This is a genomic window from Paenibacillus sp. Y916, assembly GCF_056786435.1.
The window spans coordinates 1-57,671 of record NZ_JBXCJA010000012.1 but is presented as its reverse complement, the minus strand read 5'-3'; the positions used below and the strand labels follow the sequence as shown (position 1 = coordinate 57,671).

The 57,671-nt window shown below is 40.6% G+C and carries 41 protein-coding genes and 2 pseudogenes (1 of these 43 running past the window's edge); 35 read left to right on the top strand and 8 right to left on the bottom strand.

The features are described from left to right. On the top strand, positions 1 to 269 hold the final stretch of the coding sequence (locus AC1TO9_RS19960; RefSeq protein ID WP_482060282.1) for an SF0329 family protein. The gene continues 301 nt to the left of window position 1, outside the view; only the last 269 of its 570 coding nucleotides appear in the window; the start codon falls outside the window, past its left edge; its stop codon occupies positions 267 to 269. Between the two features lie 128 nt (positions 270 to 397). Further along, the gene (gene yaaA, locus AC1TO9_RS19955; RefSeq protein ID WP_482056999.1) at positions 398 to 1,150 is read left to right on the top strand and encodes a peroxide stress protein YaaA; all 753 of its coding nucleotides are present in this window, start codon (positions 398 to 400) and stop codon (positions 1,148 to 1,150) included. A gap of 106 nt (positions 1,151 to 1,256) precedes the next feature. Here the strand turns inward: yaaA and AC1TO9_RS19950 are convergent, their stop codons facing one another. After that, positions 1,257 to 3,032, bottom strand: coding sequence for an ABC transporter ATP-binding protein (locus tag AC1TO9_RS19950; RefSeq protein ID WP_482060281.1), 1,776 nt, complete (start codon positions 3,030 to 3,032; stop codon positions 1,257 to 1,259). Further along, a complete protein-coding gene (locus tag AC1TO9_RS19945; RefSeq protein WP_482060280.1) occupies positions 3,025 to 4,794 on the bottom strand; it encodes an ABC transporter ATP-binding protein in 1,770 nt (589 codons plus the stop codon). Before AC1TO9_RS19945 ends, AC1TO9_RS19950 begins: the two co-directional genes overlap by 8 nt. A gap of 346 nt (positions 4,795 to 5,140) precedes the next feature. Here AC1TO9_RS19945 and AC1TO9_RS19940 point away from each other — a divergent pair, with 346 nt between their 5' ends. From AC1TO9_RS19940 to AC1TO9_RS19895, 10 genes and pseudogenes are all read left to right on the top strand, one after another. Beyond that, positions 5,141 to 5,506 carry a hypothetical protein gene (locus AC1TO9_RS19940; protein ID WP_482056996.1) on the top strand — a complete coding sequence of 122 codons (366 nt, stop codon included), beginning with the start codon at positions 5,141 to 5,143 and terminating at the stop codon, positions 5,504 to 5,506. A 193-nt stretch (positions 5,507 to 5,699) separates the two neighbouring features. After that, entirely contained in the window at positions 5,700 to 7,094 is a 1,395-nt protein-coding gene (locus AC1TO9_RS19935) for an MATE family efflux transporter (protein ID WP_482056995.1), read from the top strand. Positions 7,095 to 7,133: 39 nt separating this feature from the next. Further along, positions 7,134 to 7,571: pseudogene (locus tag AC1TO9_RS19930) on the top strand (M48 family metallopeptidase); the annotation flags it as partial. A 332-nt stretch (positions 7,572 to 7,903) separates the two neighbouring features. Further along, a complete protein-coding gene (locus AC1TO9_RS19925) occupies positions 7,904 to 8,380 on the top strand; it encodes a GNAT family N-acetyltransferase (RefSeq protein WP_482056994.1) in 477 nt (158 codons plus the stop codon). 374 nt (positions 8,381 to 8,754) lie between these two features. Continuing rightward, positions 8,755 to 9,675, top strand: a complete 921-nt coding sequence (locus tag AC1TO9_RS19920; protein WP_482056993.1) for a DegV family protein — start codon at positions 8,755 to 8,757, stop codon at positions 9,673 to 9,675. A 338-nt stretch (positions 9,676 to 10,013) separates the two neighbouring features. Beyond that, entirely contained in the window at positions 10,014 to 11,360 is a 1,347-nt protein-coding gene (locus tag AC1TO9_RS19915) for an ABC transporter substrate-binding protein (RefSeq protein ID WP_482060279.1), read from the top strand. A 154-nt stretch (positions 11,361 to 11,514) separates the two neighbouring features. Further along, entirely contained in the window at positions 11,515 to 12,330 is an 816-nt protein-coding gene (locus tag AC1TO9_RS19910) for a carbohydrate ABC transporter permease (protein ID WP_482060278.1), read from the top strand. A 22-nt stretch (positions 12,331 to 12,352) separates the two neighbouring features. Beyond that, positions 12,353 to 13,228 carry a carbohydrate ABC transporter permease gene (locus AC1TO9_RS19905; RefSeq protein WP_482060277.1) on the top strand — a complete coding sequence of 292 codons (876 nt, stop codon included), beginning with the start codon at positions 12,353 to 12,355 and terminating at the stop codon, positions 13,226 to 13,228. A 229-nt stretch (positions 13,229 to 13,457) separates the two neighbouring features. Beyond that, positions 13,458 to 14,456, top strand: coding sequence for a protoglobin domain-containing protein (locus tag AC1TO9_RS19900; RefSeq protein WP_482060276.1), 999 nt, complete (start codon positions 13,458 to 13,460; stop codon positions 14,454 to 14,456). Between the two features lie 466 nt (positions 14,457 to 14,922). After that, positions 14,923 to 17,562, top strand: coding sequence for a cation-translocating P-type ATPase (locus AC1TO9_RS19895; RefSeq protein WP_482060335.1), 2,640 nt, complete (start codon positions 14,923 to 14,925; stop codon positions 17,560 to 17,562). 61 nt (positions 17,563 to 17,623) lie between these two features. Here AC1TO9_RS19895 and AC1TO9_RS19890 read toward each other — a convergent pair whose 3' ends face one another. Together AC1TO9_RS19890 and AC1TO9_RS19885 are read right to left on the bottom strand one after the other, a co-directional pair. Then, positions 17,624 to 17,941: a hypothetical protein gene (locus AC1TO9_RS19890; RefSeq protein ID WP_482060275.1), complete on the bottom strand. Its 318-nt coding sequence runs from the start codon at positions 17,939 to 17,941 to the stop codon at positions 17,624 to 17,626. Between the two features lie 94 nt (positions 17,942 to 18,035). Next, the gene (locus AC1TO9_RS19885; protein ID WP_482060274.1) at positions 18,036 to 18,896 is read right to left on the bottom strand and encodes an AraC family transcriptional regulator; all 861 of its coding nucleotides are present in this window, start codon (positions 18,894 to 18,896) and stop codon (positions 18,036 to 18,038) included. A 190-nt stretch (positions 18,897 to 19,086) separates the two neighbouring features. Between AC1TO9_RS19885 and AC1TO9_RS19880 the strand changes: the two genes are divergently transcribed. The 19 genes and pseudogenes from AC1TO9_RS19880 (at position 19,087) to msrB (ending at position 43,486) form a co-directional block, all read left to right on the top strand. Beyond that, positions 19,087 to 21,156: a beta-galactosidase gene (locus AC1TO9_RS19880; RefSeq protein ID WP_482060273.1), complete on the top strand. Its 2,070-nt coding sequence runs from the start codon at positions 19,087 to 19,089 to the stop codon at positions 21,154 to 21,156. 143 nt (positions 21,157 to 21,299) lie between these two features. Then, positions 21,300 to 21,437, top strand: coding sequence for a hypothetical protein (locus AC1TO9_RS19875; RefSeq protein WP_482060272.1), 138 nt, complete (start codon positions 21,300 to 21,302; stop codon positions 21,435 to 21,437). 258 nt (positions 21,438 to 21,695) lie between these two features. After that, the gene (locus AC1TO9_RS19870; RefSeq protein ID WP_482060271.1) at positions 21,696 to 22,733 is read left to right on the top strand and encodes a helix-turn-helix domain-containing protein; all 1,038 of its coding nucleotides are present in this window, start codon (positions 21,696 to 21,698) and stop codon (positions 22,731 to 22,733) included. Between the two features lie 6 nt (positions 22,734 to 22,739). Beyond that, positions 22,740 to 23,999 (top strand): flavin monoamine oxidase family protein, encoded by a 1,260-nt coding sequence (locus AC1TO9_RS19865; protein WP_482060270.1) that lies wholly within the window; start codon positions 22,740 to 22,742, stop codon positions 23,997 to 23,999. A gap of 266 nt (positions 24,000 to 24,265) precedes the next feature. Continuing rightward, positions 24,266 to 25,186, top strand: a complete 921-nt coding sequence (locus AC1TO9_RS19860) for a DUF5692 family protein (protein WP_482056980.1) — start codon at positions 24,266 to 24,268, stop codon at positions 25,184 to 25,186. Between the two features lie 89 nt (positions 25,187 to 25,275). Next, entirely contained in the window at positions 25,276 to 25,419 is a 144-nt protein-coding gene (locus tag AC1TO9_RS19855; RefSeq protein ID WP_482056979.1) for a hypothetical protein, read from the top strand. 278 nt (positions 25,420 to 25,697) lie between these two features. Next, the gene (locus tag AC1TO9_RS19850; RefSeq protein ID WP_482056978.1) at positions 25,698 to 26,786 is read left to right on the top strand and encodes a hypothetical protein; all 1,089 of its coding nucleotides are present in this window, start codon (positions 25,698 to 25,700) and stop codon (positions 26,784 to 26,786) included. Between the two features lie 69 nt (positions 26,787 to 26,855). Then, positions 26,856 to 28,013 carry an FAD:protein FMN transferase gene (locus tag AC1TO9_RS19845; protein ID WP_482060334.1) on the top strand — a complete coding sequence of 386 codons (1,158 nt, stop codon included), beginning with the start codon at positions 26,856 to 26,858 and terminating at the stop codon, positions 28,011 to 28,013. Positions 28,014 to 28,266: 253 nt separating this feature from the next. Further along, on the top strand, positions 28,267 to 28,686 hold the full coding sequence (locus tag AC1TO9_RS19840) for a HEAT repeat domain-containing protein (RefSeq protein WP_482060333.1): 420 nt from the start codon (positions 28,267 to 28,269) through the stop codon (positions 28,684 to 28,686). Between the two features lie 151 nt (positions 28,687 to 28,837). Next, positions 28,838 to 30,718 (top strand): molecular chaperone HtpG, encoded by a 1,881-nt coding sequence (htpG, locus tag AC1TO9_RS19835; RefSeq protein WP_482056977.1) that lies wholly within the window; start codon positions 28,838 to 28,840, stop codon positions 30,716 to 30,718. Positions 30,719 to 30,853: 135 nt separating this feature from the next. Next, positions 30,854 to 31,549 carry a pseudouridine synthase gene (locus tag AC1TO9_RS19830; RefSeq protein WP_482056976.1) on the top strand — a complete coding sequence of 232 codons (696 nt, stop codon included), beginning with the start codon at positions 30,854 to 30,856 and terminating at the stop codon, positions 31,547 to 31,549. 233 nt (positions 31,550 to 31,782) lie between these two features. Further along, positions 31,783 to 39,012, top strand: a complete 7,230-nt coding sequence (locus AC1TO9_RS19825) for a pullulanase (RefSeq protein ID WP_482060269.1) — start codon at positions 31,783 to 31,785, stop codon at positions 39,010 to 39,012. 186 nt (positions 39,013 to 39,198) lie between these two features. Continuing rightward, positions 39,199 to 39,468, top strand: coding sequence for a NifU N-terminal domain-containing protein (locus AC1TO9_RS19820; RefSeq protein ID WP_482056974.1), 270 nt, complete (start codon positions 39,199 to 39,201; stop codon positions 39,466 to 39,468). Between the two features lie 151 nt (positions 39,469 to 39,619). Continuing rightward, positions 39,620 to 39,808 (top strand): DUF3934 family protein, encoded by a 189-nt coding sequence (locus AC1TO9_RS19815; RefSeq protein WP_482056973.1) that lies wholly within the window; start codon positions 39,620 to 39,622, stop codon positions 39,806 to 39,808. 165 nt (positions 39,809 to 39,973) lie between these two features. Further along, positions 39,974 to 40,099, top strand: a pseudogene (locus tag AC1TO9_RS19810) (radical SAM protein); the annotation flags it as partial. Between the two features lie 128 nt (positions 40,100 to 40,227). Next, complete coding sequence (locus AC1TO9_RS19805; protein WP_482056972.1) at positions 40,228 to 40,866, top strand: spore coat protein; 639 nt, start codon at positions 40,228 to 40,230, stop codon at positions 40,864 to 40,866. Between the two features lie 151 nt (positions 40,867 to 41,017). Beyond that, entirely contained in the window at positions 41,018 to 41,734 is a 717-nt protein-coding gene (locus AC1TO9_RS19800; RefSeq protein WP_482056971.1) for a cytochrome c biogenesis CcdA family protein, read from the top strand. Between the two features lie 53 nt (positions 41,735 to 41,787). Next, complete coding sequence (locus tag AC1TO9_RS19795; protein ID WP_482060268.1) at positions 41,788 to 42,339, top strand: TlpA family protein disulfide reductase; 552 nt, start codon at positions 41,788 to 41,790, stop codon at positions 42,337 to 42,339. 31 nt (positions 42,340 to 42,370) lie between these two features. Continuing rightward, positions 42,371 to 43,486, top strand: a complete 1,116-nt coding sequence (gene msrB / locus AC1TO9_RS19790) for a peptide-methionine (R)-S-oxide reductase MsrB (protein ID WP_482060267.1) — start codon at positions 42,371 to 42,373, stop codon at positions 43,484 to 43,486. A gap of 65 nt (positions 43,487 to 43,551) precedes the next feature. Here the strand turns inward: msrB and AC1TO9_RS19785 are convergent, their stop codons facing one another. Genes AC1TO9_RS19785 through AC1TO9_RS19775 form a run of 3 tightly spaced genes read right to left on the bottom strand, consistent with a single transcriptional unit; the run spans position 43,552 to position 47,381 of the window. Further along, positions 43,552 to 44,604, bottom strand: a complete 1,053-nt coding sequence (locus AC1TO9_RS19785; RefSeq protein ID WP_482060266.1) for an ABC transporter ATP-binding protein — start codon at positions 44,602 to 44,604, stop codon at positions 43,552 to 43,554. Beyond that, the gene (locus tag AC1TO9_RS19780) at positions 44,601 to 46,343 is read right to left on the bottom strand and encodes an ABC transporter permease (RefSeq protein WP_482060265.1); all 1,743 of its coding nucleotides are present in this window, start codon (positions 46,341 to 46,343) and stop codon (positions 44,601 to 44,603) included. The genes AC1TO9_RS19785 and AC1TO9_RS19780 overlap by 4 nt, the downstream gene beginning before the upstream one ends. Positions 46,344 to 46,361: 18 nt before the next feature. Beyond that, positions 46,362 to 47,381, bottom strand: a complete 1,020-nt coding sequence (locus AC1TO9_RS19775; protein ID WP_482056965.1) for an ABC transporter substrate-binding protein — start codon at positions 47,379 to 47,381, stop codon at positions 46,362 to 46,364. Positions 47,382 to 47,672: 291 nt separating this feature from the next. Here AC1TO9_RS19775 and AC1TO9_RS19770 point away from each other — a divergent pair, with 291 nt between their 5' ends. Further along, a complete protein-coding gene (locus tag AC1TO9_RS19770) occupies positions 47,673 to 48,194 on the top strand; it encodes a hypothetical protein (RefSeq protein ID WP_482060264.1) in 522 nt (173 codons plus the stop codon). A 126-nt stretch (positions 48,195 to 48,320) separates the two neighbouring features. Continuing rightward, positions 48,321 to 49,241 carry an aldo/keto reductase gene (locus tag AC1TO9_RS19765; protein ID WP_482056963.1) on the top strand — a complete coding sequence of 307 codons (921 nt, stop codon included), beginning with the start codon at positions 48,321 to 48,323 and terminating at the stop codon, positions 49,239 to 49,241. A 111-nt stretch (positions 49,242 to 49,352) separates the two neighbouring features. Here the strand turns inward: AC1TO9_RS19765 and AC1TO9_RS19760 are convergent, their stop codons facing one another. Then, on the bottom strand, positions 49,353 to 50,618 hold the full coding sequence (locus tag AC1TO9_RS19760; protein WP_482060263.1) for an MFS transporter: 1,266 nt from the start codon (positions 50,616 to 50,618) through the stop codon (positions 49,353 to 49,355). A 490-nt stretch (positions 50,619 to 51,108) separates the two neighbouring features. Here AC1TO9_RS19760 and AC1TO9_RS19755 point away from each other — a divergent pair, with 490 nt between their 5' ends. Together AC1TO9_RS19755 and AC1TO9_RS19750 are read left to right on the top strand one after the other, a co-directional pair. Continuing rightward, a complete protein-coding gene (locus tag AC1TO9_RS19755) occupies positions 51,109 to 53,655 on the top strand; it encodes an RHS repeat domain-containing protein (protein ID WP_482060262.1) in 2,547 nt (848 codons plus the stop codon). A 15-nt stretch (positions 53,656 to 53,670) separates the two neighbouring features. Beyond that, the coding region (locus AC1TO9_RS19750; protein ID WP_482060261.1) for a polymorphic toxin-type HINT domain-containing protein at positions 53,671 to 57,671 on the top strand (4,001 nt) is incomplete at its 3' end.

The following is a 57,671-nucleotide window of genomic DNA, read 5'->3' as shown; positions in this document are numbered from 1 at the left end:
TGGCAAGAAGTCGCAAAATATCAGAACATGCCAAGGAGCTTATATCAGCACAGTCAGCATTAAGTAGATCAAACTTTAACGTGGTCGCTACCAAGTATTTATCCACTCCAATAGAGGAAAGTTTAGAGAGCAATGATATTTTATTAAATATTCTGGCTTTGGTGGACAGACGAGTTGGCAAAAAACGAATTCTAAACATGACCGAGAGGATGAAGTTAAAGCATCCAATTGTGCAGTATTTCTATGAACTACGACTTAGTACGTTATGATAATAAATGTCGGGTGAAGTGACGACGGTGGGATCGCTCGTTTCATCATATTCAACGCCTGCGATGCTTAAGTGTGATAGGATAAGGGTACATTTAATTTCCCCGCGGGGGTAAGAAAAGGGTGCATCATGAGAATCATTATTTCGCCTGCTAAGAAGATGAAGAGGGACACGGATTCCTTCGATTGCCGCCAGATGCCGCAATTCATCAGTGAGACGCAGACTCTTCTGGCCTTATTACAAAAGTTGAATTATGAAGAATCCAAATCGTTATGGAAATGCAATGACGCCATCGCCACGCTGAATGTGGAGCGGATTCGGGATATGGATGTCACGCGGAATCTTACACCGGCTATCTTTTCTTATGAGGGTATCCAGTACCAATACATGGCACCTGGGATACTTCAAATGGAGGAGCTGGAATATCTTCAGCAGCATTTACGCATATTGTCCGGATTCTATGGAATCGTCCGACCATTTGACGGAGTTGTTTCGTACAGGCTGGAGATGCAGGCAAAGCTTAGCGGACCTGGTTTCGGCAATATCTACGAGTTATGGAACAGAAAGCTAGCGGATCAGCTATGTTCAGAGAGTGAGATCATTCTGAATCTGGCCTCTAAGGAATACAGCAAGTGCATCTCCCCGTATGTTGGTGGAAACGTTCGAATGATTAGCTGTGTATTCGGACAGGAAATCGGCGGTAAGGTGGTTGAGAGATCGACACTGGTCAAGATGGCCAGAGGTGAAATGGTACGCTTCATGGCCGAGCGGCAAATCACCTCTGTGGAGGATATCAAAGGTTTTGATGGGTTAAATTTAAACTTTGCTGACGAGCTGTCGGATGAGAGTACGTATGTGTTTATACAAAAACAAAATGAATAGAGTAAGTAGAACATGTGATAGATTAGTTTTACTATTTTTAAAATAAGAAAAGCACTAAAAAAGCTCAGGCTGCAAATAGGCCTGAGCTCTTTTGGTGCTTGTTCAATTAAGCTTCCATCTTCTGCGCAGTGTAGAGCCGGTGATAAAGGCCCCGTTGTGCGATAAGCTCATCGTGCGAGCCGCACTCTGCGATGCCTTTATCGGAAACATACATAATGCGGTCGCAGTTTTTTACGGTGGATAGACGGTGTGCAATGATGAATGAGGTCCGTCCCTTCAGCAGTTCGTTCAAACCCTGCTGAAGTAACCGCTCGGTCTTGGCGTCAATCGACGAGGTGGCTTCATCCAGGATGAGAATGCGCGGGTCGGCCAAGAGTGTCCGTGCGAACGAGATAAGCTGACGTTGTCCCTGTGATAGCTTCGAGCCGCGCTCATTGACCTCCGTCTGGTAGCCCTGTTCAAACTCACGGATGAACTCGTCGGCACATACTGTCTTCGCGGCAGCGATGATTTCTTCTTCTGTGGCATCGAGCCGGCCGTAACGAATATTTTCAAGAATCGTACCTGAGAAAATAAAGCTATCCTGCAGCATAATACCCATTTGGCTTCGTAGTGATTTCAGCGTCACCTGCGAGATGTCATGTCCATCAATTAAGATTGTACCATCCGTAATGTTGTAAAAGCGCGAGATCAGGTTCACTATCGTTGTTTTACCTGCGCCCGTCGGACCCACCAGGGCGATGCTTTCTCCCGCCTTAATGTCGAAGGCAAGGTTCTCGAGAATGTTGTTACCCGGATCATATGCAAAGGTAACCTTATCGAAGGTCACATTACCCCGGATAGGTGGTAGTTCCTTCGCATCTGGCACATCACTGACAGTTACCGGTTCATCAAGTGTTTCGAAAATACGCTCGAGATAAGCTACGGCGTTAATGAAGCTATTGTACAGATTCGAGAGATTCAGAATCGGTTGCCAGAAGCGAAAAGCGTAGGCTCCCATCGCGAGAATGACACCAAAGGTCACATCTTTCGGGTTAAGGGCGAGCAATCCTACCAGATAAATTGATGTAGAGACAATGGTAGCCAAGTTGTCGACGCTAAACGGGATTAAGGCGTTATATCGCAGGGCACGCATCCATTCTGTCCGGTAATTGCTAGATAGGCGAGTAAAGATGCCCTCATTGCGTTGCTCCCGGGAGAAGATTTGCGTCACGCGGATACCACTGATACTCTCCTGCAAATAAGCGTTCATATTGGAACTCTTGTTGGATACCGCCTGCCATGCCCGCCGCTGCCGGGTCTTAATCATCAGCATGATGGCGAGGAAGACGGGCAGTCCCGCGAGAATGACGAGCGAGAGCCGAACATCTACGGCAAACATAAAAGCAGCAATAAAGATCAGATTCACAATTTCAAGAATGAAGTTGATAATACCGTTGGATAACACATCCGATACCGAGTTAACATAGTTGACGACCCGGATGAGAATTTTGCCCTGCGGGCGGTCATCGTAATATTTGAACGGTAGTTCCTGTAAATGCTTGAACAGATCCGTACGGATCTCAAAAATAATGTCCTGACCGACGCTCGTCATGATACGCGAGCGGATTGTTGCTAAGTAAACGCTGACTACAATGGTCACCAGCATGAGCGCTGACCATCCTACCAGTGGGAGAGCAGCCTTCGTCGGGATGGTCACGTCGACGACGTGACGCATGATGAGTGGCGCTGACAACGCAATGGCTGCTGACAGTGCGCTCAGCACAAACGCAACAATCATCGGTTTTTTCTGACCCTTGATGTAGACTAACGCACGCCGAAAGTGCCTTATATCAAATGGCGATTCCAGATCTTCATCGATGTCGAATTTATTCCTAGCCATGATCGGTCACCTGCCTTTCAATACCCTCGTTCTGTAGCTTAAACACTTCGTAATAATAACCCCGCTTTGCTAGCAACTGAGCGTGAGTTCCCTCCTCGATGAGACGTCCATCTTCGAGAATGAGGATACGGTCAGCCTCTGCGGTAGTAGATACGCGCTGAGCGATGATGATCTTCGTGCAAGAGTAGTCTAGCTCGCGCAGACTCTTCTGAATATGCTCCTCGGTTTCTAGATCGACGGCGGAGGTCGTGTCGTCCAGAATCAGAATTGGACTGTGAACCGCTAAGGCACGAGCGAGCGCGATACGCTGCTTCTGCCCACCGGACAGGCCAACACCGCGTTCTCCTACAATCGTGTCATATCCTTCAGGCATTTTCATGATAAATTCGTGCGCGGCGGCAAGCCGGGCATATTCTTTCGTTTCCTCTTCAGAAAGTTCAGGGTTGCCATAGGAGATATTGCCATCAATCGTATCTGAGAACAACAGAACATCCTGTGTTGCAATGCCAATATTACCACGGAGCTCGTCGAGCTCAAGTTCACGTACGTCGATGCCGTCGACCAGTACCCGTCCCTGCGACACATCATAGAAACGTGGAATCAGATTGACGAGTGTTGTTTTGCCCGCACCAGTTGAACCCATGATGGCGACGGTTTCACCCGGTTCCACAGTGAAGCTGACATCGTGCAGAACAGTTACTCCGTCGTATTTGAAGCTGATATGGTCAAACTCTATGTGGCCATTATAACGGCGTTTGTCGACAGGATTATGCTCGTTGACGATACTTGGATGCGCGTAATAAACTTCAATAATTTTGGTCAAGCTGGCAAAAAAGCGCTGAATATCGTTGATAATGATACCGATGTTACGCATTGGGTTGGAAATGGCCCAGATCAACGCAGAGAAGGCAGCGAATTCACCAAAAGTGATCCGGCCATTCATGACAAACAGACCACCCACCAGCATTAAGATGACATTGAAGGCTTGCGCAAGAGTCTCTAGGTAAGGAAAGTAATCGAGCCAGACCAGTGCGGCCGTCTTGTTAGCCTTGGCATAGCTAATATTCTTATCCGTGAACTTCTCGACCTCGTACTCCTCGCGTGCGAAAGCCTTGACAACTCGATTGCCCGAGATGTTCTCCTGCGTTGTGGTGTTAAGCTGCGACAGCCGTTCACGCAGGTCAGTATACATAGGGCGTACTCGCTTCGCAAAGATATAAGCGACGATGAAGATCGGGGGTGACAAAATGAGAAGCCACAACGTCAACTGCGCATCGATGGTGAAGAAATAGATGACAGCGGCGATGAAGATCGCGAGCGATTCGATGATCGTCTTGATAATCCATGCCATGGAGTGCCGCACCATGTCCAGATCGCCTGTCATTTTGGTCATGAGGTCTCCGGTGCGGTTATGGTCGTAATAATGCATATCCTGACCCTGAATCTTGTTGTACAGATGAATGCGGACGCGATAGAGCATGTTCTGGGAGGAACGCTCGTACATCATCGTTGTGAGATAGGCTAGCCCCGTACGTAGTAAGGTAAAGCCTATCATGGCCATGCAGAGCGTAATCAGCAGTCCACGCTCTTGTGTTAAATTGTGCACCCCGTTATCGTTGGCTATGAACGTATCGACAATGCGTTGACCTATGTAGGGATTCACGATCATGAGCGCGGAGCCCACCACCGAGAGGAAAAGCGCCAGAATATACCGCGTTCTGTCACCCTGCAGGTTTTGCCATAGCCATTTCAGTTCGAACATTTGATCACCTGATTTCTGTTTGTTAGTACACTCTTGTTGAAAAAAAGTTTTCTACATATTCAACAAATTAAAGTGATTATACCACTTTAATGGGCAATGTGAAGTAATATTTTTCCTTCATTCCGGAACTCATTTGGTTGTTTGACCGATTTCCTTTTTAAATAACATGGAGAAGTATTTATCATTGTTATCACCAACTCGGGAGGCGACTTCATGGACTGGAGAATTACTTTCGGCTAAGAGTCGCCTAGATCTTTTTTGAACAAGTGGGATAGGTAATGCTGGCTAACATAAAGGGTGTCGTTACTTAGATGGCATAGCATACCTTCCTCAGCATAAACATGTAATGAGGAGGGTGAATAAAGTGGACAAGAAAGTAAAGCGATACTATCAACTGAAGCAGAAGCACAAAGAGATAGAGCAAGAACTCGCGGTACTGCGGAGTGAGATCATGAATTATTGTGTTGAACAGGACGTTTCTGATCTTGAGTTCGGGATTTATAAAGTGAAGATTGTCCGCCAAGAGCGGAAGGAATACGATGATAAGAAGCTTTACGAATCATTGCCTGATCCAGAAGTGTGGCGTATGCTCTCCAAGCCAGACACCTCCAAAATCGCGAGCTTGATCAAACTGAATGTCATCTCGGAAGACAGCATTAGAGATACATTTTCAGTTAAGAACATAACTCTGCTTCAAGTGGATAAAAAGTGACCAATTCCCACCAAGCGGGGCGAAATGAAAATGAACCCTTTAAGCAAAGACGGACTGCCGAGTAATCGCGGTTCGTCTTTTTGTGTGCAATACTCTTCACAGCACATCCTTGTATGGAGTGGTATAATGTGACGAAGTAGTTCGCCGATGAATGATGTCTTTAGACAGAATACAACCAAAGAAGTGATGAGTAATGAATAGTATAGGGTCCAATATACAAAAAAGAACAGTCTTTTTGTTGAATAAATATTTTACAGGGGATTCGATTGATTATAAACAAATTATCGCTATCGTTATTCCCATATTTGTGGATCAAGCGTTTATTATATTGATGGGTCTACTGAATACTGCGATGATAAGCTCCTCGGGGGTTGCTGCTGTCAGTGCGGTGAGTATGGTAGATTCGCTGAATATTTTCTTGATTAATGTGTTTGTCGCTGTAGCGACAGGTGGTACAGTTATTGTTGCGCAATATAAAGGTAGTGGGAATAAAGAGATGGTATCCAAAGCGGCTTCACAAGCCATATCTGCGGTGACGATACTGTCTATACTGATCAGTGCGTTCGTTATCTTGTTTCACGCACCTACCTTAAATTTGTTATTTGGTAATGCTGAGGCAGAAGTGTTCCGCAATGCAAAGATTTTCCTCATCGGAAGTTGTATCTCGTATCCATTCATGGCGATATTTCAGGCGGTGAATGGCGTACTTCGGGGTATCGCAGAGACCAAGGTATGTCTGGGCTTATCGTTAATTATGAATATCACTTACTTATGTTTAAATATCTTATTTATTGTAGTTTTTGATATGGGCGTCATCGGATTAGTGATCTCTATGATTCTAGCGAGAGTATTGGGAATGGTTAGTTCGTTAATCTATTTGTTAAAATATAATCAGACGCTACGCTTCAAAATAAGAAACGCGCTACGGCTTAACTTTTCAATTCTAAAGAAAATTATGTACATCGGTATTCCATTTGCTGCAGAACAGATGTTTTTCAATGGTGGTAAACTATTAACGCAGACGTTCATTGTGCAATTGGGGACGCTAGCGATGACGGTGAATGCGATCAGTGGATCCATATCGCTGTTATTTCAAATTGGCGGAACGGCCCTGAGCATTTCGATTGTAACGGTTGTCGGGCAATGTATTGGGCGAAAAAACGTGCAGGATGCAAGGAAGTTTATTAAATCCTTTATCGGATTGTCTACGGTATTCTTCGTGGCCGTAACGCTCATTATTCTGCCATTATTCCCATTGATCGTTAGATTGTTCTCTCCGCCGGAAGAGATTATTCCTGCGATATTCGCACTTATTGTATTAATGTCGATTGCACAACCTATATTATGGTCATTCAGCTTTGTTATGCCTTCAGCATTACGTGCAGCAGGGGATTCAAAGTTTACGTCGATTACTTCTTTGCTATCGATGTGGTTGTTCCGCGTGATACTAGGTTATTTTTTAGGAATTACACTTGGTTTCGGTATTATGGGTGTATGGGTGGCGATGGTTTCCGAATGGGGCATTCGTGGAATGATCTTTGCATGGCGCTTTAAGGGCGATAAGTGGTATGCCCATAAGTTGATTTAAAATAGATAGGGGTTCTTTACGTAAATGATGACAAACAAAAGGGAATATAATGATAACGGAACATTTCTTCATATGGGAAAAGAATATGCTCTTCATGAATTAATAGAAACTGGTGATTTAGATGAAGAGGAACTCAAAAGGAATCTGAAGAAGTTCTATTTCTCCAGCTGCAAGAAAATTGTAGGGGAACGAATCAAAATATATCAAGTAAAACTGGGAGTCAAGCCTAAAACGGTTGAGATTGTGGAGTCTAGAACGAAGTGGGGGAGTTGCAGTTCGAGTAAAAAGCTAACTTTCAATTATCTTCTTGCGATGGCACCCATTGAAGTAATAGATTATGTCGTTATCCATGAGCTATGCCATCTTCTCCATATGAATCATGATAGATCATTCTGGCGACGTCTTGGAAGTGTTATGCCGGATTACAAGAAGAAGGAAGAGTTTCTAGCGCAGTACGGGCATTCTATGACATTTTAAGAATGACCCTGTGTATCTAGCTAAAAGTAAATGAGATAGAGAATAAAATAAAGTCGAAATTCCATTCAAAATTGAATGGAATTTCGACTTTATTTATGTTCATTAAACTTAGTAAATTAATATCATAAATTTTTCAGTATCCTCGATATAATTGTAATGAAAGTAGATGTATTTATCCTAGTATAGTAAAAATGTCACCCTTGTTATAGAGTCGCAAAAATTAGCTAAAGAGAAATTCCGGTGGATTTAGTGAACCTGTTGGGTATAGTTTGACGGCAGGTATCTAATAAGTTACTCTTATACACGCTAGAACTAGCAAAAGGAGATAGAAAATGCCTACAATTACTGCAAAACCATTTGATCAAGAAATGCAATCGATATTAAGTGAATTGAAGTCGGGATATCATGCAGGGGAATTGAGTAAGAAGCAAACCGCGGATATACCTGAAGAACTATACGTCATTGAAGCTAACGATCTTATGGTCGGCTATGGCGTCATTTGGGAATACAATAATGGGAAACAGTTAATTCAAAAGGCGGAACAAGATTATTTCCGTGAAGATGAAAGATATTTAGAAAAGGACTTCTATATTGATATTAAAAATAAAACAGATTTTATTTTTATAGAAGCGCTAGATGTTCTCAAGGAATTTGAACGTAAGGGTTATGCAGCATTTTTCATAAACTGGCTTAAAGTGAAGTATCCTAACAAAAAAATATACGTATATACTTTAGATAAATCCCGGAACTTCTGGTTCAAACAAGGCTTTGAGGTGGTGGGGAGTACGATGTGGATGACATATTATTAAGTCAATATAAGCGGTGTAAATAGCAATCATGTTGTTGTGGATAAGAAAAAAGATGTTGTGAACGAATAAAGTACATAACATGGAGTAGAAGTTTTCGAGGAGGTAAATGTATATGTCATTATCAACTGTATTACCGATATGGCAAGCGGTTCAAGGACGGTTTCATATGCGGGACAGATATTGCTCATTCAGAAAAATGCAGGAAGTCAGTAAGACGCTAATCGACATTTAGTGACAAACTTCATTGGCGGGAAGTAACCAACTAAGATAGTCTTAGATAGACGATAAAAAAATAGAATACACATCATCATAATAAATGAGAAGTAGGGAACGTAAATGGCGTCCCTGCTTCTTTTTCTTTGGAGGAATTAAAGATGATTAAGATTATGGCTGACTCAACTTGTGATTTGACGGAAGAAATCATTGAGAAATATAACATTGGTATTGCACCATTAACGATAAGGATACAGGGGAAAGAATACAGAGATAAAATAGATATTAAAGCAGATGATTTCTATGCTATCCTCGGTAATCTTGAAGAAGACCCCACGACATCGATGCCAAATCCATCAGAATATTTGAAAATAATGAGAGATGCCATAGAAGAAGGGCATACAACGATACTATGTATTTGTATGTCAAGTGGTACAAGTGGATCTTATCAATCCGCTGTCATTGCTAAAGATATCTTCTTCGATGAACATCCCGACTCATCAATACTAATTCATGTAGTGGATTCCAAATCGATGAGCCAAGGTAGTGGATGGTTAATCTTGAAATCTGCTATGTTGAGAGAGAAAGGATTTAGCTTTGAAGAATTAATAGATTTTAATGAAGCTTATAAAAAAAATGTGAAACATTTCCTCTGTGTGGATGACCTAAATCATTTGATTAAAAGTGGCAGGCTTACAAATGCTAGTGCCTTAATAGGTAGGATACTAAAGATCAAGCCAATCATGTCTATGAGAAATGGAAAAGGCGCTATAGTAGCTAAAGAAAGAGGATTAAAAGCAGTATTAAATCATTATGTGAAAGAGTTCACCCATAGGATCGATTGGGAAGTCACGGATTTCATCATCATAGGTTATACTTCTGAAAGAACGATTGCCGAGAAGTTAATGGACAAGATTAGAGAAGAAACAGAATATTTAGGGGAAATATTGTTGATGCAAATGGGGGTAGCCGTAGGAACTCATGTAGGATTAGGCGCAGTATCTATGTTCTTTATTGAGAAGGGACATAAGAGAGATGGTTTGTTCATCAATGAATTTATGAATAAAATAAGAAATAGATAATATGCGGTGACCACCTATCAATAGTGACAGGTGGTCACTGTTTTTTGTTTTTTTTTCAAATAATATAAATAACGAGATAGGGACGGAGCTTTTATAGTGCGTGAAGAGAAGCCAACGATGAGTGTCAGGGATAAATATGTCTACTGATTTCAGCATCAAATCTCTTCCATTGATTATATTTGATCTATTTTACGTTCATTTTATTAGAGAAATGTCTCCCTTGGGGCATATTGCTCTTGTTAGAAATAGATCATAAAATCGTCTTAACAACAAGAATATACGTACCCAGAAACATGCATAAGTATCACTACAAAACCATTATTTAAGGGGGATTTAAATTGAAAAGATCATCGCTAGTTCTTCTAAGTATGTTCTTAGTATTCACCATGTTCTTAGCAGCTTGTGGCGGGGGAGAAGTTAAAAATACTCCAATAAATGAAAGCGTTAAAACGGAAGAAGTTAAACCAGATGAGCCTAAAAAAGAGGAACCCAAAAAAGACGTATCATTACGCGTATTTTCAACATTCGGTGGGACAGATGCAGCTCGTGAATCTTTCCAAGCAGCTTTAGATGAATTCACGGCAAACAATCCTAACATTACTATTGAGAATGATACTATGTCAGCAAATGACGACGGTTTCAGAACAAAAGTTAATACGGATATGACGACTGGGAATGAGCCTGACTTATTGTTCTACTTCGTTGGTGCTGATGCTCAAGGATTCATAGATGCCGGTAAAGTCGTTCCTATGAATGAAATCTTGGATGCGGATGCTGAATGGAAAGCTGGCTTCACTCCAAGTGCTCTTGAGAACACAAGGCAAGCTGATGGCAACATCTATGGCATTCCATTGACTGGTTTCTACGAAGGTCTGTTCGTAAATAAACAGTTATTTGCAGACAACGACCTTGAACTTCCTACAGATTGGGACAAAATGAAAAAAGCAGTTGAAACGTTCGCTGCAAAAGGCATCATTCCATTGGCTGCTCCATTCGACCAATCCCACTATGTAGTTGAGCACTTCATCCTTTCAGCAGCTGGCCCAGCAAGCCAAGCTAAAGGATTGTCGGGCGACATCGATCCTAACTGGGAGAAAGGTTATGCTGCTATGAAGGAACTTTATGATCTTGGCGCATTCCCTAAAGATGCTGCAACGATCGATCTTGGTATGGCATCCAACTACTATGGTGAAGGTAAAGCGGCAATGATTCTTGAAGGATCATGGGCATTTGGTGGATTCACAGATCAAGGAGTTAAAGACAATACAACGGTCATTCCTTTCCCAGTAGTTCCTGGTGGCGTTGGTAGCGGAAATGATGTTGTCGGTGGTTTCGGATCAGGATTCTACCTGGCTCAATCAACGTTTGACAATGCAGATAAGAAAGATGTTGCTATTGAATTGTTGAAACACATGACTTCAACATCCGTTATTCAAAAGATTGCTACTGCTAACGGTGGTACTCCTGCTGCTAGCGTTGAAATTACAGGTTTGGCACAAGCTCAAATTGATGGTTTCGCAATGGCTGCAAACTCAGCTTCAATCAATAATCCAGTGGATAGCAGAATTTCTCCTGAGACATTCTCTACACTTCGCGCTGGAGTTCAACAAGTCGTCACGGGTAAGAAATCACCAACTGATGCTCTTAAAGAAGCGAAGACTATTGAGGACGCGAACCAAAAGTAATGGAATTATTGTAACCACGGTCTAATCTTATATGATCTACGCCGCCCCTCATCTTAAGGCGGCGTAATCTTGTAACAATAAATGAAGAAAATAAACATCAAAGGTGATAACTATGAAGGGTGATAAAAAGTATATCTTGATATTTTTGTTCCCTATGGCAGCATTTATGTCGATCTTCCTGTATTATCCGTTTTTAAAAAGTTTATATCTTAGCTTTTATCGTACAAGAGGATTCTTCGACAAGAAATTTGTTGGTTGGGATAACTATGACCGGTTAATATCGGATAAGCTGCTAGGTGCTGCAACATTACACACATTAGAAATAATGCTATACGTCATTATTTTTCAAGTTGGTATCGCCTTATTACTTGCGGTAATGGTTGATAATATTAGTAAGTTCCAGGGCTTTTTCCGTACCGTTTTTTTCTTTCCAGTCGTTATTTCTGGAACAGCAATTTCATTGATGTTCGTTCTATTCTATAACTATAATTTCGGTCTGTTGAACAATATTCTTGCTAACTTTGGAATAGAGCAAATCCTTTGGTTGAGTGAGAGTAATGCTTTGAAGGCAGTCTCCGTTCCGACAGTATGGCACTATGTAGGTTTTTATTTTGTCTTATTCTTAACAGCAATGGCGAAGATACCAGCCGATTATTATGAAGCGGCTAAGCTAGAAGGGATTACTGGTTTCAAGAAAACGACGAAGCTTACAATTCCTTTGATTATGAATGACATTAAGGTTGTTATTACGTTAGCGATCACCGGTACCATAAAAGTATTCGAGTTCGTATGGGTCATTTCAAGAGGTCAGAACGGTACAGAAGTATTAGGAACTTATATGTATAAAAAAGCGATGGTCGATCAAAACTTCGGATACGGCTCAACGATTGCTATTTATATGGTTGTTGTCGGTGTTATTTTAGCTTTACTTGCTAACCGTTTGTTAAAAAGCGATGAAATCACATACTAAGCCATTATTAGGGGTGTAATTGATGCAACCAGCCATTAACAAAGAACATAAAACTCGGCAAGTTAAAAGAACAAGTCGATTTAGTTTAGGAACTACTCTCATGTATGTTATGTTGATTGCATGGTCCTTAACGACGATATATCCGTTATTCTGGATTGTTAATAACTCATTTAAAGTATCCAGAGATGTTATGAATAAGTCGTTTGCACTAGCTTTGGATCCAGTGTTTGTCAACTATATGACTGCATTTGATCGAATTAATATAGGAAAGAGTTACGTGAACAGTTTGATCATGTCAGGTGGCACGGTATTATTCGTGTTATTTTTTGGTGGATTAGCCGCGTATGTATTGTCCAGGTTTACCTTTAAAGGAAAGAAAGCACTATACTCGCTTCTATATGCAACACTGCTTATACCTGCATTCGCGACTGTCGTTCCTGTATACGAGATTCTCATCAAATCGAGTTTAGTGAATACGTATTGGGGATTGATTTTACCACAAACGGCAGGTAACTTAACGTTTGCTACACTAGTTATTGCCGGTTATATGACGACAATTGCCAAAGAATTAGAAGAAGCAGCGTTTATGGACGGATGTAATAGATGGCAGATGTTTGTCAAAATATTTTTTCCAGTATCCAGACCAGCGTTTGCATCTGTAAGTATTTTTGTGTTTCTGTGGTCGTATAATGATTTGTTCTCTGCATTGATATTTGTTAATAAAGAGAATGTTCGTCCTATTGTAGCGTTGTTAAATGAAATTAGTTCGCAGTACGGAACCGACTTCGGACTGATGGCAACCGCTGTCGCTCTTACCGTTATCCCTGTATTAATTATATATCTGTTCATTTCGAAGTATATTGAAAAGGGATTGACTGAGGGCGCTGTAAAAGGCTAAGAAAGACCTGGTTTACAACCACAAAAGAGAGTGTCCTTCAAACCATAAAAGTGGCTTAGGGCACTTTTTTTACGCTTGGGAGCACACAGCACATCAACTACTAGAAGGAGTTATTGAAATCTCAAGAAGCAAATGAAAACGCTAGCTTTTTCGTATAAATCTCTCTAAGATAAAGGATAGCTAACATTAGATACTAATCAGAGGCTTAATAATCACGAGGGGGTACATAATGATTCAGGTAACAGAAGCAAGAAATAGGCAACTAAAATACACAGGACTTACAGAAGAAGATTTAAATTACTTAAGTGAACAGAAGGAATATTTTGCAGCCATTACGGATGTCGTGGTTGATCGTCTATACGATCATATCAATGAGCAACCTGAACTTGTTGCAATCATCCAAGATAACAGTACATTGGAGCGCCTGAAAAAAACACAAAGATGGTACTTCATGACGATGGTAGAAGGGAAAATCGATATGGAGTTTATTGAAAAAAGACTGTATATTGGGAAGCTACATTCTCGTATTGGACTTACGACAGATTGGTATCTAGGCACTTATATGACCTACTTGGATATGGCTGTTCAATGTTTTAAAAAGATTGCTCCTGACGAATGGATGAACATTACTTTATGTCTATCTAAAATGTTTAACTTTGATTCTCAGCTAGTATTAGAGGCATATGAGTACGATGAGAAAAATAAGATTCAAATCATGTCTGATGAGCGACAAGGAACTCTTACCAAAATTAATAAGGTGGTGCAGGATCTTGCGTCGATGATGGTAGAATTAAGTGGAAGTAGTCAGTCCATAGCGGATACTGCCAACCATACAGCTGACCTTCAGGATCAAGCTCATAACAAAGTCGATTTACTTCACTCAAAGATCGGAGAAATATCGGTGGTAGGTACTTTATTACAACAAGTATCGGATCAAACTCATCTGTTAGGATTGAATGCAGCGATAGAAGCAGCACATGCTGGGGAGTTTGGTAGGGGATTCGGCGTAGTAGCAGACGAAATTCGTAAATTAGCTATGCATTCTAAAAAATCTGTTGAGGATATTAAAATTAAACTCAATGAAATCTCCATCGTACTTCAGGAAGTTATGCAAGATTCAGTAAGAACGAACCAACTTGCAAGGGAACAAGCAGCAAGTTCTCAAGAATTAACTGCTTTTGTCAATATGATAGAATCTGTTACGGCGGAATTAGAAAACTTAGATTGAACGCATACTACCCAATGCCTTAAGGCGTTGGCTTATTAATTATTGTGAGAAGAATAAAAACTCACTTTTTATCATTTTCCGAAAGAGTCTATTTTGATAGATATGGGTAATGTGATAGAAGATAATGAAAAGTCCATATTTTTGAACCAACTTAGAATTTCCTGCGTATATGAAGTAGGTGGATTAGGAGCTTGTACATTGATTAGTAGAACTGTTTTGGAAGAAGGAGTTAGTTTTAAGTCCATTAAAAATTTAACCATTAACAGGGAAGACAGGATTATGTAATTGGGATGTGAAGCTGTTATCATGACTGATGGAAGTAGTGATAACACAATAAATATGTGTAGAGAAATATTAAAGAACATTCCTGAGCATATTATTCAGAATGACAAATCATTGTTTGTAAGTGAGGTTGAGCTTAGGAAGAATATTATAAATATTTTGAAAAAATGAAACTGAAAGGATGTTGTTAATGTGGTTCTCAAAATCGCAAGAAGAAGTTCTTCAAGAGCTTCAAGTAAACACTGCAACTGGGCTGACAACAGAAGAAGCTAAATCGAGGCTTGAACAATACGGTCCCAATAAGCTGAAGGGGAAACCTAAGAAAAACATCATTCTCCTCTTCTTTGCTCAAATGAAGGATATGCTCATTTATGTTCTTCTAGGTGCTGCCGTTGTAACCCTTATTATTGGGGAAGTTATGGATACGATCATTATATTTGCCGTCGTCATTCTAAATGCGCTGATCGGTGTGATTCAAGAAAGTAAAGCAGAGAAAGCTATTGAAGCTTTGCAGAAAATGACCACTCCAAAAGCACTTGTCAGACGTGATGGCGAAGTGAAAGAAATTCAATCCGAGTACATTGTACCCGGGGATATTATCATTCTAGATGCAGGGAGATTCATCTCGGCTGATTTACGTTTATTAGAGAGTGCTAACCTGCAAATTGAGGAATCTGCATTAACAGGTGAATCGGTTCCAACGGATAAAGATGCAGGTGCGCTGTATACCAATCCCAAAACTCCTATTGGTGACAAGTCTAACATGGCTTTTATGTCCACACTTGTTACCTATGGTAGGGGTGAAGGAATTGCAGTAGCTACGGCTATGAATACAGAAATGGGGAAGATAGCAAAGATTCTAGATGACGATAATAAGGAATTGACCCCACTACAGAAAAAATTAGAGAAACTCGGTAAGACGCTAGGGTATATTGCAATCGGGATATGTTTGTTTATATTTATTATTGCTCTGATTCAAAAAAGAGATCTATTTGAAATGCTCTTAACGGCCATCAGTTTGGCGGTTGCGGCCATTCCAGAAGGTCTTCCAGCGATTGTAGCGATTGTCTTAGCGCTTGGTGTGACAAGAATGTCGAAGATTAACGCCATCGTGAAGAAGCTAACGGCTGTTGAAACATTGGGCTCAGTTAATATTATTTGCTCTGATAAAACAGGAACACTTACACAAAATAAAATGACTGTCGTCAAGCATTATACATCGCCGAATCCAGTGAAGGATGAAGTACCTACTGAGTTAATTAAAGCATTTGTATTATGTTCAGATGCGACCTTTGAACATGGGAAAGGTACTGGTGATCCGACAGAAATAGCTTTAGTCGTATTCGGTGACAACAACAATGTATCTAAAAGATCTCTAGATGCAGAGTTTAAAAGAGTTTCCGAAAAGCCCTTTGATTCCGACCGAAAACTGATGTCCACATTGAATGAAATGAAATCTGGCTATCGAGTACATACAAAAGGTGCGATCGATCAGCTATTACAGCTAACAACCACCGCTCTCGTTAATGGAGAGGTCGTACCATTAACAGAAGAAATGAAGACACAATATCTTATGACTGCTGAAGAAATGTCCAATGATGCTTTAAGGGTTCTGGCGGCTGCTTATAAGGATACTGAAAGGTTAATTGACTCTGATGAGATGGAGCGGGATCTCACACTACTTGGCTTCGTAGGTATGATTGATCCACCGAGACTTGAAGTGAAGGACTCGATACGGGAAGCAAAAGTGGCTGGAATCACTTCAGTGATGATTACCGGTGACCACAAGAATACGGCGTTTGCGATAGCGAAAGAACTAGGAATTGCAGATTCTATCGAGCAAAGTATGACAGGTGCTGAAATTGATGAATTGTCAGATGAAGATTTCTCACAACAAATTACTAACTATAGAGTATTTGCTCGTGTTTCACCTGAGCATAAGGTGAAGATTATAAGAGCCCTTAAGGCTCAAGGGAATATCGTCTCCATGACTGGCGATGGGGTGAATGATGCTCCTTCTTTGAAATATGCAGACATCGGTGTGGCCATGGGGATTACTGGGACAGATGTGTCCAAAGGTGCTAGTGACATGGTATTAACAGATGATAATTTCACGACGATCGTCCATGCGATTAAAGAAGGAAGGAATATTTATTTAAATATTCGCAAGGCTGTTGTTTTTCTACTATCGTGTAACCTGGGAGAAGTCATTGCGATTCTTGTCTCAATTCTTTTCTTTTGGCCGATACCACTATTGCCAACACAGATCCTCTGGATCAATCTTGTGACGGATACATTACCAGCGATTGCGCTTGGTGTTGACCCTGGTGAGAAAGATGTAATGAAGAAGAAGCCAAGAGATCCTAATGAAGGATTCTTCGCCAAGGGTGCGGGAGTAAGGGCGGTTATCGGTGGAACCCTCATTGGGACGTTAACTTTAGTTGCCTTTTATGTAGGATTGTATGAACATGGTTATAATCTGGGATCAAAGGATATCTCTGAGGACGCTATGACATATGCGAGGACGATGGCTTTTGTAGTTCTTGCAGTTTCACAATTGTTCTACTCGTTATCGATGAGAAGCGAGACGAAGAACATATTTCAATTGGGGTTATTTACGAATAAGTACTTGATAGGGGCAATAATCATCGGATTAATACTGCAGTTTGGAGTGATATCCATACCGTTCTTTGCCACAGCATTTCAAGTACAATTTCTCTCACTAATGGATTGGGGATTGGTCATAGCTCTAGGGTTAATTCCACTTATCATTAATGAAATCATCAAGCTGTTTCGTAAAAGTGAAACAAGAAGCGAAGCGTAAATGAAAAGAAGCCTCCTAAACCTCACAAAAGTGGGGAAGGAGGCTTCTTTTCATATTATCATTACTGTTGTTCTTCGATGCCCAATGGTTGAACTTTGGGGAGTTGCTGATTGAGCAAGGTTTTTTTAGCAACTAACTGTTTCGCCAAATCTGCTTGTAAGGCATTGATTTGTTTGATATCTTCTTTCAGTTTGCTTATGCGACTCATTTTGCTGCTTAAGTCGTGAGCTGAAGTACTTAATTTCATATCTCTTTGTAATTGATTTATTTTAGAAAGTGCCTTATCGGCTTTTTTCTTTTCATTCATACTTTTGTCGTGAATTTCAGCAATTTCTTTATTTAATCTATCTACAATAGATCGAGTAAAACTAATAGCCATTCGAACAACTCCTCATCGTGTAGTAAAGCTTTGACACCATTTTACTATAAATAGCTGGGTTATGCGAGAAAGGACTCACGCATGGAGAACTACATTACTTCGCATGCAGACGCTTGATCATCACGCCGGGTGTGCATCCGTAAGTATGGCGGAATACTCGTATGAAATAATTCGTCTCCATGCCAAGCTGCAAAGCAATATCCTGAACGGGGGTATCGGTATTTTCTACCATGATCTGCATCGCCCGTTGTAATCGTAGATTTTGCAAATACTTATGTGGAGTTACGCCGTATTCTTGTAAGAAGAGTCGTTGGAAATGTTGAACGGAATAGCCGACAGCACTGGCTAGATTGGAAATGAGCAGCGGCTCTGTGAAATGCTGGTTAATGAGAGAGATTGCCTGTTGCAGAGCTTCGTTGCGTACTGACTCGAACTCAAGTCGACTCAGAGTTCCTGATGTTAACTCTGATTGGCGTAGCATTAAGAGTAATCGATACACGGCTACGGATAGTTCCTGCATCGTATACTCATCCTGCCGATTGGTATTTGGTGTGTGAACCGTATGCCAGATGCGTCCGATCTCCTCCCAACAATGTTCGAAATGGTCGGGACGAAACGGTAAAGATGGCAGCAGGCCGATCTCCTCGACCATTGCTTGTGCCAGATTTCCGTGAAATCCGATAAAGGCCACATGCCAAGGTTCATGTGAATTCGGATAATATTCATGTCCCTTGTCTGCGGGAACGGCAAAGGCCATACCTGGTTCTAGGACGGTTTCTGTACCGCTGTCTAGATCAAGGAATAATCCACATCCACTGCGGATCAACAGAATCTGGTTCACGGGAAATCCTGAGGGACGAACATGATGGTATTGAACATGGCGTCCGATGGAGTAAGGATATATGGGAAATCTATCGAGGTTTCTAGGGGTTTCAACCAGTGAGAAGGTAAGCATGACCATTCACCTCATATTCATTATGTGCTATTAAATTGCGAACATATTCCTATCGGATGTACTGAGTATTTATATATACTTAATACTATAAATGATGTTCCTTGAATTGGACAGCGGTTATTATATACTATCTCATCAGAGAATAGTCCCATTCATAAGTGGACATGAATTGAGAGGATGATATTACAATATGACTATTAAGTTTCCGCCAATTAGCATGAAAGCTCCAGTGATGTTACATGGTGCCGATTATTTCCCAGAGCAATGGCTGGAGTATCCAGATATTTTGCGTGAAGATTTGCGCCTGATGAAGTTGGCAGGGTGTAACGTCATGTCAGTCGGTATTTTCTCATGGGTCTCGTTAGAACCAGAGGAGGGTGTATTTACTTTCGAATGGTTGGATCGCTTATTGGATTCCTTCGTAGAGCATGGGATCTATGCTTTTCTAGCAACACCCAGCGGAAGCCGTCCAGCTTGGATGTCAGAGAAATACACTGAGGTTCTCCGAGTAGAGGGCAATCGAGTTCGCAATCTGCATGGCCAACGTCATAACCATTGTTACACATCTCCAGTCTATCGTGAGAAGACAGCTCTTATGAATTCAAAGCTTGCTGAGCGATATAGTCAACATCCAGCAGTGATTGGCTGGCATATATCTAATGAATTTGGTGGAGAATGTCACTGTAATTATTGCCAAAGTGCCTTTAGAGAATGGCTTAAGCAGAAATACGATCACAGTCTGGAGAAGTTAAATCACGCTTGGTGGGCAGCATTCTGGAGTCATACCTTTACTTCATGGGAGCAGATTGAATCCCCGGCTCCGCATGGAGAGATGCAAGTACACGGTCTAAACTTAGATTGGCGGCGGTTTGTTAGTGAACAGACGATTGATTTCTGCCAACATGAAATAGATTCCGTTCGCAGTTATAATTCTGAACTACCTATAACGACTAATATGCATATGGTGGATAGTATTGATTATCGCAAACTAGCTCAAATACTAGATGTAATATCTTGGGATGCTTATCCGAATTGGCATTATACCGAAGAAGATGATGATGCCCAATTGGCGGCATGGACAGCGATGCATCATGATCTATTCCGTACACTCAAACAGAAACCATTCCTGCTCATGGAGAGCACACCATCTCTCACGAACTGGCAATCTGTCAGCAAGCTAAAGCGACCTGGCATGCATAAGCTTTCATCACTACAAGCGGTAGCGCATGGATCGGACTCCGTGCAGTACTTCCAGTGGCGTAAAAGCCGTGGTTCCAGTGAGAAGTTCCATGGTGCAGTCGTTGATCATAGCGGTCATGAAGGAACTCGTGTATTTCAGGATGTTGCCGAAGTAGGACAGACGCTTGCCGGATTGTCTGAATTGGTGGGTACGTCTACACCTGCACAGACAGCGATCATTTATGATTGGGATAATCGTTGGGCGATTAAGGATGCTCAAGGTATTCGCAATTCTGGTTTACATTATGAAGAGACAGTACTACAGCATTACCGGGCATTGTGGGAGCAAGGTATTTCCGTCGATATGATCGGTTCAGAAGATGATCTGTCTGCTTATAAGCTCATTATCGCTCCAATGTTGTATCTCATTAGTGAAGAGAACGGTCAGAGAATTGAACAATATGTTGAACAAGGTGGAACGTTTCTAGCAACCTACTGGTCTGGTGTTGTCGGAGAAACGGATCTATGCCATCTGGGCGGATTCCCGGGTCCACTGCGCAAAACGCTTGGTATCTGGGCGGAGGAGACAGAAGGACTGCACAGTCGCGATCTGAATGGTGTCGTACTACAAGCTGGCAACGCTCTAGAGCTAAGTGGAGATTATGATGCACACGAGATTGCTGAGCTAATTCATCTTGAAGGTGCGGAAGCACTAGGAGTATATCGCAGCGATTTCTATGCTGGACGTCCTGCATTGACAGTGAATAAGCTAGGTAAGGGAGAGGCTTACCACCTCGCTACACGAGTGAAGGATCCTGCGTTCTATGAGGCGTTATATACTGCTATTGCGAACAAGGCAGGGATTTCACGTTCATTAGATAGCGACCTACCAACAGGTGTGACGGCGCAGCTTCGGACAGACGGAGAGAACGATTATATTTTTGTACAGAACTTCAGTGGTAGTGTTCAAGCTATTCAACTAGACGGACAAGAGTATACGGATATGGAATCCAGTGCTCCAGTGTCAGATGTGCTGAATCTTCCTGTGAACGGGTTGTCTATATTAAAGCGCAAGCGGTAATCAATTCAATATTCGATGTCGAGTATGCTTCTTGGTAAGCTTCGTGATCAAAATCTGACTTTTTGAACTACCCCTTAGAATATGTCATGGAGAAACCTTTGGGTTTCATCTATGATATTCTAAGGGGTACTTTTTTCGATTGTATGAAATTAGATGAATCTGAAGAAGAGGTTGGGGTTGTTGCTGAGGGAGTGGGGGAGTCAGGCGGTAGAACGGTGGTAAGTACTCTAACGGAAGCAGTAGACCTTATTCTGCTCGAAACATCACTTTTGAAATTTTAACGGAAGTGATAGACCTTATTTGATACTTTTTGCTGGATTTGGGCTGTTTATTTACATATAGCGTCCTGTAGTTCCGTTACAATTTCATATCGGTGTTTCTTTATGGAATAGAGTCTCCCAGTTCCGTTAAAGAAATTAATGCTGCGTTATGCTCATTATGATGACTACGGCGATGGCGATGGAAGGCGATTGTAGGTAGCAGCTTCACAGCAAGATGTCTTTCTTGAAATGAATTACCTCTACAAGGAGTTGAGTAGATTGAATGAGAATAAAAAATATCAGATCATCATGCAAGGAATCACTAGCAATAATGTGAGTAAAACCTGCAAGGAGTTTGGTATTTCGAGGACAATCTTTTACAAGTGGTGTAATGCATACAACAAACATGGCATGGAAGGGTTGATAGAGAAAGAGAGAAAACCAGTTATGCCTAATAAAGTAGATACGAGAATGGAGAGGCTGATATTACAGTATGTTGCCAAATTTCCTGAGGATGGACCCAAGCGAATTTACTATGAATTACAAGACGAGGGGATGAAGGTTGGGGAGTCAGGTATTTATAATGTGCTAAGGAGAAATAGTCTGAGTACGAGGGAGCAACGTGAGACTTACGCCAAAGATATCAAAGATAAGAAGCCGAAACAGGGAGAAGTTCGTAAAATTCTTCGGGGTATGGAAAAACAAGTAGATCTAGATTATAAAATGAAGAATCCTGCAAATGCTCACCCTGGTTATATGTGCCAGCAGAGTATTCATTATATGGGTAGCTTCCCTAAGATAGGAAAGGTGTATCAGTATGTGATATATGATACTTATTCTAGGTTAGGGCTAGTCAAGCTTTATAATCAAAAGAAGACTATTCATTTTATAGAATTTATGCATTTAAAGGTCATTCCTTTAATGAAGGCATTTAACTTTGAAATACAACATCTAGTTACTAATAAAAGTAGGCAGTTCACTAACAACTGGGATCGAGGAAATCATAAATATACTGAATTTCTACATAAAAACAATATTAATCAAGTAGCATTTACAGCAAACAATAAAGAAATATTTCAGCCTTTGGAAAATTTTATGTCTGTGTTGACGAAGGAATTTTATCAGCAGGCTTGGGTAGATGAGACGATAGAATCCTTTGATAAGCTAGAGAAGCGTCTACATGAGTTCTTGAATGACTACAACTTCAGCAGGGAAATTACAGATGGTCCTAATCAAGGTCGAATCCCATCGGATGTCGTATTGGACTATACCGGTCAGAAAGAGAATTTACCGCTCTGGTTGTTTACAAGGAGATGATGGAAGATGGAATATGTGAAGTCTGAAGAGAAGATTGCTATTATAGGTGCGGGAATTTCTGGCGTAGCAACTGCCTATCATTTGGCCAGGAAGGGATATAGTCACATTACTCTCCTAGAAAAAGATGATCAAGTAGGTGGAAAGTGTCATTCGATCGGGTACAAAGGGAAGACGTATGAAATGGGTACTCTAATCGGCCTCCCATCGTATAAGAATACAATGGAACTGATGGTGGAATTTGACCTCATGGATAAGGGGCCATTATTAGAACGGGGATTCTTCGATCATCATGGAAAGCGAGTATCGCAGATTCCTATGAATCAGATGAAGGACTTTAATCAAGAGTTCAAACGTCTCCCACATATATTGAGTAGATACGAGAGTCTGAAAGAACCAGGTTTTCTGCAATTACCTGAGGAGCTATGTCAACCCTTTTCATCATGGTGTAAAGAGAATGATTTGTCTGTCATTATGCAAGTATATATGCACTATTTCAGCACTTTTGGGTTTGGTAACATTGATGAGGTGCCTGCTGCATATGTTTTGAAATTTCTGAGTTACGATAATTTAATGTCCTTTATTGAAATTACTCACATGATTACATGGCCCAAGGGAGTTCGTGAACTGATACAACGGATGGCAGACCAAGTGGAGGATCTACGTCTGACTTGTGAAGTGCTCCATATGGAGAATGATGAAAGTGGGAAAGTACGGGTGGAAACAAATCAGGATGTGATGTATTTCGACAAAGTTATTTATACAGCATCCTTACAACATATGAGTCACATGGTCGATTTGTCACCTAGAGATAGGGAGTTATTGGATCGTATTGTATATGAGAGTTTTCGAGTCTATGCCTATAGAGTAGAAGGTATGCCAGAGCATTCAGGCTATATACCCTATAATATGCAACCAGAGCGCAAGGGGCAAATGATGGCTTGGTATTACCGGTGGGCAGACATGGGCGAGACAGATCTTATTACAATATATATTGTGGAAAATGAAGCTATGACAGATCATCAGATGCGTGAGTCTGTAGAGAACAAACTTCGAAAGCTTGGTGGCGATAATATTCGCCTTTATATGATGAAAAGTTGGCAACAGTTCCCACATGTGGATTCGGTCGCCCTTCGCGAGGGTTTCTATGATCAACTTGACCAAATGCAGGGTAGAAATAATATTTACTTCGCTGGAGAAATCATGAACTTTCCTACGCTAGAGAATTGCATCGTGTATGCGAAACACTTGGTGGAACGATTCTTTTGAATATAAGAAAGTATATCATTCTGTCGTTTATTTTACTTTCAAGTTATGTTTGCAGTATCAAGGTTGATAATAGGTATAGTTACAGGGAAAAGGATGCTGTGATCGAAAAAAAAGTAGAGTTGATTAATATGTAAACCTAACTCGAATGGTAACTTATAAAACATTGATAGATCAACACTTTCAAGGATTTGATGTCGGAATGAGCAATCGTATATATTCAGGTTGAGGCAAATCATTTCAACATAAATGAATAGGAGAGGTTAGTCATGTTTTTATTCGAATCAATACCTTGGTACTCTGCTGTAATGTGGTTTGTAGTACTTGCAGGCTTAATATTTGTAAATGAAATAGCTCGGATTAGTAAATGGTTCTCTATTGCATTGTTCATAGCACTACCACTTGTGCTTACCATTGTAGTGTGGCCAAACACCGCAGGTGAAGGGTCCAGTACTGGAACCTGGTTTCACTGGGTGAAAGTGTACTCTGCGTTGGCAGGATGTATAGGCTTCATGGCACTCAGATATATTAAAGGTTGGAGCAGCAACAAGTACCTTCTGATGTTCCCACCATTTATTCTGGGACTGAATATTCTGGAAGCTGTTATTCGCGATTTCCAAGTATACAGTATGGAGACTGGCATCGTAGATGGCGTCATGATGATTGGTGGATCTTGGAACATCATGAATGGGATCGCTGGTCTATTGAACATTGTGGCGATGTCTGGTTGGATGGGAATTATGATTAGTAAAGATAAGAAAAAAGATATGGTATGGCCTGACCAACTGTGGTTCTGGATTATTGCATATGATATTTGGAACTTTGCCTATGTGTATAATGCGGTGTCAGACCACGCCTTCTATGCAGGTGGTGCGCTGTTAATCTCATGTACAATTCCAGCATTCTTCATGAAGAAAGGTGCTTGGTTACAATTTCGGGCACAAACGTTGGCGATTTGGATGATGTTTACGATGTCTTTTCCAGCGTTTGTCGGGCAATCTAAATTTGCCGTGCAATCATCGCATAATGAGACAGCTTTATGGGTTGTGAGTGCATTATCTTTGGCAGCTAATATTGCCTTGGTTGTGTATCACTTCTATAAAGTATCCAAGCATAAGCGTAATCCACTCAAAGTGGAAGTCTATACAGATTTAGCTGCATACAAAGCTGTAGTAGCAGACAACAACTAATAGATTAATATAGAGTGAAATGAAAAAAGGCATCCCTTAGAAGAATCTAGAGGGTGCTTTTTTTTCGTGGTAATTTAGGTGTAAGAAATTTGGGAGTTTTCAATTCCAATGATGTTTTCATTAATCGCATCCAAAATCGCATCACAGTTCCTTCTAATTTTGCTGAGGTTCTCGGTAATGGAACAACAACAGTACGGAAAGCAGCAGTTCGTAAAACAGTAGTTAAGAAGTAAGACATGAATTCTCTATCTATGAAATCTCTAATGAGGTCGTTCATTTTTGAATAGACCTCGTTAGAGGATGTTATATTTCATCAATTTAATTTGATAATTCACACAAAAATAAAGTGCACCCCTTAGAAGAACCAACGGAAACCACTCAAGTTTTACGCGTGATATGATAGGGGTGTATTTTTTATAGATTATGAATGTGATTTATTTCACTTAATTTGACAAGGAGATATGTGATACTAATTATGTTCTGAATATTATTGATTTACTGGGGGTTTATTATGAAAAAGACATTAGTTAGTTTATTAGTAGCGGTAATGATGGTTTCCATGTTTGCAGGTTGCTCCTCAAATGATTCAAAGGATTCAAAGGCTACATCTACGGAAGGAATCACAAAGATGGGGCTTGGGCACATCACAACCATAGCGAAATCAAGTGATATGGGCAAAGATGCGGATGGTAAAGTTACACCGGCAAAGGGTCAAGTAGATACTGTTATGGTAGCTGCTGCGTTTGACAAAGATGGAAAAGTTGTAAAAGTTACAATTGATAATGCACAAGTTAAAGTGGATTTCACGGAAGATCTTCAAGTCGCTAATGATTTGGCTGTTGAGAATAAAACAAAGGTTGAGCTTGCTGAAGCATATGGCATGATTAAAGCTTCTTCCATTCAGAAGGAATGGTTTGAACAAGCGGATGCACTAGGTCAATGGATGATCGGTAAGTCGATCGATGAGATCAAAGGGATGAAAACAAAGAAGGTAGACGATGCTCACCCATCTGTACCTGATGTAGCTGAACTAACGTCTTCTGTAACGATTACGGTTCAAGATTATATAGCTGCTCTTGAAGAGGCATATAACACTGCTGTAGAAGTAGGAGCAGGTGCTGAAAAGTTAGGAATGGGGCACAATATTTCTATTTCAAGCTCCAAGGGGCTAGGTACGAAGGATGGCAAGGAGATCCTTCCAGTAGCACAAGTAGATACGGTTATGATGGCAACAACATTTGATAAAGATGGTAAAGTAGTCGGAACACTTATTGATAATGCTCAAACCAAAGTTAATTTCGATAAAGACGGTAAAGTAACTTCAGATTTAAAAGAACAACCTAAAACGAAGGTTGAACTTGGCGATGCATACGGGATGATTAAGGCTTCCAAAATTCAAAAAGAATGGTATCAGCAAGCAGATGCTCTAGCGAAATGGATGGCAGGTAAATCAGTAGATGAAATCAAAGGGATGAAGACAAAGAAGGTAGACGATGCTCATCCTTCCGTACCCGATGTTGCTGAGTTAACGTCTTCTGTGACGATGACTGTTCAAGGTTATATCGCTGCATTAGAAGAGTCTTCTGTGAATGCGAAATAATATAAGTTCATAACATTTAAATAATAAAGACAAAACTCTCCCTCTTCGTAAGGGGGAGTTTTGTCTAAAGTGGATTATTCAGTATTAGTCATGTTTAATAGGAATGAAGGTGATCACATGCATAAGTGGCGCAAAATTATAACTATAGTAGTCCTAGTGTCTCTTCTATTGACTGGGTGTCAAAATGGACAGAATAATAATGTGAGTAAGAATGAATTTCATAAATATAGTGGAAGCTTCTATGATAGCTTTAATACGCTGACGCAATTTGTTGCGTATACAGAGAATGAAGAAGAATTTCAAATATTCTATGAGAAAGCTCATGAGCGATTTCTAGAACTTCACAAATTCTATGATATCTATAATGATTATGATGGTGTTAATAACATTAAAACGATTAATGATCATGCAGGGATAAGGCCGATAAAAGTCGATGATGATATTATTGATCTGATTCTTTTCTCGAAGAAATGGGCTAAGCAAATTAGTGAAGATACGAATATAGCGATGGGAGCAGTTCTCCAGATTTGGCATGATTACCGTGAAGCAGGTTTAGATGATCCAATGAATGCGAAGTTACCTCCGATGGATGAACTTATAGAGGCTGAAGAACATATGGATCTTGATAATGTCATTGTAGATACGGTCAATAGGACCGTATACTTGGCTGATAAGCAGATGAGGCTTAATGTTGGGGCGGTTGCCAAGGGATATGCAGTAGAAGTTGTTGCTAATGAATTAATAGCGGATGGATTATTGTCGGGCATGATCAGCGCTGGGGGGAATGTTCGCGCTATTCATAAACCACTTGACGGCATTCGTCAGAGATGGGGCGTAGGGTTACAGAACCCTGATAGGTTCATCTCTAGCGATGAGGAGAATCTACTTGATACGATCTTTATTAATCATGCATCTGTCGTTAGTAGTGGTGACTATCAAAGGTATTTCGTCGTGGATGGAGAGATATATCATCATTTAATCGATCCCAAGACACTGATGCCAGGACAATATTATCGGGCTGTGACGATCGTAACGGAAGACTCAGGGGTGGCGGATTTCCTATCGACGGCGGCATTTCTTGTGCCATTCGAGCAGAGCTTAATGCTTGTAGAAAGTCTAGAAGGTGTTGAAGCCGTATGGGTGATGCCTGATGGAACAGTCGAAGCGACAGCTGGAATGAAAAAAATAATGAAGAGTCATGGAGCAACAGGTGCAAAGTCAGAATAATCACAGAGAGCTTGTGAGATGATAGCGTTGTAATTGATCAGACTGTACGAATATGCAGAGGATGTTTCCGGTAACTTGTTTAGTACTGAAAGTATAGCGCAATAATAGAAACATATGAGGTATAATAAACATAATGGATATTTTTCATTGTGCCAACAAGATTTTGAATAGAAGGGGATTGGATCGTTTGAATAATGAAGAAGTGAACAATGAAGAAGTGAATAATGAAGAGGTATTGGAGTTAGGCCCCAATATGGAGCAATTGAAGAAAGCTGTCAATCGTACATCTGATTGGAGAGAACGGTTAAAGGCTGTAGAAGAATTAGGTCAGTTAGATGATGCACGTTCCATTGATATACTTACACGTGTCATGACAAATGATGCTGTATATACAGTACAAGAGGCTGCTTATCATAAACTCAAGGAATTGGGTGAGGATGTTCAACTACCAGCAAAGAATACCGGAGAATTGTTCAAGGGAATCACAAAAATCTTCGTAAGAATTAAGAAGAGTTTGCCAGAAGGGCATACTTTTGAAGAGTTTAAGGAAAAGTTGAAAAAGATGAGAGTAGATTTGTACGATACGTACGAAGGAGATAAGGGAGCGGGATTTGATTCATGGCTTGAAAACATTTGGGCATCCTTACCTGTAAGATCGACTACTAACAAATAGCTGTTATTGTCTTATGGACAAGTAGCTGTAACAACTTGACAATGAAATTTGTAATAAGTAAAATTAGGAATTAGCACTCTAATCATTAAAGTGCTAATTCCTTTTTAATATTAATAAACTAAGATGTTCTAAATTGAAGGAGGAAATTTTAGTGGCAAAGAAAGAGTTTAAAACGGAATCAAAAAGATTACTGGAAATGATGATTAATTCCATCTACACACACAGAGAGATATTTATGAGAGAACTTATTTCTAACGCAAGTGATGCTATCGATAAAATTTATTATAAAGCACTAACGGATGATAATATGGTGTTTAACCAAGAGGATTATTACATTAAAGTAACAGCAGATCCAACTGCTCGTACATTGACCATCTCCGATACAGGTATTGGTATGACCAAGGAGGAGCTAGAGAATAATCTAGGTACGATTGCTAAGAGCGGATCGTTAGCTTTTAAGAAAGAGAATGAAGCGAAAGATGGACACAACATCATTGGTCAATTCGGGGTTGGGTTCTATGCAGCGTTCATGGTGGCAAATGATGTTACTGTTATCAGTAAAGCTCTAGGTAGCGACGAGGCTTTCAAGTGGGAGTCTACGGGTGCAGATGGATATACGATTGAATCATGCGAGAAAGATGCTATAGGAACTGAAATTATTCTGAAAATAAAGGAAAATACAGAAGATGATCAGTATGATGAATATCTAGAAGAGTATCGTTTAAGATCAATTATTAAGAAATACTCTGATTTCATCCGCTTCCCAATTAAGATGGATGTGAAAGAGCAAAGACCTAAAGAAGGCAGTGAAGATGAATTCGAGGAAGTTCTCGAAGAACAAACCGTCAATAGCATGGTGCCAATCTGGCGCAAGAATAAGAATGAGCTTACGGCAGAGGACTATAACAACTTTTATACTGAAAAGCGCTATGGCTTCGATAAGCCTCTGAAACACATCCATATTAGTGCTGATGGTGCTGTAGTCTATAACGCGATTCTATTCATACCAGAGAACACACCGTTTGACTATTACACCAAAGAATATGAGAAGGGCTTAGAACTGTATTCCAATGGTGTGCTGATTATGGAGAAATGTTCTGATTTGCTTCCTGATTATTTCGGTTTTGTGAAAGGAATGGTCGACTCCGAGGATTTATCACTGAATATCTCCAGAGAAATGCTTCAGCATGATCGCCAATTAACACTTATCGCCAAAAATATTAAGAACAAAATCAAAAGTCAGCTACTAAGTTTGATGAAGGATGAAAGAGAGAAGTACGAACAATTCTTTATAGCTTTCGGCAGACAGTTGAAATTTGGAGTCTATAATGATTATGGTATGCATAAGGAAACATTGCAGGATCTGTTGATGTTCTATACATCCAAAGAGAAGAAGCTTGTATCATTGGATGAGTATGTAGCAAGAATGCCAGAAGATCAGAAGTATATTTATTATGCTTCAGGAGAATCAATCGATAGAATTGAGAAGCTTCCGCAAATAGAGTTAGTATCTGATAAAGGATATGAAATTCTATACTGTACAGATGATATCGATGAGTTCGCAATCAAGATGATCTTGAACTACAAAGAGAAAGAATTCAAATCTGTATCGAGTGGCGACTTGGGCATTGAGGCAGATGCAAATGATAAGCCTACAGAAGCAGAAGAGAACGAAAACAAGGATCTCTTTGAAGCGATGACAAGTATACTAACGAATAAAGTCACGAATGTAAAAGCATCGAAGAGATTGAAAACCTATCCTGTATGCATTTCTACTGAAGGCGAACTAACGATTGAGATGGAAAAGATATTGAAAGCAATGCCTAATGGACAAGATGTTCAAGCAGATAAGGTTTTGGAAATTAACGTTAACCATGAAGTGTATCAATCATTGAAAGACGCTTATATAAACGATAAAGACAAGTTGAGTTTGTACACCAATCTGTTGTATAATCAGGCGCTCTTGATCGAAGGATTACAGGTCGTTGATCCTGTACAATTCACAAATGATATTTGTAAAATAATGATCTAATCTAGGGAATCACAGAGCAACATCTGAGTAACGAGAATAACCCGTACCTGGTGTGAACCAAGACGGGTTATTTGTCGTTGAGATGAAGCTTCTGCTAGAATCAAGACATACCATAGTGTCGAAAGTAGGATTAATATGCGAATTAATAAATATATTAGCGAGACGGGCTTTTGTTCAAGGCGTGAAACGGATAGATTGATTGCAGCTGGAAGGATTTCGATTAATGGTGTTATTTGCGAACCAGGGGATAGTGTTGCTCTAGGTGACATGGTACTTATTGATGATGAAGTGATACCTAGCAGAGCAGAACCCGTATATATCGTACTGAATAAGCCAATAGGGATTACTTGCACGGCTGCAGAGCATGTTGCAGGTAATATTATTGACTTCGTAAACTATCCTTCTCGAATTTTTGCTGTTGGAAGATTGGATAAAGCCTCCGAAGGATTAATATTATTAACGAACGATGGAGATATTGTAAATGAAATGATGCGTTCAGAGAATGGTCATGAGAAAGAATATGTGGTGAAGGTAGACAAGCTTGTTACTGATCAATTTCTTCAGGACATGTCCAGTGGCGTAGGTATTCTTGGAGTGATAACCAAACCGTGTAAGACATTTCGGATCAATGAATATGAGTTTAGAATTATCTTAACCCAAGGGCTCAATCTTCAAATTCGTAGAATGTGTAAGGCTCTCGGCTATAGAGTGCTTAGGCTTGAACGGATAAGAATCATGAATATTTCTATGGATGGACTAGAACAAGGGAAGTGGAGAGACCTTACTGGTGAAGAACTACGAATATTACACACGCAATTAGATTCGATATGATGATTTGCTAAATATAAGAATTGACGTTTTGTTAAAAGCGTTATACTATATATGCAAACGGTTTCATTTCACTGAATAAATGACCGTTATGTAAAATTAGAATTATTTGCAATGGATGCTTACTATCGTGAATCTATTAGGTTTATCAACTAGAATTTAAAAGGGGGGCGTGTCGTCTTTTGTGCAATCGTTTGCATTTTTTGTTGAAATTTATATCAGGGAGTGTTGCTGACGTGAAAACTGTCCACAGAATGAAGAAAATGTTATCCATCTTTATGGTACTTATTCTTGTTATTTCAAGCATGGGGTTATTTCCTTTACAAGCAAGTGCAGACGCCCCTACTAAAGTTGTATTGGTAGGTGATTTACAATCTGAATTAGGGCAAAGCGGGGATTGGGATCCTGCGGCTACCGCAACTGAAATGATCGATATGGGCAATGGAAACTATCAGTTTACAGGTGCTTTGCCTGCAGGTACTTATAATTACAAAGTTGCCCTTAATGGAGATTGGATTGTCAGTTATGGATTTGGCAACTATACTAACCCAGCTGGGGTTGATGTTGGAGGAAACATCAACATTACATTAACTCAAGCAACGAATATTACTTTCTACTACAACCATAATTCTAATAAAATCGCGGATTCTACTTACTACACTCCGATTGCAACGGATAAGCTCCCTCGTGTGGTTGGGAATTTACAGATTGATATAGGCGATGCCAAAGATTGGTCTCCCGCTGATGCACAAGCCAAGATGTATGATGACGATTTCGATAATATTTATTCGGTCACGAAGATTGTTTACGCTGGTGACTATGAATATAAAATTGTCCTTGGTTCTGACTGGGGAGAGGAGTATCCCGGAAGTAATGCGAAGTTGAGTCTTCCCGAAGAGCTTCTAGTCACATTCAATTACAATGCATTAGATCATAGTGTATCGGCAGAATTCGTCGCACCAGGTGACGATATTCCGGCCAATACGGTTCGCATACATTATCAAAGAGCAGACAATAACTATAGTCCTTATGGAATTTGGATTTGGGATGATGTAGCAACACCGTCGTCCGTATGGGCATCAGATGCAACCCCATTTCCAGTTGATCAAATAGATCCATTTGGAGTATATGTTGATATTCCGCTCAAAAAGAATGCCAAGAAAATAGGGTTTTTTGTTGTGAATCGCACCGAAGGTGATGCAGATAAAGAAGACAATAGAAGTTTTAATCTATTGGATAAATATAATCAATTATGGATCAAACAAGGAGATCCCAACGTATACGTTTCTTCTAACGGGAATTTACCTACCGGACTTACATCCGCTGAGGTATTATCTGAAAGTAAAATTCAGTTAGGATTTACGATGACCGAAGGTCTAGATGAGAGAGTATTGAAAGATGGACTGATCATTACAGACAAGAATGGTGATGTTGTAACGGTCAACAGAGTCCAAATCATTAGTGCAACAACGGTTGAAGTTGTGACAACACCGTTCTCATTGGAGAATGTTCCATTAAGTGTCACATACTCTGGAAGAACCCTATCGGCTACGACTGGGTGGAGAATGCTCGACGAAATGTATCATTACGAGGGAGATGACCTCGGAGCGACATATCATGCGAATACAAAGAGCGTAACGCTTAAACTTTGGGCACCGAAAGCGAGTTCCGTAGTTGCGGATATATATGACAAAGGTAATGCTGCGCAGCTAGTGAGAAGTGTGAACTTATCCCAAGAGGATAAAGGTGTATGGTCTGTTAGAATTGTTCCAGGGGATCTAGGTGTTACGGATCTTAAAGGATATTTCTACCAATATGAAGTAACCAATAACGGTATAGTGAAACAAGTGCTTGATCCTTATGCCAAATCGATGGCTCCATTTAGAGTGAATACGAAAGGTGAAGTTGGTTCTGATGGAGATGCTGTAGGAAAAGCAGCTATCGTGGACTTAAGCGGAACGAACCCCGCAGGTTTTGACTTTGCCAATATTGAAGGATACGAACAAAGAGAAGATGCAATTATATGGGAGATCCATGTAAGAGATTTTACATCAGACCCGTCTATTGAGAATGATTTGAACAGTGCAACATGGGGATCTTACGATGCTTTTAAGAATAAAATTGATTACATTAAATCTCTTGGCGTAACGCATGTTCAATTACTTCCTGTCATGGCTTGGTATTATGGGGATGAAATGAATATGAATAATAGAGAACTTGAGTATTCAACGAAAGACAATGAATACAACTGGGGATATGACCCACATAACTATTTCTCGCCTGATGGTGCTTACTCTGAGAACCCTGCAGACCCGGAACTCAGAATCAAGGAATTGAAGAATATGATTGATGCGATTCATGATGCTGGTATGGGTGTAGTACTGGATGTTGTATATACCCATATGGCTCAAGCAAGTCTCTTGGATGATATCGTTCCTAATTATTATTCATTTCAAGATGCTAATGGTAATAACATCGGTGGATTTGGAAATAATCTAGCGACAAACCATAAAATGTCCGAGAAATTAATGGTGGATTCCGTTAAATATTGGTTCGAAGAATACAAAATCGATGGCATGCGCTGGGATATGATGGGTGATGCAACCTATGACTCTGTGCAGAATGCTTATGATGTAGCAGAGGCAATCAATCCGAATGCTTTATTTATTGGGGAAGGTTGGAGAACATTCGGCGGAGCCGCTGCAGATCCTTCACTAGCAGGTCAAGGGGCAGACCAGGACTGGATGGACAAAACCGACAGTGTCGGTGTGTTCTCTGATGAGATCAGAAATGAATTGAAATCAGGATTCGGTAATGAAGGTGATCCGAGATTTATTACGGGCGGCGCACGTGACATCAATGTGATCTTCAATAATATTAAGGCACAACCGGGTAATACGGCTGAAGACGATCCAGGTGACATCGTGCAATATATTGAGGCGCATGACAACTTACCTTTATATGATATTATTGCTCAGTCTATTAAGAAGGATCCAGCAATAGAGGAAAATGATATAGAGATTCATAAGCGGATCCGACTTGGAAATATGATAGTGCTGACGTCTCAGGGGACTGCCTTTCTCCATGCAGGACAGGAATATGGACGTACCAAACAATGGAAAGAAGCAGGAGAGCCAGAGCATAAATATCATGAATTAGAAGATGAGACAGGTCATGTATTTGGATATTTTGTACATGATTCCTATGACTCTTCCGATGCTATCAACATGTTTGACTGGACGAAAGCAACGGATGAGGTAGCTTTCCCTGTGAATAACACTACAAGAGAATATACAGCAGGCCTGACGGCATTAAGAAAATCAACAGATGCATTTAGATTAGGCGAACAAATGCTAGTAGACTCTAATATCACCTTGATTGAAGCACCTGAGATAAAGCCACAAGATCTCATAATCGCTTATAAGAACAAAGCCACAGACGGAACTGGTCATTATTATGCGTTTGTAAATGCGGATAATACAACAAGGACACTTACGCTTTCGGAAGATCTAACCTCTGGTATGGTCGTGGTAGATAATGATGAAGCAGGGATTGTAGAGGTTAGCTCAAGATCGGGATTCTCACTCACGGCTAATTCGATCACGTTAGAACCTTTATCAGCAGTTATTATTAAGATGGAAGCTGCGGCATCGGTATTAAGCTCGGTAGAAGTGAAAGAATCCAATTATTCTTTAGAAATAGGCAGAACGAATCAAACAGCCGTTTATGCGAGGTACGATGATGGCAGCCAAAGAGGAGTAACGAGCAAGGCTACTTATTCATCAAGCAATAACCTGGTGGCGACTGTGACTGCCAAAGGCTTAGTGAAGGCGGTCTCTAAAGGAACTGCAACGATTACAGTTGCCTATGGCGGGATCACGTCAGAAGTAACGGTTAACGTTACTGCACAAGTAGCGAAGCGTTACGTCCAAATCAATTATATTCGCCCAGATAAGGATTATATGGATTGGAACCTTTGGGTATGGAACACAGGCGTGAAGAATGATCAGATTGACTTTGAAAAGATAGAGAACGGTGTGGCGACTGTGATGATTGAAATCGCGCCTCAAGCCACGAGTGTTGGATTTGTTCTACGTAAAGGTACAGACTGGAACACTGCCAAACAAGATTATCCAGATGATCGTCTTATTTCGGTGACACCTGGAGAATCGTTTACCAAAGTAATAATAACGAGTAACGAAAAAGAACTAAATATACTACCAAGTATTAGAGGCCCTATTCTAAATGACGGTCATATTACGTTTGTGTACAGAGATGATGCTCTTTTCCAAAGCGGGCAAATGAGCTCTATTACAGATGTAAAAGTTAAAGTCGACGGTACAGAATATGCCATGACTTATGATCCAGCCAAAGAATGGTTCAGTTATACGTTAAATAATGTAGGGATTGGTACACATGAGTATACTTTCGTAGTGACTAAGGATGGGTCAGCTAGTGAAGTGACAGATCCGCACAATACGATGAATGGGAAATCTATTGTGGAGTATCAATTACCTGCGATGACAATCAAATCGATTGTTAATCCATTAGTCATTACAGCTAACGAGAATGCGGTACTGAAATTGAGTGTTGTATCAGATCAATTCATAAACTACCGTGAAGGTTATATCGATCTTACTGAGTTAGGTGGACCATCAAAGGTGAAGTTTGATACGGAGCTCTTGGAACAGTCCATTGCAGTGAAGGATTACATTACTGCTGGATCGAAGAATATTCTGGTCACTTTGGTAGATCAATATGGTAACAAACATACTCATTCTACGACCGTACAGGTCAAGGCGAGAACGTATGCTGGGAAAGATGATTTCGATTGGGACGAAGCTCGCATTTACTTCGCACTGACGGATCGTTTTCAGGATGGTGATACAACAAATAACTTTGATGTCGATACTAGCCATCTTGAAGCCTACCACGGAGGTGATTTCAGAGGTCTTATTGATAAGTTGGATTACTTACAGCAGTTGGGTATAAATACGTTGTGGATTACACCGATCGTTGACAACATCGATTTCAACAAAGGCGTTGATTTCAACAGTAAACAACATGGATATCATGGATATTGGGCTAAGGACTTTACAAAGATCGATGAACATCTGGGCGATCTAGAAACATTCAAAGAGCTAATCGATACCGCCCATGATAAAGGAATTAAGATTATGGTAGACGTAGTCTTGAATCATGTGGGGTATGGTTTGAAAGATGACGACAATAGACCTGGGATTACGCAAGAAGATAAAGATCGTTTCGCTGGTATGCTGAGAGCAGATGGAATCTCTGCAGATGAAGATCCAGTAAAAGGTGAATTAGCACAACTTCCTGATTTCATCACAGAGGACGCTGACGTTCGCGCGCAAATCATTGATTGGCAAGCTGGATGGTTAGATCGTGCTAGAACAGATCGTGGAGATACGATAGATTATTTCCGTGTAGACACCGTGAAACATGTGGAAGACACGACATGGAAAGCGTTCAAGAATGCATTAACTACGATTGATCCGAATTTCAAATTGATCGGTGAATACTTTGGGGCTAGCGTTGATAGTGATGGTGGTACACTCCAAAGTGGCCAAATGGACAGTCTTCTTGATTTCAGCTTCAATGAGAATGCTGCGAATTTCGTGAATGGGGACATTGAATCGGTTGAAGCGTACCTAGCTAGCCGTGAAGCGCAGATGGATAATACAAGAACGATGGGGCAATTCCTGAGTAGCCACGATGAGGACGGCTTCCTGTCGTCTGATGCCGTTGGTGGAAACAAAGGTAAGCTGAAGGCTGCAGTAGCACTACAAATTACATCCAAAGGACAGCCAGTCATATACTATGGAGAAGAATTAGGACGTTCAGGTAGGAATGCTATCGACATGAGTGAAGGAGAATTTAGCGAGAATCGTGCAGATATGCCATGGGATCAGTTAGAGAGTGAAAAACCTCTACATGATCATTACCAGAAGTTGCTGAATATCCGAGCTAAGTATTCCAAAGTGTTCTCCAAAGGAACACGGACATCACTTGTTGCTTCTAATGAGGAAGGATATCTAGCATTTAGTAAACAATATGACGGTAAGAATATCGTTACGATCATTAATACGAAAGAAACAAGTAAAGACATTACGTTAAGTGTGCCGTATGCAGCTGGTAGCGAAGTAAAAGATGAGTATAGTGGTAAGGTTTACAACGTAACGAAGGATAATAAGATAAGTTTTAGCCTTCCAGGTATAAATGAAGGCGGAACTGTTATTCTTGCAGCTATTCCAGTAGTTGATAAAGGTCCTGTAGAAGGGGACAGAACAGACAGCAGTAATAATAATAGTAACGCTAACAGCAGTAATAACAATAAGCTTACTCAAAGGATTATCAATGAAGCAACGTTGAAGAGCGGTAAAGAAAAAGTATCCATTAATCTTGATGCAAGAGAAAATGGGGTTCTGCTTCCATTGAAAGCAGGGGAAATACTGGGATCTAAGCCGATCGAAATCAACCAAGGAGATTTCACGATTGAACTTCCAGCATCATTGCTGAAAGCTATTCAGTTATTGATTCCATCTGGGCAAGCTGAAGGTGCAGTCATCTCCTTTAAGATGGATGGGGTGGAACAATCATTAGCCGAATCCCTTGTTGGGAAATCGAATAGCTCGACTTCCATATCGAAATTGGCAAGCAAGATGTTCAATTTCAGTCTGAGTGTCCAAACGAAGGATGGCAAAGAAGTAAAGGTAGAACGTTTCGTAACGCCATCTACTTTAGTCTTCAATGTTGATCCTTCTGCGGATACAAAACGGTTGGGCGTATATTTTATTAAGGACAATGGGGAAATGGAGCACGTAGCCTCCTATTGGGAAGATGGCAAGCTTAAAGCAGACGTATATAATTTAGGTAAGTATGCAGTAATAGAATACAATAAATTGTTTGCAGATTTGGTAGGTCACTGGGCGGAAGCCGCTGTTAAGGAACTCGCTGCCAAGCATGTGGTGAAGGGAACTACCGATAGTACGTTTAGTCCAGCGGAAAAGTTGACTCGTGCTCAGTTCGCAACGATGCTCGTCCGGGCATTGAATTTGGCGGATGAAGGCAATTTCGCCTTCAAAGACGTTGACAGCAGCGCTTGGTACGCTTCGGCAGTTTCTATTGCATACCATAATGGATTGGTGAAAGGGAAGAGTGAGATAACATTCGCACCACAAGAAAGCATCACGCGAGAAGAAATGGCTGTGATGATCTTACGTGCTTATCAGTTTAGAAATGCAGCAACTATGACATCGGATGGTTTAGAGTCTACATTCACGGATGAACAAGAGATCAGTTCATGGGCTGTTGCAGAGGTTCAAGCAGCTACATCGCTTGGATTGATGAACGGACAAAGCAAGAGTGAATTTGTTCCGAAAGTGGAAACGAGCCGTGCAGAAAGTGCTCAAGCTCTTGTGAACTTATTTAACAAAATGCAGTAAACCACTGACAAGGACCTCTATAATTACCAAGTAAGAAGAGAGATTATAGAGGTCCTTGTCTTTTACGTAAATAGTATATATACAGAAATATGGTATATATTTATAGGTGCAGTTTGGAATGGTTGGACTGAGTATTAGTAAGATTTGGTCCTACATGTTACAATGATCTGCAGAAGGAGTGATCACATGGCAATACAAATTCATGTTCAAGAAACACCTAATCCAAATTCAATGAAGATCAATGCGAGCGAGACGATATTTGAAGGAACTGGGAGTGTATCACTGAAGAGTGGTGCTCAAACAGATCATCCTTTAGCTAGTGCTTTACTCAGCATAGAAGGTATAGATAATATATTTGGGATTAGAGATTTCGTAACGGTTAGTAAAGAACCAGATGCGAATTGGGATGATATTCTACCTCAAGTACATGAAGCATTCAAGGTAGTGTACGGCTGATCGGAGCGACAACTAAAGGGCAACATGAGAATTTCACCTTAAAAGTTGAAAGCAATAGTGGATTAATAATAAGGTTGACCCGTCAACTCTACGCAAATGTGTAGAAGTCGGGTCTTTCTTAATGTTATAATAGTAATATTGGAGTGATGATATGAGTAAAGCTAAGGGTAAGGGCGGGACAGGCAGAGGAACAGGCAGTAAGGGTTGGACTCGCTGGAATAAGACTGATAAAACAAAAATAGTTAAAAAAAATTATGGCGCGATTCGTGCGGCTGCTAAAGAAGCGGAAAATGAAAAATTAAATGGTCGAAAAAAGATCGACAATGAACCTGAAAAGTAAAATAGTATAGATTGTACTTGAATTACTAACGGTTAGGATAACAAAACTCCTTGAAGATGAAATCTCTTCAAGGAGTTTTTGCTATGATGAAGAAGTGGCAGAACCCCCACTTCAGCCAAAGCGACGTATAAATCCCTTGAGCTAGAGAAACCTACTACATATGCATTGGAAGGATTGGAGATCGGCGTAACCTCTAATTGTAATTTTCGATGTGATTACTGTTGCGCATACAATCGAATTGATGGGCAAAGTATCGAATGCGTTGTTTCCACAAGGATGACAGACGTTGTATAGATTGTAGATGACGAGGAATCTAGCTTTAAGGGAGTTCGCAATTTTGCCATGTATAAAATTATGCTGAAACACTCAACCTATTGTAGTTCGTATAGCATTCTAAAAACAATAAAGGAGGTTTTACAATGCATAATCAGAATCAGAATCAACAAAATAACTTAAATAATCAGTCGATGGGTATGCAGAATCAGAACATCAATCGTGGGGGTCTTGAACTTCTTGATATGCATGAAGTATTATCATGTACGATCAGTATTCTAGATCAAATGTTGATGTATAAACCGATGGTTCAGGATCAAGAGCTGTTGTCTATGATGGATCGTCAATACAACTTTATTCTTTCCCAGTACAACCTGACAACTGAATGCTTTTCGACAGGCGGCAAACCAAGTCAAGATACAGCTAAGTACATGATGCAAGAATCAGCGAATCAAATTATTTATGGGCTTAAACCAAGCCAACCGAAGAAGCCAGTTCAATCTGTCAACGAAATCAAGGAAGCACAGATTAGTGGATTCATGATAGGTAACCTTAAAACCCTCTCTTCTCATATGACGATGACTGCATTAGAGACGAGTAATCCTGTGCTTCGCCGGGTATTGGCTTCCCAAATCGAGAATTATATCGAAATGGCGTATGAGGTTTTCTTGTTTCAGAATAAGCACGGTTACTATCAAGTAGCACAATTGGATAATTCCGATGCACAACAAATGTTGAACGCGTACGCACCAGCTACAGGACACCCGCGCATGCCGTTACAATAATAAAACTTGCTGAACCAGAAGCAGAAGAGCAAGTTTTCTCAAACATCTAATCATAGTATGGAAGAACCTCTGATACTTTATTTGTATTAGAGGTTTTTGTGTATTAAATAATTTAAAATTGAAGTAAGCTAAGGTAGAGGATGTGATGACTATGGTAAGCGAACATATCTATATCGGAAGTGTCTTTATTGCAGGAATATTCTCCTTTTTCTCACCCTGTATTTTACCACTATTACCCGTATATATAGCATTTCTCGGTGGTTCAGATGATGGAAGCCAGTCGACAAGTATGAAATTGGGGAAGTTGCGATTAAGGCCTCCTTTGATCGTAAAGACGATCTTCTTTATCCTGGGGATATCCACGGTATTCATATTGTTGGGTTTCGGTGCAGGTGCGTTGGGAAGTGTTATTAATAGCTCTTGGTTTATCGTGATTTGTGGGTTTATTGTAGTGCTATTCGGTATTTATCAGACAGGAATCATCAAGTTGTTCTTTATGGAAAGAGAGAGGAAATTGAACTTAGAGTTTGCGAAAAAGAGAGGCATCGTAGGTGCTTACCTGCTTGGATTTACTTTCAGTTTCGGTTGGACACCTTGTATTGGTCCGGTACTGGCTGCCGTCCTTAGTATTGCTGCAAGTGAAGGGTCATCTACTTTCGGTGGATGGTTAATGTTGGTATATACAGTAGGGTTAGCGATTCCTTTTCTTATTCTTGCGATCTTCTCAGATATATTGTTACAACGTTTGAAGAGTATATATAAGTACATGGGGACAATAAAGGTGGTTTCTGGAATTATTCTGATCTTGATGGGCTTATTATTAATGACGAATAAGTTGAATATGATAACTACCTTGTTCACAATTTGAAATAACGCTTACGATACTTCGTGAAGCATGAAAGCATGAAGGAGGATAATCTAATGAAAATAAGTAACATAAAATGGTCGTTGATGATGACCGTAATCGCTATGGTTGTGTTTATGACGGCTTGTGGAAATGGATCTCAATCAAGTCAAACAAGTAATGATACTTCAACAACTGTGAACGAGGGAAAGCTTGCTCCTATGTTCGATCTTATGGATCTACAAGGAAATAAGGTTGCATTGGCAGATCTTGATGGACAAAAGGTATATGTAAAGTATTGGGCTTCTTGGTGCTCTATTTGCTTAGCGGGGCTGGACGAACTGAACACATTATCTACTCAGGATAATGATTTCAAAGTAATTAGTGTGGTTAGCCCGAACTTCAAAGGAGAACAATCGACAGAAAACTTCACTAAGTGGTTCCAGAAACAAACAACAGACCAAGATATTACGGTATTAATAGATGAAGATGGTATATGGGCGAAGAAATTCGGTGTGAGAGGATATCCGACATCCTATTATATTGGATCTGATGGTATTTTAGCCAAGACTACACCAGGTCATAATTCCAATGAACAAATCACCAGTACTTTTAAGGAAATGAACTAATATTTGTATTAAAACGTGGGGAGGAACAAGGATGAGACGGTTATCCTATCTAGGTTTATTGTTGTTATTACTTCTAGTCACAGCGTGTTCATCTGTTAACAATATAAAAAGTGGAGCTAGTGCGACATCACCCTCTAGCAATCCTAATGAAACAGTAGATTATTCCAATAGTGAACTCCATAGTATTTTTTTGGCGGGAGGTTGTTTCTGGGGAGTGGAAGCGTATATGTCTCGCATCTACGGGGTTAGCGATGTGACTTCTGGTTATGCCAACGGAACGGGTGAGAATCCAACCTATGATGATGTGATTGCGGGAGACCGTGGATTTGCTGAAACCGTTGAGGTGAAATATGATCCTGAGCGAGTATCTCTAGCGGATCTAGTAACCAAATACTTTAAGGTGATTGATCCAACGAGCTTGAACAAGCAGGGGAATGATAGAGGTGTTCAATATCGTACAGGCATTTATTATAATGATGAGGCAGATGCGCTCATCATTATGGATGTGGTGAAGCAAGAACAGGATAAATACGATAAGAATATCGTCACCGAAGTGTTACTACTTGAGAATTATTACCTAGCGGAGGAATACCATCAGGATTATTTAGTGAAGAATCCCAATGGGTATTGTCATATTGATCTAAGTATACTAGATGATCAGGAAATTCCAGTGGAAGAAAAAGTCGTTATCGAAATAGATCCGGCGATGTATCCCAAACCGAGTAATGAAGTACTTAAAAGCAAACTAACCGATGAACAATATCAGGTAGCGGTGCTGCAAGATACGGAGCATGCCTTCTCGAACGAATACTGGGATCAGTATGAACCAGGTATATATGTGGATGTGGCGACAGGAGAACCGCTCTTCTCAAGCAAGGATAAATATGACTCAGGTTGTGGATGGCCGAGTTTCACAAAGCCAATTATTCCTGAGGTCGTTACGTATGATGAAGATACGCAATACAATATGGTCCGTACAGAAGTAAGAAGCCGCGCGGGTGATATTCACCTAGGTCATGTATTTGATGATGGCCCGAAAGACCAAGGTGGCAAAAGATATTGTATCAATAGCGCCTCGATTAACTTCATCCCTCTTGCAGACATGGAAAAGGAAGGATACGGTTATGTTAGTATAGCAGTAGAATAACAGGAATTCCTTCGCATAAAAAAAGATCATACTCCTTGTATTTGTTATGATGATCCCTCCAATGTTCATACATAATGATGCTCAGTTAAGGGTATATTGATGGATACTTTATCATTTAATTTAAAAGGTAAGGGAGAGATCACTTCCCACTGCTGTCCAGTGGATTGGATATCATAATAGAATTCTTTACCCTGAAACTGTACATTCACTATTTCACCAGATAGACCCTCATTTTGTTCAGGTCCAAGTTGGAATTGATCGGGTCTAACAGGATAAAGCCCATTTGTTTTGAAATAACCGGCTACTTCATTTCCAGGCCACTGTACAATGGAATCTGCACCATCAGGATTGAAATATTCGTGATCCCAACGCCCCCGAATAAGGTTTGCCTTCGATACAAATTGTGCGACAAAATCAGTTTCCGGCTTCAAGTAAATTTCTTGAGGAGTCCCCACTTGCTCAATTTGACCGTTATTCATCACTACAATTCGATCTGCCATAGCTAAAGCTTCGCTTTGATCATGCGTAACATATACGATCGCAGAGCCAGTCTCCCTATGTATGGATTGGATTTCACGACGCATGTTCATGCGAAGCATAGCGTCAAGACTACTTAGAGGTTCATCCATAAGTAGAAGCGAAGGCTGGGATGCAATAGCGCGAGCAATAGCAACACGCTGTTTCTGGCCACCTGATAGTTCATGAGGCATGCGTTGGGATAGATGGGACAAGCCGACTAAATCAAGAACGTCTGAGATGCGTACCTCTTCATTCTCACGGATAGCCTTAGGTGTCTCTTTATGATTACGAATTGGAAAACGAACATGTTCTGAAATATTCATATGCGGCCAAAGTGCGAAGCTTTGAAAGACCATCCCAATCCTTCTTTTCTCAGGAGGGATACTTGATCGGGACGTAGCTACAACCGAGCCATTCATAACAATTTCACCTGCGGAGGGTTGCTCAAATCCTGCTAACATTCGAAGTAAAGTAGTCTTTCCACAGCCAGAGGGACCTAAGATAGCTACGAATTCTCCATCCGCGATATTTAAGTTGATTGATTTCAACGCACTATAATTACCGAACGTCTTACTAACCTCTTTTAGTTCAATACTCATTCGCTTACTCCTTTATGGGAAAATATTTTTTGTACAAGATGTAATAAACCTGCTCCAATGAAAATTAGAAAGACGATTAAGCTGGATAACGCCGTCGAATGGAGTGTATCCCCAGCCTGTTCAAAGCTGAAAATAGCAACACCAATCGTCTGCGACCGTGAAGAGTATAAAAGTGCCGATACCGTTAGCTCAGTTAATGCGGTTAGGAAGACTAGAATGGCTCCGCTAAGAAGACCTGGGAGCAATAGAGGTAGCAGAATGAATACCCATTTCCGCCAGGGACTAGCTCCTGATATCCTAGCTGCTTCTTCCATAGAAGCGTCAACTTGCATAAATGCTGTGACACCTGCTCTAATCTGTAAGATAAGGAAACGGCAGACGTAAGCAATGAAGAGGATCGTAGTCGTTCCATAGATCCCAGGGTTCCATCCAGGAATAGGCTCCATCCAGACAAGAATCATAGATAATGCAAATACGATTCCGGGAAGCGTATAAGGAATTGAAATGGCCAGCTCAGTAGCTTTTATTAGCTTTGATGGTTTGCGTACACGGACATAAGCGAACAATGAACCGATAACTAAACAGACGATGAGTGTGCCTAGTGCAAGTAGTAGGCTATTTTGAATAGATTGCCAGATTTTTGGATTGTTGAAAAGTATATATTTGTAGTTCTCAAATGTCAGATTTGTCATGTTCAATGGACGACCATAGGCCCTCTTTAACGAGAGTGAAATCATTGAGAATAACGGTACGATAGTAATGAAGATAAGGCTGATCCAAATAAGTAGACTTAACCATAATCGATGTTTACCTAAATCATAACGAGGCTGATTATCCAATCGAGCAGTATCATCAGATTTACTCTTGCGGACAGAGAGCCATTGAAGCAATGTTCCGAAGATAGCGATAATACTTAATATGACAGATAAAGATGCCCCGCGTGCAAAGGCGGAGGGACCGAAGCTAATAATTTCTTCATAAATCAATGTACTAAGTACACTGATGTTTACAGGTGTTCCCAAAAAGGAGGGAATACCAAAGTTATCAAGTGAAGCAAGAAATACGAGCAGTCCGCCTGCTGTCAGTCCAGGTAAAGCAAGTGGAAATGTGATCTTTATAAAATTTTTGATCCGACCAGCACCACTAGCCTTGGCTGCCCATTCTAGATCACGTGGAATTCTTTTTAATACATTTACGGTAAATAAATAGACCAATGGGAAGTGGTGAATACCCATGACGAAAATGATTCCACCCATGCTATACATACTCCATGGCTGGGCCCCTGAATGGAATAGGTGTAGAAATGAAGCCATTAATCCCTGAGAGCCCATAAAAGAGGACCAGGATAATGTAAGTACATACGATGGAAGAACAAAAGATAGTAGGATGAGTAGATGTAGTATTTTTTTATATTTTATATTGGTGTAAGCCATGACCCAAGCAGCCACAATACCAAGTACTAAAGATAATAGTGTAGATGCAATCACGATTATAAATGTATTCTGCAATGTATTCCAAAAGCGATTTTGTTTCAATAATTCAGTGTAGTGATCGAGACTAAATCCTGTTTCCGCCCCAATGCTTAAATGGAGAAGCTTGGCGATGGGGAGTACGAAGAAGAATAGTGTGGCTAGGATACCTAGAAGTATTACTGACTTTTTGATTAACAAGGAGAGGCTGGGTTTCAGCCTCTCCTTGTTCAGTGGTTGTTGGATATCGTAGGTAGTTAAGTCATCCATAAGTAATCGCTCCGCTCGTTAGTTTCCGAATAACTCCGTAAACTGTTTCTTGTCCGCTTCACGTTCGTTTGTCAGAGTGGCGATATCTCCAGACAATAGGGTGAGATCGGATATACCCTTCAATCCTTCGGGTGGTGTAATACCGTCACGAATCGGAGTGTATCCAATTTCAGCGGCAAGTTCCTGTCCATCCTTGGATAAGACGAAATCGACAAATACCTTAGCTGCTTCGATATGATCTGTATTGTTGATAATGCCGATTGGTTCCGTAATGATGGGAACTCCTTCTGCTGGATAGATTAGCTCGATAGCTGATCCCTTAGCTTTCTCACGTGCTACCATATAGTCAACGACCATGCCATAACTCTTCTCGCCACTGGCTACGGCTTTGAGGACGGCTCCGTTTCCTTTGATGACTGACATATTATTGGTTTTTAATTTCCCTAAGAACTCCCAACCGAAGCTATCGGTACGTGAGAATATACCAATGTTATAAGCCGCTGCGCCAGAATATAACGGACTGGGCATAATTGCAGCATCTTTAGCCTCACCAGAGGTCAGAACTTGCCAAGAAGTTGGTTGAGTAGATACTTTATCTGTATTCACAGCGAGAATAGTAGCGATGACCTTTGTTCCAGTATACATTCCGTCAGCGTCCATTAGTTCATCCGCAATTTGATCTCTCTCAGCTGATTTATAGGACATTAGTAGGTCTTGGCTTTTCAGACTTTCGAAAGTGACTGAATCGGCGAGGAGAAGAACATCTGCTTGAACTTGTCCGGCTTGTTTCTCTGCTTGAATCTTTGCTGCTACTTCTTCAGTACCAGAGCGGAAAGTTTCAACATGGACATCTGGATATTTAACATTGAAGGCTTGGACTAATTGAGTAGCATCTTCTTCTGGTTGAGAAGTATAGAAGGAGAGCTTACCAGAGATTGAAGTGGATGAAGTATTAGTAGAACCTTGTGTCTCTGAGCTACATCCCGTAAATATCAACATAGATGCCATTATGGCAAAAAACGAACTTTTCTTTAACATATTCAATTGCTCCTCTAATGTTTAATTTGGATTTACAAAGTATACCACTGGGATGTGTCAGGAAGATTAACAGGGCCCCAAAGGCATCACCTCAAATGTACGTCACTAAATTTGTTTACATTTGTTCCGGTACAATACAATTGTAAAGGGGTTTTGTTTTACTAGAATTAAGGGAGTGTTAAATGGTGATGACAAAAAGTTGATAGTGAAAATGTGATTCACTATAATTAGTTTGGAATCAATGATTATGATATAATCACATACACTATAAAAACGTACACTGGAGGTCACATGCTATCTTTTGAACAGAAACTACAGATTCTAGAATCTTTCCCAGAATTACAACGTAAGAATGTCTCGCTTGGACGAGTGAACTTTCATTATGAGGAGAGCCAGATTGATAAAAAAACAGTAGCTCTACATCTACATCCAAATGGTAATGGCTTCGTATTTGCAGGTCTTTTAGAGGGATATGACCTTGATGAGAGAGGGTTTGTAAATATCCGAGAATTTAATGCGGACGAGTTAAAGCTGCTTGTTGAAGCTTCAATACATTCTCTCTCTTTAGGTGAAGAGGGGACTCATTCAGGAAATGGCAGTACCCTTGAGAATGTAAATGAGAAAGCTAATGATGAACGTGGCTTTTACGATACTGAAATATGGATGAACAGTGATGAGGAACTACTCTCGCTCACTCGGGATGAAGATCTTTGGTATATCTACACAGGTCCGAGCATTGAAATGGTGTTTGGAACGCTGCAAGAGGCAAAGGAGTACTTGTGGGAGGAAGGGTTTAAGCCTTCAAGAGATTGAGATAACTTGTTCATTTAGGGGGATTTAAGGGGGAATAGTTACCCGGAAATTGTCCGAATGAACTATTGCTCCTGAGCATTCGAAATAGTAGGATGTACACATACCAATAACATATGAGGTGAGATTATGAAATACAGACGTTTAGGGAAAACTGATTTAAAAGTTTCAGTAGTCGGTATAGGGACATGGCAATTTGGCGGAGATTGGGGCAAGGATTTCACGCAATCAGAGGTAGATGACATTCTTAATCATGCCAAAGAGGTAGGCATTAACTTGATTGATACAGCTGAATGTTATGGACCGCATCATATGTCTGAGAAATTTATAGGGGATTATCTATCGAGGCAATCGCGTCAGGATTGGGTAATCGCATCGAAATTCGGACACCACTGGGAAGATCAATGGGAGAACGCTTGGAGTGTGGATGAAGTTCGTCGACAATTAGACGATTCTCTGAAGGCGCTTCAGACGGATTATTTGGATCTCTATCAATTCCATTCCGGTTCGGATGATGTATTCGATAATGATGATCTGTGGACACTGTTGGACAAACAGGTACAAGCCGGTAAAATCCGTAATCTAGGTATTTCTATTGGAAGTAATGATAACTTGTACCAAACAGCAAAAGCGACTGAAATAAACGCTAAAGCGATTCAAGTCGTATATAACCGGTTGGATCAGAAGCCTGAGGAGCAGGTATTTCCTTCATGTCTGGAACAGGATCTGGGTGTTCTTGCTAGAGTACCACTTGCAAGTGGGTATCTGAGCGGGAAGTATAAGCCAGGTGTCGTGTTCGATGACAGAGTAAGACAAGGTCATCAACGTGATGAGATTGATGCAAAGCTACGTCTCGTTCAGGAGATTGCGCAGTCAGAATTACCTGAAGGCGTCGATATGGCGAGTTGGGCGTTGGCTTGGTGCTTGAAGCATCCTGCTGTCAGTTGTGTTATTCCAGGATGTAAGAGTGTGGAGCAGGTGGAAGCTAACGCCCGTGCCGCTTCGCTTGATCTGGTACAAGATGATCATCCAAGTGCTTGGAAGAACTAGCCAGACCTGATTAGACTAACTACTGTATGAATCATTTGTAATGTCATAGTACAAAGGGGCGTCCTAAGCCATTTTTATGGCTTTGGGGACGCCCCTTTGCTTCTTGTGTGATTATGTTGTTTCAGGTGCTCCCGCAACTACGGAAGGCGCAGGTTTATTCTTGAATATTGGAATAAGGATGATCGCACCCACTAGCATGATCAGACCGGATACACAGTAAATTTCAACGAGTGGGAAGTTCTTCTTGATGACGCCTGCTAATGTCATCATGATGACCATCATCCCCATGAACATAGGGCTAAGCACACCGTTCACACGCCCCACATAGGATTGTTCTGTCCACTGTAGTATTAAGGTGTTGATGCCGATTTGAATACATGGCATGGTCAGTCCATTGATAAATTGTAAAGTTAACGTTAGTGGGATGCTTGTGGATAATCCCATACCGGCAATACATAGGGCGCTAACGCTCATACCGAATGCTAATAGAACTTGGGGTGAGACTTTTTTGGCAAGGGTCATAATGAGAGCACCACCAACGAGCATAGCGGCACCGTTAACCATCATAAGAAACTGTAGAAATTCTTTCGGTTGACCGAGCCGCTCTGTTACTATGAATAGACCTAGAGTCTGAATAATACCAACGGAGAATCCGGCAATAGCAAATGCACCCGCGAGTACCTTTAACACAGGACTCCTCCATACATAACGGAACCCATCAGCGAGTTCTTTACGTAAATTCAGGCTCTTCTCTTTCTGATTATCTTCCACTATATCGGGTGGTAGACGGAAGAGTACGACAGCAGACAATAAGAAAGCTACGCCCATAACGGCTATGGAGATGTTAATACCGAATTGGTGATATGAGAATATGCCGAGTGCAGGCCCCATGATCATAAAGATGGCGACAAGAGATTGGAATAATGCCATACCTTGCTGTAGCTGTTCAGGATGAACATGTTGTTTGAATAGCTTCATGACCGAGGGCTGAGAGAATTGCGATAATATGGCGGAAACGAAGGTGGCCAAATAGATTGTTTCCCATGAACCGTATAGTAACGCAAACAGAACGGCAAGTATCGATGCAGCGGAAAGGAAATCACACCATATCATCGTTCGTTTCGGTCTCCAACGGTCAGCGAACGCACCTCCAATAAAGGAGAAGACAAATATGGGGGCAAATTCGACTACTGAGATAAGGGAAATGGCCATAGGATCGTTGTTCGTCTGATCAGTGACAAACATGAGAATAGCAAAATTTCTGACCCATATCCCGATCTGTAGAAATAAGTTTGAGATAAGTATAGTTTGGTAGAATCTATTCTTGAATAAATTACCGCTTGCAGGTGCCGCGTGTGCCGCATGTACATCTGACATTTAATACACTCCTAATAATGTTCTATCTAGTTTTTTTACTATTTTAGAATAAGGTATTGCAGTCTATTTGAAAAGGGGAACAAGGATAATATTTTGAGTGCTTACTGTTACGTGAGAATATGTCTACTGAAATATGAAGGGCTAACTTTAGTGGTTAGTTTTTTTCAATATATATGAATTTATATATTTGGGGGTAAGCGAAGCTTAGCCCTTATTTAAATTTTTGTTAAATGGAGGTATGGTCTTGAACATATTAAAACAAATAGAGCATATTCGACCGAATATCCGCAATATTGATATCTAATGATGTGGTTTTAAAAAGAGGTGGAACTTTGTGTGAAAAATCGTCTAAAAGGTTGTACGAATCACGCATGGGATCAAACTTGTGTGAAAAATCATATAAATAAAATCGTAAAACGTATTGTAAGAAGTCGATCTATAGATCGGCTTTTTTTTGTGAAAAGATCATTATATTGGACCAAGTTCAGCTATGAATTCAAAGGCCCATCCTACACTAATTCCAAATGAAGAGTTGATCATTACGGGCGCTTCTGATTCACCAGTAACCATCGGAGTTCCCTATAATGAATTTACGGGGAACGAAACCGATGAACCGGCATATGAATCTGGCACGTTACACCAAGGGGAAAGTTATGAATTCACTAATATTGGAACATCTACCGATTCGATTGAAACAGATGGGACAACAAAGGACAAATTTGATTACGTCATATATCTCCCCGATGGCACGGAGTCATCAAATGGGAAGAATACGAGTAATAAACCAAGTGTAGCTACTGGCAGACGTGTTGTCATGACATTAATTACAGATACTCCTGTCAGAGTGGGCGCATTGTATCGTACCTTTGTCGGCAGGGCAGTGACTGATGAGGCGTTTAGTCGGGTTACGTTGATGCCAGGAGAAACGTATTTGTTCACCAATAATGGTTCCGCGGCAAATCTTGTATACCATGATGCAAGATTAGTGAAAGGTACGTTTGATTACACGGTATATAAATCTGATGGTAGTTACTCAACAAGAGGATTCAACAGTACGAATACTCCAAGTATCCCATCGAGCGGGTATGCTTATATGACTGTTGCTTCTCCAACTGCTATAACGTTTAGTTATACGGATGACTTTAGCGGAGAAGAGAGTGATGAGCCTTCACATTATAGAGTTACACTTCATAAAGGTGAGAGCTCTGAATTCACGAATATAAGCGAGACTCAAAGATACATTGATTCCGATGCCACAACAAATAATAGATTTGATTATGTTCAATATAATGCGGATGGAACGGAAAGAAGAAAAAGCTCTAACACCTATACCGAGCCTTATGTATTCCCTGGAATACGAATCGTTGTTACAGCGGTATCAGATCTCCCGGTGACATTCGGTGTACCTTATCGACTCTTTTCGTGGAACGGCAAAGAAGGAGAAGCATTTACGAAGCAACAGGTCCAATCAGGGGAATCTTATATATTCCGAAATAATGGATCGAAAAGTATCACCATACAAAATGATGCAACAACTATAAATGGAACATTTGACTATGCGAAATACGATGCAGAAGGCATAGTGAAAGGAAGCGGTTATAACTATAAAAGTAATATAGTGACCATTCCTGCATATGGTTATGCGATTGTAACGGGGCAGTCTGGTGGGACTATTACTTTCCGATACACAGATCCAGTTACTACTGAACCATTCTCTCATCCAGCTATGCTTCGTGTAACTTTGAACCAAGGAGAATCTTATCAATTCAATAATATTACGGAAAATCAGAGAAGGATAGATGTTGTAAAGAGTACCACAGGAGGAAACGGTTATTCTTATGTCAAGATCAGGGCAGATGGAACTATATATCTGCAGGGAGTGAATAAGCATACGTATATTCTTATTCCGGGTGAATACTCTGCCCATGTTACGAATGATGATATGAATCCGATTACCTTTATTGTTGTATATACATCTTTCGTATCAACTTCGGATAATAACCCTAATCTGTTAAATGTAACTTTAAACTACAATGACTCTTATATGATTAAGAATGATACTTCAAAGACTCTCACCGTTGTGAGTGATGCTACCAGTAGCAACAATGCTGAGTATGACTATGTTGTCTATGATTCTGATGGGGATACATCAAAGGCTAAGTTGAATCATCAGGGGGATATATCGATCTCATCGGGTGATACACTTATTGTTACGGTTACTTCTGTTCAACCTGTAACATTTCGCTATGCTAAACAAATGACTGGCGAGCCTCAAATCGATCCTGCATTTATTAAAAGGACGTTATCAAGTCAAGAGTCAACTGCTTTCATAAATATCAGTTCTAGGAAAGATCAATTGGTTACGAATGCAGTGCTAGGTGCGAATCGCTATTTCGATTATAAAATCATTCATGCTGACGGAACGCTGTATAAAGAAGGAAGCCAAACAGATATTGAATATGATGTTCCTGCAGGTGCTGAAATTACTGTGAAAGTGACATCATCCGATCCTGTTATTATTGGAGCACCATTCAGACATTTTATGGAGACTGATCCGGTTGATATTGTATTTGAGAAATTAATGGAGAATAATCCAACCAAAGTTTCTAAAGAGGTTGGTAACAATGGTTACTATCTTCTAAAAGCGACTCAGACAGGTCCATATCGTATTGCCACTAAAAAAGATGGCTTATCTGGATCTGCCGTTATTTCTGTTTACACAGATCCCAAACTTCAAACTCTTCTGGTCAGCAGTGCAGATGTGAAACAATTATATGGATCAGATTATGTTGTTATTGAAGTAGAAATGCAAGCAGGACAAACTTATTATATTAAGTTGAGTGATCATTCAGATATCCCATTGGACTTATATATTGTTGCTGCAGTTCTGATTCTAAAGCCTACTTTAGATTATGAATATAGCCCATCTGGCAAATTAAACAAGATGATCTACCCCACTGGAGACATGTTGATCTATACCTATGATGCGAATGGCAATCTAAAATCAAAGAAGAAGAAGATCTATCCATTTCAATAGAGGGAAGGTGTATCTATGTTTAAGAAACTGTTCAGTATATTACTCTGCTTCGTTGTACTACTAAGTGGAGTTGAATCGATTGTATATGGTGCAAAGATAGAACCTCAGACATTGACTCACGAGACGACAGAACACGAATTCATCACGCTATCTAGTCTCCTTAAAGATTATAAAATGGAAGAATCTTGGCTGGTGGAACAACTAGCGAAAGGTAATTCGTTATATCAGATAGATACAACACTTAGAGAGACAGGAAATAATAAGAAAAAGTCTGAGAGTATGTTGGGGAGCGAGAACGCAATTCAGGTGATTCAGCCTGACGTGAATGCACTTCATCTCCAGGCGCGAAATAACATGACGGAAGATCAAGTTACCGCCTTGGGTGATTATGACCAAAAGGCATTAACTCGGATACCGCTTCATCAAGCCTCATCCGATTATGCCGTTTCTTATGGTTCGGAGGTTGTGTCAACATCTACGGGAGATGTGGGAATCTATGACACGGATTTCGAATTGCCAGGAGCGATTACTTATCGTTTGAATCGCGTCTACGAGACAAGTATGGCCAACAATGATATCGGTGTTAAATCGAGTAATGGAAGCTATATAAATGAAGCAGGAATACGTCAGGAAGAACGAGACACCGGTCTAGGCAGGGGATGGAGGTGGGATCTTCCATCAATCCAGATCAGAAATGAAGGGAAATATGTTTATTATCCCGGAATAGGTACGTATAAGCTCTCAGAATCGCTTGCTCTCGAAGGATATCCTTGGAAAGATATAAACCTCTCTAATGATAGCACGATAACTATTGATGGAAGAGGGAGTCAATTTAAATTATCTGCCCTGAATGACCTTCATTATTATTTCGATTCCACGGGTCATTTACTATTAATGCAAGATGACTACAACAACCGTGTAGAGTTTCATTATACGGATCATCAAGATGGGGGCACAGTTATATCCAATATTCGTAACAGTGATGGAAATGAGCTGAATTTCACTTATTCGAATGAACAAGTTATTGTATCCCAAAAGGGTACAGAACGTAAAATGGTATATCAGTTAGGCGCAGAAGGTGATTATCAGACATTGTCCTCTGTAACAGATGCCATGGGTCTGAACACGATCTATTTCTATACCGCTAGAGAATCCGCATTTAATTTCATAGCAGATCATGTGGGGAATGCAGCATCTCAGGGTGTTGAGCATCAGGCTGTACTGTACGGAATATTGAGTCCTTATTCCGGATTGACTGAGCTAAAGTATACGGCACATATGAAGAAGATAGGTGATTATGCAACTAGGGAAATTTATAAAGTATCAAGCCGCAAAGATATATTCTCAACCGTCCAAAGCACTGAAATTTTTAATGAAGTGAAATTTACCTATACGAATGAAGACATTCTTCATCCTGAGGGTTCATTTAACTCAGAAACGACGATTCAATCAGGGAATGCTAAGGATAAGTACCAATTCCATCACATCAATGATGGAGCAGCTCATCCCGAAACGATTCAATTGAGCCAGTTGCAATCACAAGGGGATACGAGTGAATATAAACAAACGTATATCTACGATGATGCAAGAGTTGGAATGAATCTACCCATTCAAATCAATGAGAATTATGCACAGAATGGACAGAACTCAGAAGTTCTGACTTCCCTGTACGAGTACGATGACAAGGGGATGATACTGAAGCAAAGTCTGAACACCGGACAAGAGACTGTCGTTGATTACAAGAACTCGACAGAACCTTATTTCTGGTCATTGCCAACAACCGTTACTACCAAATTGAAAGAGGGGCAGTCACGTGTTGAAACGTATCAATATAACAATCAGGGTAGCACAACTCAGTTCGCTATTAGGGAAAATACGATAGGTGGTAAATTGCTTGCCCAGACGGATATTCAGTATGATGCTTATGGTAATCCAAAGGTAACGACGATTAAAGATACGACCAACAATATTGTAAGCACACAATTTTATGAATCACCTTATGGTCGGCATTTATTGACGAAAGAATCTCTGGCAGTCAGATCTGTGGATAATACATTGAGTACCTTATCCAAGCTGTATTCGTATACGGCAACGGGTGATTTACAATCCATGACTGATGAATCTGGCAAAGTGACAGGATATTCGTATGATCCAATAGGTCGAATGAAACAGATCTCATACAGTGACGGCACGAATCAATCCGTGCAATATGATGATGAACTTTATTCAGTAACCAGTACAGCTCCTGACGGATTGGTTACAACGAATACATTTAATCCTTTAGGTCTCATGACACAAGCAGTTCAGGACAACTCAGTATATCAATATTTCTACAATAAAGAAGGCAATTTAGAGCAGTTAATCGACGCAGAACAAAACTCCACCTTATTCGCATATGATGCATTCAATCGATTACAACGTACGATTTATGCAGATCTAACAGAAGATACAGTGGATTATGATTGGGCTCATCTTACGACCACCTATACAGATGCAAATGGCAATAAACAGCGCGAAACATCCGATGTATTAGGACAGGTCACGCTTCTAGAAGAGAACAATAACGGCAATTTCATACCTCTAACGAAATTGACATATGATCTAGATGGTCATATTCTCAGCAGCCAGGATGGTAACGGACAAATTACTCAATCTACGTATGATGTTCTAGGTAGATTGAGTAAGGTGACCGATCCAGAGCAACGTACGACAGGATATACATTTAGTCAGGCAGGTAATTTAACGAGTATTAAACTTCCAGATCAGACCACCATCAATAAACAATACGATGAACTGGGTAGGCTAACACGTCAGATTAATCAAGAGTACCAAGTAGCATCCTATTATTACGATGCACGAGGGAATATCATTAAATATGTTAATTATGCAGGTCAGACGGCGGAATACAAGTATAATGATGATAATCTATTAACAGAGATCAAAACCGCTAGCGAAATGATAGCCTACACCTACGATACGGTAGGTCGGCGTACAAGTATGATCGATGCACAAGGGGAGACGAAGTATACGTACAGTCCGACAGACGGATCTTTGCAGACCTTGCGTTATCCGGACGGAGCTCAAATTGGGTATACGTACAACACACAAGATCGTACAGGCTACAAGTTTACGAGTAGTACGGGGGAAGCGATTCAAATACAGGGTACGCTAGATGAGATGAACCGCTTAGCGGAGATGGCTATCTCGAGTGGTACAGCAGGAGGAATCAGCACCTTTGCGGGGGCTGCATCGCAACAAATGACATTTGAATATGAAGCGAACAGCTTATTGAAACGTCAAGTGTCTTCAAGTAGTGCGAATACTACCTTTAGTTACGATGGATACGATTTAACAGGTGTGAACATTGGTGGAGGTGCTTCATCCCAGCAATTCTCCTATGAATATGATAACAACAAGAATATTATAAATCGTACTCAGAACGGGAATGCGGATCAGTTCACCTATGATTCCCTAAGCAGAATCGAGAGTGAACAAAGTGAAGGCAAGGATAAAACTTTCACCTACGATGATCAAGGCAATCGTCTGAATGTGGCAGGCGGCCAAATATCCGGGATGAAGAATGCCGAATATATCTTTGATTCATTGGATCGCTTGACTGGCGTTAAGGGCGAAGGTGAAGGAGGGGAAGCCATTGATGTCACTTACAGCTATAACGGAGATGGCTCGTTGTATGAACGTGTAACCAAAGGTGAACGCGTTCGCTACTATTATGATGAGCAAGGTAAGCTCTTAGCAGAAGCAAAGGTCGAAGCGGGTAACATAGCACAAATGACCTACTTCTATATCTATGATCTGGACGGACGTCTCTGGGCTCGTCAGAGCAAGACGGGTGGTATGGAGTATTACCAGTTTAATGGACATGGCGATGTTATCGGATTAATCGATAGCGCAGGTAATGAACTGAACACCTACAGCTATGACATCTGGGGTAACCCGATAGATGAGGAAGAAGATGTTCCGAACGTATTCCGCTACTCCGGAGAATATTGGGATAG

Bases quoted from the DNA above. Each gene is read 5' to 3' on its own strand.
- yaaA (WP_482056999.1), top strand. From the start codon at position 398: ATGAGAATCATTATTTCGCCTGCTAAGAAGATGAAGAGGGACACGGAT.
- AC1TO9_RS19950 (WP_482060281.1), bottom strand. From the start codon at position 3,032: ATGGCTAGGAATAAATTCGACATCGATGAAGATCTGGAATCGCCATTT.
- AC1TO9_RS19945 (WP_482060280.1), bottom strand. From the start codon at position 4,794: ATGTTCGAACTGAAATGGCTATGGCAAAACCTGCAGGGTGACAGAACG.
- AC1TO9_RS19940 (WP_482056996.1), top strand. From the start codon at position 5,141: ATGAGGAGGGTGAATAAAGTGGACAAGAAAGTAAAGCGATACTATCAA.
- AC1TO9_RS19935 (WP_482056995.1), top strand. From the start codon at position 5,700: ATGAATAGTATAGGGTCCAATATACAAAAAAGAACAGTCTTTTTGTTG.
- AC1TO9_RS19925 (WP_482056994.1), top strand. From the start codon at position 7,904: ATGCCTACAATTACTGCAAAACCATTTGATCAAGAAATGCAATCGATA.
- AC1TO9_RS19920 (WP_482056993.1), top strand. From the start codon at position 8,755: ATGATTAAGATTATGGCTGACTCAACTTGTGATTTGACGGAAGAAATC.
- AC1TO9_RS19910 (WP_482060278.1), top strand. From the start codon at position 11,515: ATGGCAGCATTTATGTCGATCTTCCTGTATTATCCGTTTTTAAAAAGT.
- AC1TO9_RS19905 (WP_482060277.1), top strand. From the start codon at position 12,353: ATGCAACCAGCCATTAACAAAGAACATAAAACTCGGCAAGTTAAAAGA.
- AC1TO9_RS19900 (WP_482060276.1), top strand. From the start codon at position 13,458: ATGATTCAGGTAACAGAAGCAAGAAATAGGCAACTAAAATACACAGGA.
- AC1TO9_RS19890 (WP_482060275.1), bottom strand. From the start codon at position 17,941: ATGGCTATTAGTTTTACTCGATCTATTGTAGATAGATTAAATAAAGAA.
- AC1TO9_RS19885 (WP_482060274.1), bottom strand. From the start codon at position 18,896: ATGCTTACCTTCTCACTGGTTGAAACCCCTAGAAACCTCGATAGATTT.
- AC1TO9_RS19880 (WP_482060273.1), top strand. From the start codon at position 19,087: ATGACTATTAAGTTTCCGCCAATTAGCATGAAAGCTCCAGTGATGTTA.
- AC1TO9_RS19875 (WP_482060272.1), top strand. From the start codon at position 21,300: ATGAAATTAGATGAATCTGAAGAAGAGGTTGGGGTTGTTGCTGAGGGA.
- AC1TO9_RS19865 (WP_482060270.1), top strand. From the start codon at position 22,740: ATGGAATATGTGAAGTCTGAAGAGAAGATTGCTATTATAGGTGCGGGA.
- AC1TO9_RS19860 (WP_482056980.1), top strand. From the start codon at position 24,266: ATGTTTTTATTCGAATCAATACCTTGGTACTCTGCTGTAATGTGGTTT.
- AC1TO9_RS19850 (WP_482056978.1), top strand. From the start codon at position 25,698: ATGAAAAAGACATTAGTTAGTTTATTAGTAGCGGTAATGATGGTTTCC.
- AC1TO9_RS19840 (WP_482060333.1), top strand. From the start codon at position 28,267: ATGGAGCAATTGAAGAAAGCTGTCAATCGTACATCTGATTGGAGAGAA.
- AC1TO9_RS19830 (WP_482056976.1), top strand. From the start codon at position 30,854: ATGCGAATTAATAAATATATTAGCGAGACGGGCTTTTGTTCAAGGCGT.
- AC1TO9_RS19820 (WP_482056974.1), top strand. From the start codon at position 39,199: ATGGCAATACAAATTCATGTTCAAGAAACACCTAATCCAAATTCAATG.
- AC1TO9_RS19815 (WP_482056973.1), top strand. From the start codon at position 39,620: ATGAGTAAAGCTAAGGGTAAGGGCGGGACAGGCAGAGGAACAGGCAGT.
- AC1TO9_RS19805 (WP_482056972.1), top strand. From the start codon at position 40,228: ATGCATAATCAGAATCAGAATCAACAAAATAACTTAAATAATCAGTCG.
- AC1TO9_RS19800 (WP_482056971.1), top strand. From the start codon at position 41,018: ATGGTAAGCGAACATATCTATATCGGAAGTGTCTTTATTGCAGGAATA.
- AC1TO9_RS19795 (WP_482060268.1), top strand. From the start codon at position 41,788: ATGAAAATAAGTAACATAAAATGGTCGTTGATGATGACCGTAATCGCT.
- msrB (WP_482060267.1), top strand. From the start codon at position 42,371: ATGAGACGGTTATCCTATCTAGGTTTATTGTTGTTATTACTTCTAGTC.
- AC1TO9_RS19785 (WP_482060266.1), bottom strand. From the start codon at position 44,604: ATGAGTATTGAACTAAAAGAGGTTAGTAAGACGTTCGGTAATTATAGT.
- AC1TO9_RS19780 (WP_482060265.1), bottom strand. From the start codon at position 46,343: ATGGATGACTTAACTACCTACGATATCCAACAACCACTGAACAAGGAG.
- AC1TO9_RS19775 (WP_482056965.1), bottom strand. From the start codon at position 47,381: ATGTTAAAGAAAAGTTCGTTTTTTGCCATAATGGCATCTATGTTGATA.
- AC1TO9_RS19770 (WP_482060264.1), top strand. From the start codon at position 47,673: ATGCTATCTTTTGAACAGAAACTACAGATTCTAGAATCTTTCCCAGAA.
- AC1TO9_RS19765 (WP_482056963.1), top strand. From the start codon at position 48,321: ATGAAATACAGACGTTTAGGGAAAACTGATTTAAAAGTTTCAGTAGTC.
- AC1TO9_RS19760 (WP_482060263.1), bottom strand. From the start codon at position 50,618: ATGTCAGATGTACATGCGGCACACGCGGCACCTGCAAGCGGTAATTTA.
- AC1TO9_RS19755 (WP_482060262.1), top strand. From the start codon at position 51,109: ATGAATTCAAAGGCCCATCCTACACTAATTCCAAATGAAGAGTTGATC.